Below are 57,671 nucleotides of genomic sequence, written 5' to 3' on the forward strand. Positions count from 1 at the left end.
GTAGCGAAAGCGAGTCTTAACTGGGCGCTTAAGTTGCAGGGTATAGACCCGAAACCCGGTGATCTAGCCATGGGCAGGTTGAAGGTTGAGTAACATCAACTGGAGGACCGAACCCACTAACGTTGAAAAGTTAGGGGATGACCTGTGGCTAGGAGTGAAAGGCTAATCAAACCGGGAGATAGCTGGTTCTCCCCGAAATCTATTTAGGTAGAGCCTCGGACGAATACTTACGGGGGTAGAGCACTGTTAAGGCTAGGGGGTCATCCCGACTTACCAACCCTTTGCAAACTCCGAATACCGTAAAGTAATATCCGGGAGACACACGGCGGGTGCTAACGTCCGTCGTGGAGAGGGAAACAACCCAGACCGTCAGCTAAGGTCCCAAAGTGTATGTTAAGTGGGAAACGATGTGGGAAGGCTAAAACAGCTAGGAGGTTGGCTTAGAAGCAGCCACCCTTTAAAGAAAGCGTAATAGCTCACTAGTCGAGTCGGCCTGCGCGGAAGATGTAACGGGGCTAAACATACCACCGAAGCTACGGCTGCGTACGTAAGTATGCGGGGTAGGGGAGCGTTCTGTAAGTGGCTGAAGGTGTGCCGGGAGGCATGCTGGACATATCAGAAGTGCGAATGCTGACATGAGTAACGACAAGAGGAGTGAAAAACTCCTCCGCCGGAAGACCAAGGGTTCCTATCCCATGTTAATCAGGGTAGGGTGAGTCGACCCCTAAGGCGAGGCTGAAGAGCGTAGTCGATGGGAAACGGGTTAATATTCCCGTACTCGGTATGAATGCGATGGGGGGACGGAGCAGGCTAGGCAAGCATGGCGTTGGTTGTCCATGTGAAAGGCTGTAGGCTGGTGACTTAGGAAAATCCGGGTTGCCAAGGCTGAGAGTCGAGACGAGCCACTAAGGTGGTGAAGTTGTTGATGCCCTACTTCCAGGAAAAGCCTCTAAGCTTCAGTTCATACTGAATCGTACCCTAAACCGACACAGGTGGTCAGGTAGAGAATACTAAGGCGCTTGAGAGAACTCGGGTGAAGGAACTAGGCAAAATTGTACCGTAACTTCGGGAGAAGGTACGCTCTTGTTTGTGAAGGACTTGCTCTGTAAGCAAACGAGAGCCGCAGTGACCAGGTGGCTGGGACTGTTTATTAAAAACACAGCACTGTGCAAAATCGTAAGATGACGTATACGGTGTGACACCTGCCCGGTGCCGGAAGGTTAATTGATGGGGTTAGCTTAGGCGAAGCTCTTGATCGAAGCCCCGGTAAACGGCGGCCGTAACTATAACGGTCCTAAGGTAGCGAAATTCCTTGTCGGGTAAGTTCCGACCTGCACGAATGGTGTAACCATGGCCACGCTGTCTCCACCCGAGACTCAGTGAAATTGAAATCGCAGTGAAGATGCTGTGTACCCGCGGCTAGACGGAAAGACCCCGTGAACCTTTACTACAGCTTGGCACTGAACATTGACCCTACATGTGTAGGATAGGTGGGAGGCTTTGAAGCAGGAACGCTAGTTTCTGTGGAGCCGACCTTGAAATACCACCCTTGTAGTGTTGATGTTCTAACTTAGGCCCCTGAATCGGGGTTGAGGACAGTGCCTGGTGGGTAGTTTGACTGGGGCGGTCTCCTCCCAAAGAGTAACGGAGGAGCACGAAGGTTTGCTAAGTACGGTCGGACATCGTACGGTTAGTGTAATGGTAGAAGCAAGCTTAACTGCGAGACAGACACGTCGAGCAGGTACGAAAGTAGGTCATAGTGATCCGGTGGTTCTGAATGGAAGGGCCATCGCTCAACGGATAAAAGGTACTCCGGGGATAACAGGCTGATACCGCCCAAGAGTTCATATCGACGGCGGTGTTTGGCACCTCGATGTCGGCTCATCACATCCTGGGGCTGAAGTCGGTCCCAAGGGTATGGCTGTTCGCCATTTAAAGTGGTACGCGAGCTGGGTTTAGAACGTCGTGAGACAGTTCGGTCCCTATCTGCCGTGGGCGTTTGAGAATTGAGAGGGGCTGCTCCTAGTACGAGAGGACCGGAGTGGACGAACCACTGGTGTTCGGGTTGTGATGCCAATTGCATTGCCCGGTAGCTACGTTCGGAACTGATAACCGCTGAAAGCATCTAAGCGGGAAGCAGGCCTCGAGATGAGTTCTCACTTTGACTTAGAGTCAACTGAAGGGCCGTTGAAGACTACAACGTTGATAGGCGAGATGTGGAAGTGCTGTGAGGCATTAAGCTAACTCGTACTAATTACCCGAGAGGCTTAACCATACAACGCCAAAGTGGTTTATAAGCGACAGAAGTTAATAGACTAAAGTAGACAAAGAATTTAATAGCTTTTTCCAGATTTAAGAATTAAACAAGGTGACCAACCTAAGCGGTATCGCGAAATTGGTTCACCTTGCGAAAATGGAATGCTCGTGCGAGGCACGATGTCATTAGACATTTGCACCCAGTTTTCCTGGTGACTATAGCGTTTTGGACCCACCTGACCCCATGCCGAACTCAGAAGTGAAACAAAACAGCGTCGATGATAGTGTGGATTACCCATGTGAAAGTAGAACATCGCCAGGGCCAAATAGAGAAACCCGTTGCAGTAATGCAGCGGGTTTTTTGCTGTTTGGGGTATAGAAATTTGAGATATAAAGCCTCGCAAGCCAATCAACACATCGCGAGGTGAACTCGCTCCTACCGCAGTATCAGCACAGTGCAACATGGGGGGAGGCGGTTTACCCGCCGATGGCTTGAAATGAAGTTCCGGCAAAAAACATGTACATTAAAACCAGTTTCAACACTCGCTCCCAGCAGATACACAGCGTTAACTCTCATTGAAGTTTTGTATTCTTTCTTTAATTTGAGTGCTAGAAATTCCTTGGGTATAAGGGATATAAACAACCTGAATATTTTGTGGTGCTAAAGCGGCTTCCAATGCCTGCCAGCGGGGCGTGTGTTGCCATTCATCACCGCAGATCACAAGGTTTACTCTTTGTTGTGCGATCCAGTGCGCTGCTCGCTCAGTATCAGCCATTGGTGCACCGACTAAAACCGCTTTATCTACGCATGCTAATGACTTAATAATACTTAAGCGCTCGTCTTGATCCATTATTGGCGGTCGTCCCTTACTTTTTAACGCAAAAGCATCCGGTGCGACCCCAACAACTAAGTAGTCTCCGTGTGATTTCGCTAACGACAAATACGTTAGGTGACCAGGGTGAAGCAGATCAAAAAAACCAAGCGCTAAAACACGGCACGGTTGTTGTGATTTCATCTGCTTTTGTACGAACTGCATAAGATTTTTTAAAAGACCGTCATGAGGTTTGAACGTTAATAGCACCTTAATCATGGCATGCATTTTTTTGAAGTTGCCTTTTTTCCACTCAGTGTAGAGGTGAGAGTAGGCATAACAGTAATATAAGTAGGAATCTTGCATAATATTCGGGGCGCAAACGATGGTATCAAAATTTGCGTCAGGTATTTTCCAATCCAGCCCATATAATGCTTGTAAGATTTGCTCTGGATACTGGGGATAACAAATTTCTCCAGCAGGTGAGCTGATGCTCACAACTTGAATAGCAGAGAAACGCGTCACTCTATTCCAAGTAAAAGGTACGTCTTGCATCCATAAACCTGATATTGTGTCTCCAGTGCTTTGCTCTGTGGCATAACCGCAAAGGTCAAGCACTAAGCCTGATTGGTGGCGAAAACATCGAGGGTTTATAAGTCCATAGGATTGCGCTTCTTCCTGCCAGCCAAGATGCTGTAAATGTTCGATTACGCTTTCCATGTGAGACCAGTCGATACCAATATCAACATCTTTATCATTTTCTAAGAGTTGACCTTCACGCTCTAACCCAAGCAAAGTACCAGCCGTAGGAAAAGCATAAAATCCCGCCTTTTTTAAGGATGACAATGTTTGTAGTAATAGGTGTAATGCGTTTTCAGGAGCTAGTTTAGTTGAGCTCGCGCTTTCATGTATTGGTACTTCGGATGATTGAACTGCTGCAATGTTTGTCAGTGCGTCATGCTGCAAGCGCCACCCTAGCGCTTGATAGAAGGTTTGAGCTGCGAGTGGTAGTTGTCTGTTTTGTTGATAACTGCGAGCGAGAATATAATAGCTATCTGGTACATCTGGGTGTTTATGCAGCAGTGCTTCAAGCTGTTCAATCCATTCACTCCCGGCTTGTCTACGCTGTGCCAATTGTGCGAGATATAAAATAACCTGCTGAGTAGGCTGTTGTTGATATAGTTGCTGAAATGCTTGCTCTGCTGCTTGGTCTTGGCCCGAAATAAAATACTCGATAGCCTGTGTCATCTTTTTATTAAGCTGTGACTGTGTAATTACTGTGTCTTTCTGCATCGATTAAATACCTTGTTGTGCTGCTTTTAGTTTTTGTAGTCACAGAGTCCATGTTTTGATAACCCACTTTAATGGATTTGATGTGTTTAATGTGAAGTCGCTAGCAATTTTATACTGCTGCACGCTCAGGCATTTTGCCAACCAGCGGAAGCTTCACTATGATTACTTTAAATCAGGAAATCGGAGAGCGAAAGTGCTACCAATTTTAATTATAGTTTCTTCTCTGACAGTACTCGCCCCTGATGAATTGTTTAAGACATTGCAGGTTATTCAAGATTTAAACATCTCTAACCCAACACAAGCAACTCGAGTATATGAAGCAGCGTTACCCAAACTTCCAGAACAGCCCTCTAAAGGTCTCTATGAGTTACATCGCGCCGGTTTAGAAGCTGCAATTAAAACAAACGATACGGTCAGAATTCGTGAAATAGTAGCGCTATTTTCCGACAATACTGAGTGGCTTGCGTATTTGCAGTCCGAAAAGGGGCAAATTGCAAATTACCTCGCGATTTATTATCGCCGGATCGGTAAGCCTGCGCTTGCGCAAAAAAACTATGAATGTGCACTTAAGTACTCAACTCACGAGCAAAGGCCACTTATCGTTAATAATCTTGCCGTTTTATATCGAACAACAGGGCAGTTAGAAGAAGCAATCAATATTTTAGCGCCGACATTGTCTGAGGTGAAGGATGAACAACTGGAAGCGGCACTTAACAATAACTTAGCTAATGTTTATTTTGATATGAGTAAGTATCAGCATGCTGCAAGACTATATAGGCAAGCTTTCCTCTATCATCAAAAAGCAGAGCAAGCATACGAAGCGAGTTATACAGGGTTAAATTTATTAAATGTTTACCTGCTTGCCAATCAGTGGAAAAACTATAGGCGCTATATAAATACAGTGAAAACTCAGCTAAGTGCGGTAGAGGATAAAGAATTATCTATTGTGTTTACTTGGCAGGAGCTAATTTTTCAAAAAAGTAGAAATGGTATACAGCCAAAAGCAGATCAAGTAGAGTTTCTTATTTCGACTTTACCCATATTGCTCCAAAGTGATTACGGCAGCAATATGGAGAAATATGTTTATACATTACAGCTCCCAGAGTTGATTGCATCTTATAATGCGCTGTTATCTGAGCAGCAAAAAGTGGCCGCCAGTGTATCGACGAATTCGTCGCTATTGGAAGTTGCGCTATCTTGGTGTGAGCACTAATCCATCACAAAAAACTATTACCACAACACTGCTCTTTATACTTTGAATGGTAGATGTATCAGTTGGGAGCTGATAAATAATGGGTACCTTTGACTCAACCATCACAGAGTAAAATCAAAGGTCAAAAGCGAGTTCAGAGTTAGAAAGTCCACGCTAGGTGTAGCTGGGGAACAGATTCATTGGTATCTGTGCCAAGTTTGTTACGCCAATATTGCCATTCAACACCTAACATTAACTGGTTGTCAGGCATACCTATCGCGTTGCCTAGATCCCATTGTAGAATTGGCTGCGCGAGCAACCAGCCTTTTACGTCATTACCCAACTCGTTCTCTCGCTTGCCAATATATTCTACGTGACCTGTGAGATAGAACTTTTGCTCGCCAATTGTAAAGGGGTAACCCCATGCGAGATCTATCATCCAACTATCACTTTCTTTAGGCGCACCGCCATGACTAATACCTTGGCTATCGTCTTGATAAAGTGTGAATGTAGAAGAGAAAAAATTGAACCCGTCAAAATTCCAATTTACTTTGACACCAGGCAAGTATTTCATCACCTTAGCGTCTCCGGCTGCATTGAAACCCATGGTTAAGCTAACGTCAGCTATGGCGTCGAAAGAAGACTTAAAGCCAGCAACCTTTGACATCGACAAGCTTGAATACCACTCTCCATAAAAGTCACCATCTTGGTAACCATCACGAAGGTTATCTTTGCTGTAATCGATAAAGAAGAAATTATCGCCGTAGCGATATCCAGACGCATGTTGTAATGAGTAAACCGTTGCCGTTGCTTCGCTTCTGGTAAACGGGTTTTTGAAATCACCGTGGTTTATATGTAGTTGTGTTGTACTCCAATCAGCAGCATAACCAAATGTGCTAAAAGCGAGTGAGGAGGAAATGATGAGCGTGTTGATTTTCATTTATTAATTCGGATAGCGTTAAAAATGAAAGTATAACAAAAGCGCCCAAAGTTGGGCGCGTAAACCGAATAAATTATGCTTTATTTCTTCTCAGGCAGATAACGGTAATGGCGGTGAAAGCCAAAATGAAACAGTAATAAGAAGAGCTAGATACGTCCCAAGGGCTGATTTTAAACGTGGCCCCGAGTAACAGTGCTTGTGCACCATAGGGTAAAGAGCCTTGCATAACACAAGCAAAAATATCTAATAAGCTTGCCGAACGCTTAGCTGAGATCTTTCCATCTTCAGCCAGTTTTTTAGCAACAGGGCCTGCAACTATGATACTTACCGTGTTATTTGCGATACACAAGTTACTTGTTAGCACGAGTGCAGCAATGCCGAGTTGATCAGCAACTTGACGGTGCCATTTCGCGATAATGCTGGTAATTTTTTGGATCTGTTTGGCTAAAAAATCTAGGCCGCCATTGATACGAATAAATTCAGATAAACCACCAATGAACATCGACAGCAAGAAAATCTCCTGCATATCACTAAAGCCTTTATAGATATCGTTTAAGAACGCAGCGCCTTGATAGTCACCGGCAAAACCCATACAGCCAGCAAAAACGATACCACTAAAGAGCACAACAAAAACATTGATACCAATCACCGCCAAGACCAAAATAAATGCGTATGGTAAAACTAATAACCAATCAAACGGCTTGGTTTCTACAATCTGCGGCTCTGGTGTTAAAAACACCAAGAGTAAAACAGTCAGCAGTGCAGCTGGTAGGGCTATTTTTAGATTCTCTCTAAATTTATCTTTCATTTCACAGCCTTGCGTTCGCGTTGCTGCAATTGTGGTATCAGAAATAATGGATAAGTTATCGCCAAACATTGCGCCCGAAACGATGGTACCAGCCATAAGTGCTGGATCAATTCCGGTTTTCATCGCGACGGCAACAGCAATAGGTCCAATTGCACCAATTGTGCCCATGGAGGTTCCCATTGCGGTAGAGACGACAGCAGAAATAAGGAACAAGCCGGGTAATAAAAATGCCGGAGGAATAAGTGATAAACCGGCGTTAACCACAGCGTCAACACCGCCAGTGGCACTTGCAACCGCAGAAAAAGCACCTGCTAATAAATAGATGAGGCACATGGTGATAATATTGCTGTGTCCTGCGCCTTGAATAAAAGTTTCGACGCTGCGGTTGATGGTATCTTTATTAAGTAAAAAAGCGAGAACGATGGCTGGTAAAATCGCAACAGGAGCCTTTAATTGATAAAACGCATAGTCAACGCCTTGCGATTGCAAATACAATCCTGCGCCAAGAAAAATTCCTACAAAGGTCAACAGCGGCAATAATGATAGTTTTGCCTTTGTTTGATTGTAATTTGGTTGCATAGCACTCCCCAACAATAAAGCACAGCCAATAGCCAGCTGTAAAACCGCACAACACACCTAATACCAATGTATTAATTCTCCAACCAATTTGAAGGGTGAGTTAGCATATTAGCGTCGTTAAAAATTTCTCATTTAGAACAACTAAATAGCAAAATTTTTGCCTAGCTACTAAAGCTATTTCTCCGCTTCAAAATAGCCCATTTACTTAATGCAATTGGTATAAGATGAAAATCTCTCAACTTCAATAGGTGAGCGAGCGCGGCAGTTTATATGTTTAGACGTCTAAAGTCTAATGTTTTATTATTTTCAACTTAACTGACTATGACACACAGATACGGTAAACTCTACTCCCGCAAAAACACATTTCTATTATCCGGTTAGCCATCGTTGCTGCCTTGTGGATAATCAACATCGCAAATAAAAAGGGTAACGTATGACAAGAATAGGTATTTACGGTGCGAATGGCAGAATGGGGTTAGCATTGATTGAAGCCTGTTATTTGTCGCAACAAGTAGAGCTGGCCAACGCTTTTGTACGAGATAATTCACAATATCTTGATAAAGCAGTTAATCAATTGCAGCCTCAAGCAGACGCAAATATCTGTTTTAGCTCCGAGCAAAGTAAGCTTGAAAATGTTGACGTATTAATAGACTTCACTTTGCCAGAGGGCATGAAGCAGCATTTATCAGCTGCAATTGCCGCTAAAAAACCGATGGTGATCGGTACGACTGGACTGACAGCAAGTGAAATGGCGCTGTTGGTGGAGGCCGCAAAAGATATCCCAATTGTGTTTTCTCGCAACTATAGCGTTGGCATTAACCTGCTACTAAACTTAGTACAAACAGCCGCACAAAAGCTGGCTGACGACATGGATATTGAAATTTTCGAAGCGCACCATCGCAACAAAATCGACGCGCCCTCAGGTACTGCGCTCGCTATCGGAGAGGCGATTGCAGAAGCAAAAGGCTGGCAACATGATGAGGTTGCGGTTTACGACAGAAGTCAGAGCCATGAAGCGAAATCTCAACAAGAAATCGGTTATTCGGTCCTTAGAGCGGGAGATATAGTAGGTGAACATACAGCTTACTTCTCGACAATGGGGGAAAGGCTTGAATTAACACATAAAGCAGCGTCGAGATTGACCTTTGCATCAGGTGCTGTAAGGGCTGCGCAGTGGCTAAAAGATAAACCAGCAGGCCTTTATGATATGCAAGATGTGCTAGATTTAAAGAAGTAAGTATAACATTTTGAGGCTTTAAAGCAAAAAAAGAGTTTAATGGCTTATTTTTATAATTTTTGTGATTTGTATTAGACGAAAAGGCATTCATGCTGTAGACTATAACGAATTTGCCAAAATTTTAATAACTGCGTGTTACCAAGCGCTTTGTAGACGGGATGTTGAGCGTTTTGCTTTCGCCCGTTTTTTACTATTAGGAGGTTAACTTGACTAAATCCGCTCTGTTAGTCCTTGAAGACGGCACGGTGTTTCGCGGTACTGCTATCGGTGCTGACGGTATGTCAGTCGGTGAGGTGGTATTCAATACGTCAATGACGGGGTATCAAGAGATCTTAACGGATCCTTCATACGCGGAACAAATCGTTACGCTTACTTACCCACATATCGGCAACACCGGTACTAACAGCGAAGATGAGGAAGCGGACAAGATCTGGGCAAAAGGCCTAGTGATCCGTGACTTACCACTGCTTGCGAGTAATTTCCGTAACGAACAATCATTGAGTGATTACTTGAAAGAACGCAATATCTTAGGGATCGCAGATATTGATACTCGTAAACTAACTCGAATTTTACGTGATAAAGGCGCCCAAAATGGCTGTATTATCGCAGGTGAGGAAGTAGACGAGCAAAAAGCGCTAGAAGCGGCGCAAGCATTCCCTGGCTTGAAAGGGATGGATTTAGCAAAAGTAGTAACAACAGAATCTCAGTTTGAATGGCGTGAATCAAGCTGGACTCTAGGCGAGGGCTTTAAAACGCTTTCTGCTGAAGAAGAAAAATTCCATGTTGTTGCGTACGATTTTGGTGTGAAAAAGAACATTCTTAGAATGTTAGTTGATAGAGGCTGTAAGTTAACCGTTGTTCCAGCAGAAACCTCCGCTGCTGACGTACTTGCATTAAACCCTGATGGTATCTTCCTATCAAATGGCCCTGGCGACCCTGAGCCATGTACTTATGCCATTGAAGCAATCAAAGCATTTTTAGAAACAGATACACCTATTTTTGGTATTTGTTTAGGCCATCAGTTATTAGCACTCGCTTCTGGTGCGAAAACAGTAAAAATGAAGTTTGGTCACCATGGTGGTAACCACCCGGTTAAAGACTTAGATCGTGATGTCGTGATGATCACTGCACAAAACCACGGTTTTGCTGCTGATGAAGCAACGCTTCCTGATACGCTACGTGCAACGCACAAGTCACTGTTCGATGGCACACTGCAAGGTATTCACCGTACTGATAAGCCAGCGTTTAGCTTCCAAGGTCACCCTGAAGCAAGTCCTGGTCCACATGATGCGGCACCGCTATTCGACCATTTCATTGAATTAATGCAATCTCGCAACGCTTAATTAGACCGGAGTAATAATGCCAAAACGTACCGACATAAAAAGCATTCTGATTTTGGGCGCAGGCCCAATCGTTATCGGCCAAGCATGTGAATTCGATTACTCTGGTGCTCAGGCCTGTAAAGCGCTTAGAGAAGAAGGCTATAGAGTTATTCTTGTAAACTCTAACCCAGCGACTATCATGACTGATCCTGAAATGGCGGATGCAACTTACATCGAGCCTATTCACTGGGAAGTGGTAGAAAAGATCATCGAAAAAGAAAAGCCTGATGCGGTGCTGCCTACTATGGGTGGCCAAACAGCTCTTAACTGTGCGCTAGACCTAGATAAGCACGGTGTGCTTGCTAAACATGGCGTTGAGCTAATTGGTGCGACTGCAGATGCAATCGATAAAGCGGAAAACCGCGAGCGTTTTGACGCGGCGATGAAAAATATTGGCTTAGAATGTCCTCGTGCTGAAATTGCACACTCAATGGATGAAGCGCACGATATCTTAACTCGTATCGGGTTCCCATGTATTATTCGTCCTTCATTCACGATGGGCGGCACCGGTGGTGGTGTTGCGTATAACATGGAAGAGTTTGACGAGATTTGTACTCGTGGTCTTGACCTATCACCAACAAATGAGCTGCTTATCGATGAAAGCCTATTAGGCTGGAAAGAATATGAGATGGAAGTGGTTCGTGATAAAAACGACAACTGTATCATCGTATGTTCAATCGAAAACTTCGATCCAATGGGCGTACACACTGGTGACTCAATCACAGTTGCACCAGCACAAACGCTAACTGATAAAGAATATCAAATCATGCGTAACGCCTCGATGGCGGTACTTCGTGAAATTGGTGTTGAAACTGGTGGTTCAAACGTTCAGTTTGGTGTCAATCCTGTTGATGGCCGTATGGTTATCATCGAGATGAACCCGCGTGTATCGCGTTCTTCTGCACTTGCGTCAAAAGCAACGGGATTCCCGATCGCTAAAATCGCAGCCAAGCTTGCCGTAGGTTATACGCTTGATGAGCTTCAAAACGACATCACAGGTGGTGCAACTCCAGCATCATTTGAGCCGTCAATCGACTACGTAGTGACTAAGATCCCTCGTTTTAACTTCGAAAAATTCGCAGGTTCAAACGACCGTCTAACTACGCAAATGAAGTCGGTTGGTGAGGTAATGGCAATTGGTCGTAACCAACAAGAATCATTACAAAAAGCACTACGAGGCCTAGAAGTGGGTGCAACGGGTCTGAACCCAATCGTTGCACTAGACGCGCCAAACGCAAAAGAAACGATCATCCGTGAATTACGCGAGCCAGGTGCTGAGCGTATTTGGTACATTGCTGATGCGATGCGTCACGGTATGTCTGTTGAAGAGGTATTTGAACTCACTAAAGTTGACCCTTGGTACCTAGTGCAAATCGAAGACATCTTAAAAGATGAAGCGACAATCGCTGAAGTGGGCATGGCAGGTCTAAACAAAGACTTCCTGCGCCGCTTGAAGCGTAAAGGTTTCTCAGATGCTCGCATTGCCGAAATCGCAGGCGTATCAGAAAAAGAAATTCGCAAGAAGCGTCACCAGCTTGAAATTCTGCCTGTTTACAAGCGCGTAGACACATGTGCTGCAGAGTTTAGCTCAGACACCGCTTACATGTACTCAACGTATGATGAAGAATGTGAAGCGAATCCTTCTGACAAAGACAAAATCATGGTTATCGGTGGCGGTCCTAACCGTATCGGTCAAGGTATCGAATTCGATTACTGCTGTGTACACGCAGCCCTTGCTATGCGTGAAGATGGCTATGAAACTATCATGGTTAACTGTAACCCAGAGACGGTTTCAACAGACTACGATACGTCTGATCGCTTATTCTTCGAGCCAATTACACTGGAAGACGTGCTAGAAATTGTCCGTGTTGAAAAGCCAAAAGGCGTGATCGTTCAGTATGGTGGTCAAACTCCACTTAAACTGGCACGAGATCTTGAAGCGAATGGTGTGCCAGTGATTGGTACTTCTCCTGATGCTATCGACCGCGCAGAAGACCGTGAGCGCTTCCAACAGCTTGTAGAGCGTCTAAACCTACTACAACCAGAAAACGCAACGGTAACCTCACTAGAAGAAGCGGTTGCTAAATCACAAGAAATTGGCTTCCCACTGGTTGTTCGTCCATCATACGTACTTGGTGGTCGTGCAATGGAAATCGTGTACGATGAAGACGACTTACGTCGCTACATGACAGAAGCGGTGTCTGTTTCTAATGAAGCCCCAGTACTACTTGACCGTTTCTTAGATGATGCAATTGAAGTAGACGTAGATGCTATCTGTGACGGTGAGAACGTTATCATCGGCGGTATTATGGAACACATCGAGCAGGCGGGTGTTCACTCGGGTGACTCGGCTTGTTCATTACCAGCACACACGCTGCCGCAAGATATTCAAGACGTGATGCGTAAGCAAGTCCGTGACATGGCGCTGGAGCTAGGTGTTGTTGGCCTGATGAATACCCAGTTCGCAGTGAAAGATGGTCAAGTTTACCTGATTGAAGTTAACCCGCGCGCTGCTCGTACAGTACCATTTGTTTCAAAAGCAACAGGCGTTGCACTTGCAAAGGTTGCTGCACGTTGTATGGTTGGCCAGTCTCTTGAAAGCCAAGGTGTAACGAAGGAAGTTATCCCTCCATATTACAGTGTAAAAGAAGTGGTATTGCCATTCGCTAAGTTCCCAGGTGTTGACCCAATGCGTGGTCCAGAGATGCGCTCGACGGGTGAAGTGATGGGGGTTGGTGAAAACTTCGCCGAAGCATTCGCAAAAGCCCAATTAGGTGCATCAAACACTTTACCACGTGGCGGTCGCGCGCTACTATCTGTGCGTAATGGTGATAAGGCACGCGTAGTTGGACTAGCTAAGACAATGAAAGCAATTGGTTTTGAGTTAGATGCAACGAATGGTACGGCGAAAGCGCTTGAAGAAGCGGGTATTGAAGTACGTCGCGTAAACAAAGTATTCGAAGGCCGTCCTCATATTCTTGACCGTATCAAGAATGGTGAGTACAGCTATATCGTTAATACTACCGAAGGTCGCCAAGCTATTGAGGACTCGAAGGTGTTACGTCGTGGTGCACTTCAGCATAAGACTAACTACACCACTACGCTAAATGCAGCGTTTGCAAACTGTACAGCAAATGAAGCTGACGACAGAAGTTCTGTAAACTCTGTTCAAGAACTACACCAGCGTTTGAACTAAAAAGAACAAAGCCAGAGCGTCAGCTCTGGCAATGAGTGAGATACTTATGCAATCAATTCCGATGACAGTACGAGGCGAAGAATTGCTTCGTGATGAACTGAATCATTTAAAAAAAGTTGTTCGCCCGAAAATCGTTGCAGATATTGCAGAAGCGCGTGAACACGGTGACTTAAAAGAAAACGCTGAATACCATGCTGCACGTGAGCAGCAAGGTTTTTGTGAAGGCCGAATTCAAGAAATTGAAGCTAAACTGTCAACAGCGCAAATCATCGACGTGACCAAAATGCAGAACAACGGCAAGGTTATTTTTGGTAGTACTGTGACTATTGTGAATGTAGATACAGACAAAGAAGTAACTTATCGTATCGTTGGTGACGACGAGGCCGATCTTAAGAACAACTTGATTTCTGTTAATTCACCGATTGCGCGTGGATTAATCGGTAAAGAACTAGATGATACAGTGAATATTCAAACGCCGAACGGCGCTGTTGAATATGAAATCATTGAAGTTGAATACAAGTAATCCTTTCTTTTAAAGCCCGCATCCGCGGGCTTTTTACTATAACAGTCTTAACTGCTTTTTATTTTTACTTTTTCTGCTGTAATGCAGTGTAATTGCCATTTTTCTAAATTCTTATAGCTTTGTTTGATGCCTGTATATTTTTTGGTACAAACAATTTGAGGAGAAAAGGATGTCATTTGAAGTCGATCAATTCAAAACAGAAGGGTTTGAATTGTTTATATCGAGTTGGAAATCTAAGTTGGCAGGCGCTGGCGCGCGGGACCTCTCCCTGAATCAACATTGTTTTTGGCGTATCATGCGTAGTCGCTGTGCGATTGACCTTAGTAAGCAGAGTGAGCTTTTGCAAGGTGTGAGCTTAGCAAGGTACGATACCTATCTTATTCTTACTGCTTTGTTGTATACCAATAGCTTATATGCAAGTTCTGATTTAATCATTGGCTATAATCTACCAGATCACTTCTTTACCAATAATAGTTCTGAAGCTCGACAAAACCTCTCTCGTGAGTTACTTGATTCGCTCAAGCTCACTCAGCCCTTGTTCTTAGTTGATGAATATTTTGAAAATTTTGAGTTCAATACGATTGCTTATGACAAGCTCAATGAGGCTAATCCCGTTTGGCACGATATAAGCAGCGAATTAGGCACTTTACCCAGCTTAGTAAATACCACCCGCTCAGAGCACCAGCTTTCCTTAAACCTATTACACTTTGTACCGAAGCTTTTCTCTGGTAAGCAGCTTGCCGAGCAAATAAATTATTTAACCTGAGCTTCGAATAATTAATGCCTTTCTAGCAGCTAGTTTTAGCGCTAACTGCGTTGAATTCACTGCCAATAGCCAGCTATTGGTGCGTAAATTCGCCTGGTTATCCCTAAAACTCTCTGGCTAGATTAGGAAATAATTTGATGTAGTTAAAAAACAATGAGTTGGCTCATTCCTTATCCAAACCTCAGGTTATTTAGCTGAGATAGCGTAGGGGTCATACACATCTGACATAGTTTGAAACGAATTTGATTTAGACTTTTAGTGCGAGCTTGTTACACTCGGATTGTTCCCAAAACCAATCAGGCACCGGTTCATAAATGATATTTGCGTATGAGCCGGTATCTTTATCAGGAGAATAACCATGAGTTTATTAAAAAGCGCATTGTTTAAGACGTTGAAAAATAAGTCTACTCAGCAAGTCGCTTCAGTGGTATTGGATAAGGCCATGAAGCAGGGAAAAGAATACCTAGATTCAAGAAACACCAGCTGTGGTAACGATACAGATGAGTTGCTGTTAGGGTTACAGCATTTATTAGCACAAAAACCAAATGACGGTGTTTATTCAATCACGCTATCCACTTATCGAGTGAGAGTAAAAATCACTTCTGGCGCTATTTCCCATATTGATAAGATCTAATTTATTCCACTCACTATAAATTTTTATTCCTTCTTTTCGTCAATTGGTTGGACTTTTAATCATAAAGATCAACCAATTGGGTGTATGTATAAGCTACGACCTTCCCTTTGCATATCCGTTTTTAAGATTATGATGGCTTTTCCGTCGAGCCACTATTCCATAAAGTTATATAAAATATATTGTATACATTGTAATTTTAGTGTTAAAAACCTATAACCCAATCGGGTTTGGATACACAACAGGAAAGGTAAATGATGAAAATTACAAAACTCACTTTGGCGTTATCAGCGCTTACAGCGATAAATTCAGCCAACGCACATCAAGAATCACAGCGACTCTTTAAGCCGCTCGATGCATCGGTTCAAGTGGAAACGAACATTTCCCATGGCCATGAGCACAAAGATTTGCATGATAGAGCACCCGTTGCACACTCACCAACAAGAAGCATGCCGCTGTTATCTTCTAAACACACGCCATTATTGCAAGCGCTGGCAGTGGGCCAAAGTGAAGCGATTGCTGCATGTGATTTAAATAGCTTAGCAAGTGCGAGCAGTAGCCAAATTGTTACTGAAATAAAGCAACAGGGTACGAGCTGTATCAATGCTTTGTTCTCCGCTGACAGCAGCATCCAAACACAAGTATTCACTTCAGATAAAATGTACGCTGCGGCGCAAAATGCCAAGTCGCTTTCGCAAAGCTATTCAGGCAACGGCAGTGCCGACCTCGAGGCGCTTTATTTATTTATTCGCGCTGGCTTTTATGTTGAGTTTTACAATGATCAGGTGACTTTCGCTACTTGGGTTAAGCCTGCGGTGAAAGATGCATTGGATGCTTTTGTTAGTAATAGCCATTTCTACGACGACAATGATGCTCATGGTAAAGTACTCGGTGAGGCTATTACTACAATGGATTCATCGGAACTACAAGGGCACTATCTGCCAGTTGTAAAAGCATGGCTATCTAAATGGAATGAAAGCTACGCTCAAAAGTGGAATATGCGCAGTGCGGTAAACGGCATTTTCACTATCTTATATCGTGGTCAGTGGAATGATAACTTTGTCGCTTTGATTAAAAACGATCAACAATTGGTGAGTTTACTAGGGAGTTTCACCGCACAAACTTGGATGGTAAATTCAGACTCTGAATATCTAATCATCAATGCTGCTAGCGAATTGGCTCGACTTAAATTATACAGTGGTGCAGCTATTCAAGAGTCAGTCGACACGCAATTAACCGCTTTATTCTCGCGTTATAACAGTTATGGTTTTGGCGATGGTGTCTGGTTAGCTGCGGCTGATGTCGCGACCTATTATGCTGATTGTGGCCAGTTTGGTATTTGTAATTTTGATAAAGAACTTGAGAGCAAAGTACTTTCTCAACAACATAGTTGTAGCGATACAATAAAGATTAGAGCACAAGCGCTCACCGCTCAGCAATTGACTTCAGCGTGTCAAACCATGGAAGCGGAAGAAGGACGATTCCACATCATGCTGGAAACTGGTCGCTTACCGGTTGCCGATGATAACAATGATTTTCTACAAGTGAATATCTTTAATAGCAGTGCAGACTATAAAAAATATGCCAAAGCCATTTTTAAAATCAGCACCGACAACGGTGGTATGTATTTAGAGGGTAATCCTAGCGATGTGAATAACGTTGCTAATTTTGTTGCATACGAGGCCAGTTATGCAAAGCCGGATCATTACATCTGGAACTTAGAGCATGAATACGTACATTATCTTGATGGGCGTTTTGATCTTTATGGTGACTTTAATGCTCCGACTAAGCCTATCGTCTGGTGGAGTGAAGGGGTGGCTGAGTACATTGCAAACCTCAATGATAATCAAGCCGCAATAGATACAATCAAAGATGGCTCAGTATATACGCTAGCCGAAATATTCAGCACGACGTATGACGGTTTTGATCAAGATAGAATTTACCGTTGGGGTTATTTAGGGGTGAGATTCCTGTATGAAAAACACTTTGATGAAGTGCTCGCAATGCGACAGGAAACGCGACAAGCAAATTGGAATGCGTACCAAGCCCGTATGGACCGCCTCGCATCACAGTATCAATCAGAGTTTGTTCAATGGTGCAACGAGCTTGCCGCTGGTGGTCAGAATAACGCACCAACTTCAGTGATTAATGGCCCATACTCTGGTGACGTTAATCAAGCGATACTATTTTCAAGCCAAGGTAGTATCGACCCTGATGGTGATGCACTCACTTACCTGTGGCGTTTTGGTGATGGCAGTCAAAGTAATGAAGCCAATCCTACGCACAGTTATGTGCAAGCAGGCGAGTATCAAATTAGCTTAACGGTGAGCGATTCTAGCGGTTTGAATCACACTAGTAATACAGTGGCTACTGTAAACGCAACGACTTCAAACAAACTACAGTCTGGCGTACCTGTCACGGTTGCGGGCGAGCAAGATGAACAAGTTGCATTTTCAATCGATGTCGCTGCTGGCACTGATAAATTAGTCATCAGCACGTCTGGAGGTACAGGTGATGCCGATCTTTACGTTAAGTTAGGCTCGACGCCAACGTTCAGCGAGTATGATTGCAGACCATATCAATCCGGTAACGAAGAGGTATGTGAAATCACTACACCTACCGCTGGCACCTATTACATTATGCTACATGGTTATAATCGCTTTGAAAGTGTGCAGTTGTTAGGGGAAATCGTAACAAATTCAACAATAGAGGACGTATGTCAGTCGCAGGGTAGTGTCTCTAATGGTAGATTAGCAGCGGATGAAACAATTTGCCTTGGAAGCCAAGAGCCGATGTGGTTTAGCCTTGAGAATGTAAGTGGTCAACAATCGGTGGTGATCAAAACAGCCCATGGTAGTGGTGATCTTGGGCTTGAATACAGCAATGCAGGATGGCCAAACGGCACTAATGTGGACGCAAGCTCGTTCAATCAAGGTAACCAAGAGTGCATTGAGATAAGTGCGCAATCTGAATATTGGGGATACTTGAAAGTGTCAGGCGCACCAACGGGGGCAGCGCTGAAGGTGTCTTATAATAAAGATGGTTGTCAGTAATTGCCTAATACTAAGGCAGAAATAATGGAAAGTAATTAAACGGGTGATACAGATCACAGTTATTACTTGTTCATAATTTGTTTTTGTTATATTTTTGTAAAATAAGGGGCCTTTGGTCCCTTTGCTCATTTAAAAACATGCAAAAGGAATTAACTGATGTGCCGAGAAGGAGCTAGGCTGTAGTTTTAGACTGTATTAAAAGTTTAGGTTAGACACGAGGCACTCAGTGTTAAAAAAGTACTTTATTGCCATTTCCACTTGGTTAATGGTAGCCTTTTCAGTGACAGCCGCTGAAACCCAAATTCTTTACGTATATCATCATAAGCCGCCCTATATTATTGATCTAGAAGCGCAAAAAGGTCTTTATTTTGATTTAGCCAAACTGATTAATGCCGTGCAAAAAGAGCTGCAGGTAGAAGTACGTTTTGTACCACGTAAACGCTTAGATAAGCAGCTCGAACAGCAAACGCTCAAAGGTTTTATTTTAGGGGTAAACCCAGCTTGGTTTGATGACCGCAAAAAACAAAAGTATTTGTGGAGCGGCCCGTTAATGTATGACACGGACGAATTCGTCTCGCATGTAGAGCAACCGTTTGAATATTATCACCCAAGCTCATTGTACGGTAATCAAGTTGGCGCTATTGCTGGGTACTACTACCGCCACTTAGATCAAGGAGTAGAGCAAGCCAATATCCAGCGAGTGAACGTAAATTCCGAAGAAGCTCTATTGGAGATGATCCTCAAAAGGCGGGTGAGTATTGCGATCGTCAGTCGCTCTACGACAGAATATCTTGTTGCTAAAAATGGTTGGAAGCGAGTGTTTCACTTTTCTCAAAATCCTCATGAAACTTATTTTAGAGCAATATTGGCGCCTAAAAATTCAGCATCGGATTTTGAGGCGCTACAACAGGTGTTAGATTCCAAGCCTTTCAAAAAGCAACTGGTGAAATTGCTTAAAAGCTACCATCTTGCTTATTGAAGTAAGGGGGAAGGAGCGGTAGTTATTCTGATTTCAGGTTAGATACATCGCTCCGGTGCTTTAGCGATTACCAGCAATTATTACCAACTACCCGTGTTTTCCATTGACTGCCAAGGCTCGGCTGGAGGCAATGCATCACCTTGTTGGAGTAATTCGATCGAAATGCCATCTGGAGATTTAACAAATGCCATGTGACCACAGCGCGGTGGTCGGTTGATCACCACACCGGCATCTTGCAGCTTTTGGCAAAGTGCATAAATGTTTTCTACGGCAAAGGCCAAGTGGCCAAAATTACGACCACCAGTGTATTCTTCCGGATCCCAGTTATAGGTAAGTTCGATAGTAGGAGAAAAGCTTTGCTGCGCCTGCTCAACTTGATCAGGGGCGGCGAGATAAATTAAACTAAAACGGCCTTGTTCACTGTCATAACGTTTCACTTCAACGAGACCCAAGAGGTCGCAATAAAACTTCATGGATTCATCAAGATCGCGTACACGTACCATAGTATGTAAGTATTTCATTATGTATTCCGTTTAGACTCTAGTCAGCAAATTTTAAAGTGTTACACATCAGATTGAAAGGTCAACAGACCTCAGGCATCCTGATGAGCGGATAAAAAAGTAATTGATTTCTGGTAATTTTTAGCACTGCTAGTTAAGCTTTTGTGAGATTGAGAATTAACGATTCAAAAGGGCGCTCAACGATGGCAGAACTTCCTGAAGTAATAGATAGCATGACAGATATCGTTTCGTGCTTAAACACCAGCGAATCTTTGGAGCACTTCTTGTTGAATGTGCACTGTATTGTGCAAAAAATTACTTACGCGGACAATTTCTATGTGGTTTTGCAAAGACAAGATGGCGAGTTTGAGTTTCCCTATTTCCATGATGTCAAAGACAGTATTTCGCTCGAGGAATTAAATAGCCTAACTAGCACAGAAATAGACAAAACGCTTACTAGTTATGCGCTGCGCTCTGACAGTGTAAAGAACTATTCTGAGCATGCTTTGATGGCACTGACCGAGAAAGGGGTTATTGAAATGTTAGGCAGTTTCCCCAAGCAATGGCTGTGCTTTCCGCTAATCAATCGCGACAAGCATTTAGGCGCGTTTGTGATCCAATCCTACCGTCGTAGCGATGAATATTCAGAAGCCATGGTGGATTTGTTGTATACCGTCAGTCATGTTATTGCCTCTGCGATGGATGCATTTGCAAACCAGCAAGCACTCATTGAAGCGAATACAGCGCTTAAAACACATGAGCTTGAATTGGAAGCAATGGTAGAAAAACGCACCCATGAACTTAGTGCGAGTTTAGAAGAATTAAGAACAGAGGTCGAAAAGCGCAAATCACTTCAAGAAAAGCTAGAGTTTGATGCCTACCACGATAACCTTACGCAATTGGCGAATCGAAAATACCTATTTAACGAGCTAAATAAAATGTCTGCTCGCTCGATGCGACAGCCAGTAAATGTGTATTTAGGGTATCTTGACTTAGATAACTTCAAGCCGATTAATGATAATCACGGCCATCATAGTGGTGACGAGGTTTTGGTACATGTAGCAAGACGTCTACAAGAAGCATTACGAGAGTATGACTTTGTTTGTCGTATTGGTGGAGATGAGTTTGTCTTTGTGATTAATGAAAAAATTGCCAGAGACTTGCTTGAAAGCTTAGCAAATCGCCTTTTGAGCGTGATAAATGAAGATATCTTGCTTACCAATGGTGAGTTGGTAAATGTCGGATGCAGCATCGGTATGGCGGTTTCTGAGGGCGTGGAATTCAGTGCGGAATCGTTATTAAAAGTTGCTGATCAAGCGCTTTATGAGTCGAAAGGAAAGGGTAAGAATCAGGTCTCATTTAGCTTCAAATAACACTGAATATAAGATTAATATTTTGTTATTTATCATGTTTTTATAAAATTTCATGATATTGTTCGTTGTCCTTTGCTTTAAGCAGATGATTGATTTAGGATCAGGCTTTATAGTCAGAAAAACATGGACATTATGATCATCAGGCTGATCCTTATTGCACTGTTTTGTTTTGCTATGACGGCAAAAGCAGTAGAAGTTCAAAATTTATATGAAGCCTCGCTGAGTGTTAGCGACAAATCTCGCGCAACGCGAGCGCAAGCGAGCCAACAGGCATTATTAAAAGTGTTGCAAAAGCTCACAGGTAAAGCCGATGATTTTTCTCACCCTTCTATCCAAGCGAGCCTTAAGCGCATCTCAGATTACATGCTGAGATATGAATATTATGATCGACAAGGCGTAACCAAAATAAAGGTGGAGTTTGAGCCTGGTAAGGTCGAAGATCTAGTCAGAGAAGCTGGCTTACCGCTTTGGGGCAACCGCCGTCCTATGGTCGCGATTTGGATGGTGATCGAAGATAACTTCCGCCGAGAGTTTGTTACGCAAGAAAGCTACCCTCAACTCGAACGCTTGATTTATGACACTGCGGACGAGTGGGGCGTGCCGGTCGTTGTTCCTCTGATGGATCTTGAAGATCGCAGTAATGTGAGTATCGCAGAGGTGTGGGGAAACTTTTCTAACGAAGTAGAAGATGCGTCATTGCGTTATGAGGCGGAGCGCGTTATCACCGCCCGTTTGTTTCAGCCGCCCCATACAAATTCTTGGCAGCTAGACTGGCGCTACACTGACGCTGAATATTTTGAGCCTGAGCAATATGTCGGTGACAAACAGCAAGTTATTATTGATATGGTGAATCAGCTATCTAGCACTTTAGCTCAGAAATATGTTATTGACCCTAATCTCACTTTTGAAGCCCATCGAACTGAAATTGTGGTTGAGCAATTACAGTCATTTAGGGATGTAGAAATGGCGAAGCGTCGTTTGCTATCTATGAGTACTGTAGTGGATGTCGATGTGATCTACCGTGCGAAAACAGCAGTGAAGTTTGCGATTGAACATACCTCAAGCGTATCAGACTTGCGTAAAACGATCGCATTGGAGCAAAGCTTTAAGGCGTACGAAGACCCAAGAGCCTATTATCAAATCGCAGACGAAAACAACCTTAAATACAATTGGGTGGATAAATAGGATGGAATCGCCACGTCAAATGGCGTTGCCAGTGACGCTGCCTGATGACGAAACCTTTGCCTCTTATTTTGGCGGTGAAGCGTCATTGGAAGTAAGCCACTTAAAAAATGGCCTTGCCCGTCGTTTAATCGGTTTTCAGTACACTTACTTGTGTGGGTTGGCAGATTCTGGCAAGTCGCACTTGCTTTATGCCACGTGCATTGAAGCGCAAGAACTTGGACTCTCGACTATTTTATTGTCAATGCGAGAAGTGTTGGATTTTGGCCCGTTAGTGTTAGATGGGCTCGATGCACTGGATGTAGTTTGTATAGACGATGTGCATTTGGTTGCAGGAGATGAAGCGTGGGAAAAAGCCTTATTTAACTTTTTCAATCGTTTTAATGAAAAAGGCAAATGCCTAGTGGTCACTGCCGATCTGTTACCCAACATGTTGAATTTGTCACTACCAGACTTAGAATCGCGCCTAACCTGGGGGACGACTTTTCAGATCCGCTCGATGAGTGACGATGATAAAGCCGAAGCTCTAGTAAAAAGAGCGCATATGCGAGGCCTTGAGCTCTCTGATGAATGTGCACGATTTTTGCTCACGAGATTGAGTCGTGATATGCGCGCTTTACTTGATGTATTGGATAAACTCGATCACGCATCCATGGCTGCGCAAAGAAAGTTAACAATTCCTTTTATAAAAGCCACTTTAAAGCTGTAACAGGGCTAGAATATCGCCTTGCAATTCAGTTATCATAAGAGATTAAATAACAGCAAATTACCTCAGCAAAGATCAGGTAGACAATGAATTTAGAAAATATTTTAGCGCAAGCGCTTGAAGCCGTTGAGCAGGCAAGCGAAATTGCGCACCTTGAGGAAGTTAGAGTTAACTACCTTGGTAAAAAAGGTGAGATCACAGGTCTTCTTAAAACGCTAGGCAAACTAGCACCAGAAGAGCGTAAAGACGCAGGTCAGGTGATTAACCAAGCGAAGACCCAAGTACAAGATGCGATTACGGTAAAACGTGAAGCGTTAGCCAATGCAGCACTTGAGCAGAAGCTAGCAGCTGAGACGATTGATGTGACGTTGCCGGGTCGTACAATGCCAGCCGGTGGCCTTCACCCAGTTACTCGCACCATTGAGCGTATTGAGCAGTTTTTTGGTGAGCTAGGATTTGCTGTTAAATCTGGCCCAGAGGTTGAAGATGACTTTCATAACTTTGACGCGCTAAATATTCCAGAGCACCACCCAGCGCGTGCCGATCATGATACTTTCTATTTCAATCCTAAATTGGTACTACGTACACAAACCAGTGGCGTTCAGATCCGTACTATGGAAGCTGAGCAGCCGCCTTTGCGAATTATCTCGCCAGGTCGTGTATACCGTAACGATTACGATCAAACACATACGCCAATGTTCCACCAAGTTGAAGGCTTGATGGTCGACACTAACGTGAGCTTTACAGAACTTAAAGGAATTTTGCACGATTTCCTACGCAACTTCTTTGAAGAAGATATGGAAATTCGCTTCCGTCCTTCATACTTCCCGTTTACAGAACCTTCAGCTGAGGTGGACGTAAAAGGTAAAAATGGTAAATGGCTTGAAGTACTAGGCTGCGGCATGGTGCACCCGAACGTACTGCGCTCGGTAGGCATTGACCCTGAAAAATACACTGGTTTCGCCTTTGGTATGGGGGTTGAGCGTTTGACGATGTTACGTTATGGCGTAACTGACTTAAGAGCTTTCTTCGAAAACGACTTAAAATTCCTAAACCAATTCAGATAAGAGCGACAAAAGTATGAAATTCAGTGAAAAGTGGTTACGCGAGTGGGTCAATCCAGCAATTGATACTGATGCGCTATCTGAGCAATTATCAATGGCGGGTTTAGAAGTTGATGGTGTAGACCCAGTTGCCGGTGACTTCCAAGGTGTGGTTATCGGTGAAGTGGTTGAATGTGGTCAACACCCAGATGCTGACAAACTTAGAGTAACAAAAGTAAATGTAGGCGAAGACGAACTACTAGATATTGTCTGTGGTGCCGCTAACTGCCGTGCCGGTTTAAAAGTGGCGGTTGCTAAAGTGGGCGCAACGCTTCCAGGCGATTTCAAAATTAAGAAAGCTAAACTTCGCGGTCAACCGTCTCATGGTATGCTGTGTGCGTTTGAAGAGCTTGGCATGGCGGAAAGTTCAGACGGTATTTTAGAACTCCCTATGGATGCGCCAATCGGTCAAGATATTCGTGAATACTTCGGCTTGAACGATGTAACTATTGATGTCGATTTAACGGCTAACCGTAGCGATTGTTTAGGGATCAAAGGTCTTGCTCGTGAAGTTGGGGTACTAAACAGCATCGACGTAACAGAAGTTGATATCACGCCAGTTACGCCAACGATTGATGATAAAATCTCTATTGAATTGGTAAACAGTGAAGCATGTCCACGCTACTTAGGTCGTGTGATCAAGGGTGTTAATGTTAAAGCAGAAACCCCGTTTTGGATGGTAGAGAAACTACGCCGCTGCGGTGTACGCTCAATTGACCCAGTAGTTGATGTTACGAACTACGTATTACTTGAGCTAGGTCACCCTATGCACGCGTTCGATTTAAGCCAAATCGAAGGTGGAATTAAAGTACGTAATGCCTTTGAGAATGAAGAGCTAGTATTGTTAGACGGCAACACGGCGAAGCTTAATCCATCAACACTTCTGATTGCTGATGATAATAAAGCACTTGCGATGGCAGGTATCTTCGGTGGTGAACAGTCAGGTGTTAGTGACGAGACAAAAGACATCTTGTTAGAAAGCGCGTTCTTTGCACCGCTTGCGATTGCAGGTCAGGCACGTAGCTACGGTTTGCATACCGATGCATCGCACCGTTATGAGCGTGGTGTAGACCCGGTACTGCAGCGTGATGCGATGGAAAGAGCAACAGGCTTGCTACTTGAAATCGTTGGCGGTGAAGCCGGACCGATTGTTGAAGCTGTGTCAGAAGCGGATTTACCAAAAGAGCGTCAAGTGACTTTACGCCGTGAGCGTTTAGACCGCGTGATCGGTTATCATATCGAAGATGCTAAAGTATCAGACATCTTGGCGCGTCTGGGCTTAGCAGTAACATTTGCAGGCGGCCAGTGGCAAGCTCAAGTACCAAGCTATCGCTTCGACATTAGTATCGAAGAAGACTTAATTGAAGAAGTTGCGCGCGTATTCGGTTACAACAATATTCCAAATGTGGCACCAACTGCTGCGTTAAAGATGACAGATCATCAAGAAGCACGTTTGCCTGTAGCGCGCTTTAGAGATGAGTTAGTAAGCCGTGGTTATCAAGAAGCCATCACATATAGCTTCGTTGATCCAAAAGCACAACAGCAGCTACACCCAGAAGCAGATGCATTAATTCTTCCGCACCCAATTTCGGTTGAAATGTCTGCAATGCGTGTAAGCCTGATGACAGGCTTGATCAATGCGGTTTCTTATAATCAAAATCGTCAACAATCGCGTATTCGCTTATTCGAAACGGGCCTTAAGTTCATCAAAGACGACAACGCGGAAAACGGCGTACGTCAAACCGCTGTGATCGGTGGTATCGCGTATGGTAATACGCATAACGAACATTGGTCAGTGCCTTCACGTAAAGTGGATTTCTTTGATGTGAAAGGCGATGTAGAAGCATTACTAGCGCTTTGTAACGATAAAGCACGCTTTAGCTTTAAAGCGGAAGTGAGCGATGGTTTGCACCCTGGTCAATCTGCTGCAATTTATGCAGACGGTAAAAAGGTTGGTTTCATCGGTGCAGTACACCCTCAGTTATTAAAGCCGTTAGAGCTTAAAGATACGCCATATGTATTTGAAATCGACATGGCTGCTTTAGAAAATCGCCTGCTTCCAGAAGCGGTTAGTATCTCGAAATTCCCATCAAATAGAAGAGATATTGCTATTTTAGTTGCAGATGACGTAAAAATAGGCGATATTTTAGAGTGCATTGAGAAAGTTGGCGGAAATCAATTAGTTGACCTAAACTTATTCGATGTGTACAAAGGGCAAGGGGTTGAACCTGATCATAAGAGTTTAGCCATTGCTCTAACATTACAAGCGGTTGATAGAACGCTCGAAGAGAAAGACATCAACGCGGTTGTAGAAAACGTGGTGGCCGAACTGGCCAAACAATTCAATGCATCGTTGAGGGACTAGATATGGCGCTTACTAAAGCCGACATAGCTGAACACCTATTTGAAAAACTGGGGATCAATAAGAAAGATGCCAAAGACTTAGTTGAAGCGTTTTTTGAAGAAATCCGCTCAGCGCTAGAAAACGGCGAGCAAGTAAAGCTCTCTGGGTTTGGTAACTTTGACCTTCGCGACAAGAAGGAACGCCCAGGTAGGAACCCAAAAACTGGGGAAGATATTCCTATCTCTGCGCGACGCGTGGTAACTTTTAGGCCTGGCCAAAAGTTAAAAACTCGTGTTGAGGTCGGCACAAGCAAAAACTTGTAATATAAGAAAGCCTTGGTGGTGATACCAAGGCTTTTTTTATATTGAAATAGTTTTGTCACATATTCAAGCTACACTCTGCGCCTGTTTGCGTTCCGTGGAGTGAGGAGCTTATGCGAGGAGCACACTCCTTAAGCAAGTTGTTTAAGAATATCTTTATTGCTTGGTTGTCTTGCACCTTTGTATTTTCAATTGTGGCCGCCTTCACTTATGTGCATCAGAAAGAGACCGCTAAATCCAATCTTGTCACCGTAGCGAGTCGAATCGTATCTGACATCAACAAAGAGTTTGTCGTTGTAGACGATACCTTAAAACATGCTATCCATCTTTCTCCAAATTGCGACCCTGAGGGTCTACACTACATGCGTAGATTGGTTTTTGAAAACCCAGGCATGAGCGAGATAGGGATCGTAGATAGTAAAGGGAAATTGGTCTGCAATTCTTTTGGGCAACTCACTCCACCTGTGAATACCAGCGCCCCAATAAAAAAGCCCGGGCTTAGATACTATGGCCCAATCATTACCGACTATTTAGAACTTCCTGCTTTTGTTTTAGCGCGCACGAGAGACGATGGTTATGAGGTAAATGTGTTGATGCCGGATCATTGGCTAAAGAGTATGCTTGATATCTCAGCTCATCATAATACCGATTTTGCTGCTTTGGTCGACAATAGCACGGGTGTGCCGGTTTTTTTAAATGGTAAATACGCTTTGCCAATCCGCCAAAAACTATTTCCAGTGGCTAATAGCCGCGCAGTAGAGGGGCTCTTTGATGATGCAAAGGTAAAGTTTGCGTATGTTGCAGCTATTCCAAGTTTGCCGCAGATGAGCTTAATTATTGCAAAAAATGATGAGCAACTAGTGAGTCTAGGGTGGTTGTGGCTAGTACTTTGGAGTGTGTTGTATTGTGCCTCTTGGGTTGGCCTCACGTTGTTATTAATCAGTTATGACAAGCGCCAGCTAAGCAGTAAAACACAAATATTAAGAGCATTGGCAAATGATGAGTTATTTAATGTGTATCAACCTCTCGTTAATGCACAGATACCATCGATAGTGGGCGTGGAAGTACTCATTCGTTGGCGTCACCCACTTGAAGGAGTGCTCGGCCCCGCTTACTTTGTGCCTGAAGCTGAGCGTGATGGTACTATTTTAGATATCTCGATAGCACAAGTCGAAAACGCTGTGCGTGATTTGACGGACATCTTAGTCGCTCAGCCAGACTTTAAGGTGTCTTTTAACGTTAATGGTTTACTTTTGGGCTCTAAACGCTATATCGATGCCTTACTTGCTGCAAAAAACCAAATATCTTCATTAACTATTGAATTAACTGAACGTGATGTGCTGACGCAGGCTCAAACGAAAACGGTACTAACCGAGCTCAAACGTGCTGGAATAGAAATCGCGATTGATGATTTTGGTACGGGGTATAGTGGTTTACAGTACTTGCAAAGTTTTCCGATCGACCTGTTGAAAATAGATCAGAGCTTTGTAGCATCAATTGGCCTAGATACTTTGCAATCCCCGGTTTTATCGGCAGTGATTGATATGGCGGAAAAGCTGGATAAGAAACTGATTGCTGAAGGGGTAGAGACTCAAGCTCAAGCTAGTTATCTCAAAAGTAGAGGGGTGAATATTCATCAAGGTTGGCTTTATTTCAAAGCACTAGAGCTGCCGCAACTACAGCGTGAGATAGATAAAGTGTTAGATAACAAAAGAGCGGCTTAACCGCTCTTATTTAACCAAAGCTCAGAAAAAGACCTAACTATTATAAAACCTCAGCGAAGTAGCAACCAAATGCATCAAGTATTAGTGCATTTGCGCTCGCCGTGCCGCTTAGGTGCTTCAGGTCGCACTGCGTTAATGCAACTTCAGGAAGTCTCACGCTTTGTTGAGTAGCTGCTAAGTTGAATGCGCACAGCAATGTTTGGGTTTGGGTTCTACGGTAAAAAGCTAATACTGGCTCTGGTGTGTCAATAAACTCAATGTCACCTGTTTTTAGTGCAGGTTGCGCATTTCGCCACTGTAAAAATGCTTGATAGTAGCTGAGCGTTGAATTGCTATCTACTGCTTGTTTGTCTACAGCTCGTAGGGCATGCGCTTCAGAAACTGGTAACCAAGGCTTAGACTCTGAGAAGCCAGCATTAGTTTTTGCCTGTGTCCACGGGATCGGCGTTCTACAGCCATCACGGCCTTTAAAGTTTGGCCAAAAGGTAATGCCATATGGGTCCTGCAGCTCTTCGAAGGCAACGGCGGCTTCGCCAAGCCCTAGTTCTTCGCCTTGGTACATACAGACGCTACCACGCAATGAACCGAGAAGGGCTGTGAGCATTTTGACCTGTGCATCGTTTACCTTGCCATCTATACTCCAGCGACTTGCTACCCGTTCTACATCGTGATTTGCAAACGCCCAACATGGCCAACCTTCGGTCATGACTGACTCTAGGCGAGAAACCGTTTCTCTGATGTACTTTGCACTATAGTCGTTAGTAAGGAGCTCAAAGCTATAACCCATATGAAGTTTATTACCATCGGCTGTGTACTCTGCCATTGTTTGCAAAGAGTCTTCTGAACTGATCTCACCTAAGCTAACGGTACCTGGATATCTATTTAATAAGGCACGGATCTCTTCCATAAACGCTAAGTTTTCTGGTTGCGTATTATTATAATAATGGTATTGGAAAGCGTAAGGGTTGTCTTCGCTAAAGCCACGACCTTGACGAAGTTCAATGGGTTTAGCTGGATTATCCCTAAGCTGCTTATCGTGAAAACAGAAGTTGATGGCATCTAGTCTAAAGCCATCAACGCCTTTTTTAAGCCAAAATTCGACGTTATCTAGTACGGCTTTACGTACTTCAGGGTGATGAAAGTTGAGATCCGGCTGCTCAGTTAGAAAGTTGTGCAGGTAATATTGGCAACGTCTAGGCTCCCACTGCCAGGCAACACCACCAAAAATGGATAGCCAATTGTTTGGTGGACTGCCGTCTGGATTGGCATCGGCCCATACATACCAATCTGCTTTATCATTTGTGTTGTCTTTACGACTTTCGACAAACCACGGATGTTGATTTGAGGTATGACTAAGTACCTGATCAATAATGATCTTAATATCACGTTTATGTGCTTCACTAATAAGCGTATCAAAATCGTCGAGTGTACCAAACATAGGATCGATATCGCGATAGTCGCTAATATCATAGCCAAAGTCTTTCATTGGCGATTTAAAAAATGGTGAAATCCATACTGCATCAACACCAAGCGATTTAATGTAGTCTAGTCGCTGAATAATACCCTGTAAGTCGCCAATACCGTCTGCATTACTGTCTTGAAAGCTACGCGGATATATTTGATAGATAACCGCGCCTTTCCACCATTCATTATTTGCCATGCACTTTCTCCAGGCTATGTGCGTGTTTATTCTGTGGCAGTGCTGAGTATCAAGTAAATACTATGCTGGGCACTTTCACCACTAATTTTGCCAAAGAATACGTCATGCTCGGTGGGGTGTAAAAAACCTGCATACGTATGCAGGTTTTGTGAGGTTAATTTATGATAACTCATTCACATAATTTTATTTTATAAAATAAATTTACCAATATTGACCTTTAAAAGGGAATAACCAGACAAATAAAGCTTTGTAAGAGTGAATTTTTGGTAAGACCAATTTAACTTAAGTATAGCTATAGATTACATGTTGAGGATATTTTGGTGTTCAGTCGACAATAATAGCCCGTGAAAGTTAAGATTTAGTGAAATTAAAGCTGGTAAATAAATGTGGTCGGCCTTTTGACCTTACCCAATAAAACTATTTATATATCATTGAGTTGAGTTTTATTCCTGTAAAAAACCTGTAAATTTCGTTGAAATGCACTAGCTTTGAATACGTATGCATAAAGTTGTTTACAAATTTAATCAGCCGCTAGTATTTGACTGACAACAACTGTGCTCGTTTGTTTTTTCATCAGTTTGCACGCCAGATGAACAAATCGCACAATATAATATGGTTAATTGGGATAAAACATTATGTCTAAGTTCAAACCGAGTATGCTAACGCTTGCGCTGATTGCTGCAGGTGTGAGCCATGCTGCTCCTGTTGAAGATAACACTGCTAATAATGAAGAAAAAAACGTTGAGGTGATCGAAGTTCGAGGTATCTCGCGCAGTATCATCGCCTCAATCGATAAAAAAAGATTTAGCGACACCATTGCAGAAGTAGTTGATGCTGGAGACTTAGCTTCCTTACCTGACGTGTCAATCGCTGACTCGTTGAGCCGTCTACCTGGGATCACCGCGGTAAGAGCAAGTGGGCAATCTTCGCAACTTAATATTCGCGGGATGAACGGCGACTTTATTCAAACCACATTAAACGGACGTGAGCAGGCGAGTACCAGTGGATATACTGCAGGTAGTCGCTGGATTTCATTCGACCAATATCCGTCAGAATTAATTAATCAAGCCGCAGTGTATAAATCACCAAAAGCGTCGCTGATTGAAGGCGGTGTTGCGGCTACGGTTGAACTTAAAACGGCAAACCCTCTCGATGCTGAAAAAGAACATAATTTTAATTCTTCGGTAAGATATTCCTACAATGATGCTGCATCAGATGTGGGCGCGGATTCAACAGGCGAACGTATTAGTTTTTCATACCGAGGTAAATTCCTAAATGAGACACTTGGTTTTGCTATTGGTGGGGCGTATCTAAACCAACCAAATAACGCAATTGATATCTCAGCGCATGCTCCTACACGCTCTCAAGATTTTGATGGTGATGGTACAGAAGAGCGTTCGGTCAATGGCTTTCAATATCGTTCAGCCAAAGGCAGCGATGAAAGACTTGGCCTGTTAAGCACTTTGGTGTATCAGCCAACAGACGCATTCAAAGTCCAATTTGATTATTTCCATTCTAAGTTTGAATCGGAAGATAAAAAGAGCGGCTTAAATATTGAAGGATTCTCAAAAGATATTAACTCGTTGTATTCGGTTGATAATGCAGTTGTTAAAGACGGTTTTCTAGTTGCTGGGGATGTGACTATTACTGATCCCAATGGCCCATGGGTTGAGATGCGCTCTGAAGACCAATCAACGGATTCAACCACCGACAGCTTTGGCTTAAACTTGCAATACACGACAGATTCGTGGGAATTAAAGTTCGACTGGGCTCATAGTGAAGGGGAAAAAACGCGTAGAGATATGATTGCTTCAATGCATGCATATGAATACGGTACTTCTACACTGGAAGATGGAACGTTAGTTAACACTTGGCAAGAATTAAGAAATCAAACCTTTTCTTTCGAACAAAGAGAGAAAGACTCACCACTGTTAACACTTGGCAATGGGTATACCGACCTATCTAATATGCGACTGGGTGATTGGGAACAATTTCCTCACAAGTACACAGACGAGTTAGATAGCGTTAAGGTTGATTTTAAGTATTTTATTGAGAACAGCTTTATTTCTTCGATTGAAGTTGGTGCGCGTTGGTCTGACCGTGAATTTACGGATCAACGCTCGACATTTAGATGGGGCGCACGCGAAGGCCAAAATGGTTACCAGTTACCGGATGGCACCATCGTCACGAACAAAGGCTGTGAATTTAATGATCAGAACCACCCGTGTATTCCTCACGATTTGACGGGATATGTTTCGGTTAGAGATACTCGAGGTTTCCAATACTTGGAACTAGACCTTGAAGGTATCGCTAACGAAGTATTTGGTCCGGGCAATTATGAGGCACAGCAAACTTGGGGTCACAATTGGACGCTCATTGAAAGTGGCGCTGTTCGAGAAGAAGTATTAGCCGGTTATATTATGGCAAATATAGATACCGAAATTGCCGACATACCAGTGACGGGTAATTTTGGCGTTCGAGTAGTAAAAACTGATACGAAATCAATAGGCATTCAACAGATCCAAGGCGATGAAGTTGGTGACTCAATCATCGATGATAATGGCGTTGAAAGAACCGATTATCGCCATGTTAATTACGGCCCTGAGTATACGGACACATTGCCTTCACTAAACCTCAATTTCAGAGTGAGTGACACGGACCAAATTAGGTTTGCAGCTGCAGAAGTTATTGGCCGTCCACCTGTCTACCAGCTTAGAGGTGGTGCAGGGTCTTGGGCTGACACCGCAAATGATGGTACTAGTCCTCGTTATAATGTGTGGTCAAAAGGTAACCCAAATTTAGACCCGTTTAGAGCGACTCAAATTGATTTATCTTATGAGCGTTACTTTGAAGATGGTGGTGCTTTTGTTGCCGCGATATTCTGGAAAGATATTGAATCTTTGATTGAAAGTATTACTTATCAAGAAGGTGAGGTTGACTGGGCTGATATTGGCCTAGAGGTACCAGATGGGTTTGTTGCAGGTCAATACCAAACGACTCAGAACAATGATCAAGGTGGATACATAAGAGGTATTGAGCTGGCTTATACCACGATGTTTGATAATTTACCGGGTGTCTTTTCGGGCTTAGGTTTTAACGCTAACTATTCATATACCGAGAGCGAAACAACGGTAGATGGCGGTGGTAACTTCCCTGATCAGCAACTGCCACTCCCTGGTCTATCAAAAAATGTATGGAGTGCTACGGTATTTTGGAACATAGATTCGTTCACAACGCACCTGAATATCCGTTACCGTGATGAGTATGTATATGAAGGGGCTTCACCAGGAGGCTCTTCTCTAGCTTGGGCTGATGAATATACTGTTGTTGATTGGCAGGCATCGTACAACTTTGAGAATGGTTTGGAAGCCGTCTTACAGGTTAATAACCTAACTGATGAGCCAAATACTACTAATTATGGTACTGCACTTGCCACTGGTGAGTACAAAGAGTTTGGTCGCCAGTATTATTTAGGGTTCAACTATAGCTTCTAATTATTAGCAAGCATTCATGGCCACCAAAGTAACACCTGCTTTGGTGGCTTTTTTATAGTCGCTCACTGTGTAATGAGTGGTTATCATCAATTATCTAAATTGATATGTTTGTTTCACTTTCAATACGTGGTTTTTAATAGGTTTAAGGTGCGAAGGCGATGAAAAATCAGAAAATAGTGATTTTAGGTGGTGGAACTGCAGGTTGGATGGCCGCGAATATGATGGCAAAAAGCTGGGCAGATAAAGCGATAGAAATCACTGTGGTTGAATCTTCTAGCATCGGGACTATTGGTGTTGGTGAAGGGTCTACTCCGCAGTTCAAAGGATTTATGGACTATTTAGGTATCTCGGAAGCCGAGTGGATGCCGGCTTGTAATGCGACCTATAAAAATGGCATTCGGTTTATAGATTGGTCGACAAAACCTGGGTTTTCTAGCTATTTTCACCCATTTCCTGCACAACCTGACGACTACAGTGCACCGGCTTTTTTTCATAACAGCTTTGTTCGGCGTAAGGCGATTGACGTAGAGGGCCACCCAGACCACTTTTTTTTAGCAACTCACTTGGCTGATTTAAATAAATCCCCAATTGCTGCAGAAAGCTTCCCATTCGAAATTAATTATGGTTATCACTTTGACTCAGCTTTGCTTGGCCAGTTGTTGGCTCGCAAAGCGGCTGAGTTTAATGTAAAACACATTGATGCCACAATTACTGACGTTCGAAAACACGTTGATGGTGATATTGCGGCACTGATAACGTCTGATGGTACGGAAATCGCTGGTGATATTTTTATTGACTGCTCGGGCTTCAAAAGTTTACTGCTACAACACACTTTAGGCGTGGGGTTCGAGTCATTCGAGTCCAATTTATTTAACGACGCTGCGGTCGTTATACCTACCAAGCAACTTGACACTATCCGCTCCGAAACACAATCTGTTGCGCGTCAATTTGGGTGGTCTTGGCACATTCCATTAACGAATCGTATCGGTAACGGTTATGTTTATAGTCAGCGTTACTGTAATGCGGATCAAGCCGAAACCGAGCTAAGGGCGGCTTTGGGTTTGTTGGACTCAGAAGTAGAAGCTCGACATATAAAAATGAAAGTCGGGCAAGTTAAAGCACACTGGAGTAAAAACTGCATAGCGATTGGTTTATCTCAGGGCTTCATAGAGCCATTAGAAGCAACCGCTTTGCATATAGTCCAAGAAACCGTTCAAAGTTTCATTGAATGCTACCAAGATGCGGATTTTACCGATGGTAACAGAGATAAACACAACCGCGCTTTGAGCGAACGGTATCAGGCTATTCGAGACTATATCGTCGCTCATTATCGTGTGAATAGTCGTACTGACACCAACTACTGGCTTGATAATGCCAACAATAACCACTTATCGCGGTCACTCTATCAAATTTTACAGACTTGGGTTTCTGGTAACAACTTATCGGATGAATTAGTTCGCCAAAACGTTGACCAATATTACCCTTCAGTCAGCTGGCATTGTTTATTGGCAGGTTATGGTATCTACCCAGAACAAGCTCAGCTTAAGTCAGGCAATGCCCTAGCAAACCAACATAGCATCGAAAAAGTGAATGACTTCATCAGACGATGTGGATTGAATTTTAAAGATCACCGAATGGAGCTAGAAAGCTTTGCGGCAAATGTTCACAAGTAACTTGGTATTAATCGTTATAAATAAAATCTAATTAAGGGTCTCTCTGAATACATATGTGATGGGTTCAGTACGTTCGTTTACGCAAGTAGACTCTTTTAAAACAGCATTATGACAACACTATGAAAAATAAATCTCTACTATTGGCTGTGTCAGCGCTTTTGGGTGGTGCAGTGAGTTTAAGCGGCTGTGGCCCCAAGCCAGTTGATAAAAAAACCGAACAAATGACATTGCAATCGGAAGTGGCGCCAGTGAGCAAACCTGTTGTTTATCAAGTATTCACAAGGCTCTTTGGCAACACCAAAGCGGTGAACAAACCTTGGGGAACAATAGAGGAAAACGGCGTAGGCAAGTTTTCTGATTTTACTCCTACCGCATTACAACAAATTAAGGCTATGGGTGTGACCCATGTTTGGTATACCGGCGTGCTCCATCACGCAGTAGTGACGGATTATAGTAAGTATGGGATCAGCCAAGATGATCCTGATGTTGTAAAAGGCAGAGCGGGTTCACCTTATGCAATAAAAGATTACTATAACGTTAACCCTGATCTTGCGAACGATCCTTCTGCGCGACTGGCTGAATTTGAAGCCTTAATTGAACGTACACATGACGCCGGCTTGAAAGTGATCATCGATATTGTGCCAAACCATGTCGCTCGTAACTATGAGTCACTCGGTGCGCCTAAAGGAACTGTCGATTTTGGCGCGAATGACGACACGCAAGTTGCATATGCTAGGGACAATAACTTTTATTACGTGGTTGGTGAGGAATTTACAGTACCAACGAGTGAAGGCTATCAGGTGTTAGGTGGTGGATCTCATCCATTGGCGGATGGCAAATTTGCAGAAAATCCAGCAAAGTGGACCGGTAACGGTGCTCGTGCGGCAAAGCCTGATATTAATGATTGGTATGAAACCGTCAAAGTGAATTACGGGGTGAAGCCTGACGGTAGCTACGATTTCGAACGCCTGCCTGACGATTATGCTCAGCAGGATTACCGTGCACATTTTGAATTTTGGCAACACAAGCAATTGCCAGATAGTTGGTACAAATTTCAAGCCATTACGCACTTTTGGTTAGAAAAGGGCGTAGACGGTTTCCGTTACGATATGGCGGAAATGGTGCCAGTAGAGTTTTGGAGCTTCCTAAACTCTTCGATTAAAACAAAAAATCCTGAAGCTTTCTTGCTTGCAGAAGTCTATAACCCCACTTTATATCGCCCGTATATCAAGCAAGGGAAGATGGATTACCTCTACGACAAAGTGGGTTTCTACGACACGTTAAAGGTGTTAATGCAAGGCAAAGGTAGTGCCCAAGCCGTATTGGATAGTCATCTATCGGTAGCCGATATTGCCCCACATATGTTGCACTTTTTAGAAAACCATGATGAGCAGCGTATCGCAAGCCCTGAATTTGTAGGCGATCCGCTAAAAGGTAAACCCGCTATGGTGGTTAGTCACCTGATAAGCACAGCGCCATCGATGATCTATTTTGGACAAACATTAGGGGAGGATGGCTCTGAGCAGGCGGGGTTCGGCAGCCCAAGCAGAACCAGTATCTTTGACTATATTGGTGTACCCGAACATCAGAAATGGATGAATGACGGGAAGTTTGATGGCGCGCTTCTTTCAAATGAGCAGAAGGCGCTTCGTAATTACTACGTCAAATTACTCAATCTTGCAAAACAGCCGGCGATTGCGGCTGGTGAATACCAGCAAGTCACCCTGAGTGCTGAGATGCCAAGCAATGCTGAAACAGTTATGGCATTTGGCCGTAAATTAGGTCAACAAAAGTTGTTGGTCGTGAGCAACTTTAATGCGGAACAAGAACAAATAGTCACCGTAAATCTGCCTAAAGACTGGCATGGTGCTTATAACGATATTTTAGAGTCACACCCGACTTTACAATTACAACCAACGACTGATGGCGAGCACGTCAACGCAACGATTGCGCTAGCGCCGCTTGCCAGCGCGGTTTATCAAGTAGAGAAGTAAGCTATGCAACAAGAACAACAAAAACCACAACTCAGTTTTTGGCAGATATGGAATATGTGCTTTGGGTTTCTTGGGATCCAATTTGGTTTTGCACTGCAAAACGGCAATGTGAGTCGTATTTTTCAAACCCTCGGTGCCAAGGTCGATGACATCCCTATATTGTGGGTTGCAGCGCCCTTAACGGGTTTAATCGTGCAGCCAATTATCGGCTACTGGAGTGATAGAACATGGGGAAAACTTGGGCGTAGAAGACCATTTTTCTTGTGGGGGGCTATTCTCACCACGCTATCGCTTTTCATTATGCCCAATTCTCCAACGCTTTGGATTGCGGCGGGTATGCTGTGGATCATGGATGCGTCGATCAACGTCACGATGGAGCCGTTTAGAGCATTAGTAGGTGATAATCTGAATGAAAAGCAACGTGCTACAGGTTATGCGATGCAGAGCTTTTTCATTGGTGTCGGTGCCGTGGTCGCGTCTGCGCTGCCTTGGATGATGACTAATTGGTTTGAGGTGAGTAACACAGCTCCTGCAGGACAAATCCCTGACTCGGTAAAATACGCATTTTACTGGGGGGGAGCTATCTTGTTCATCTCCGTATTGTGGACGATTCTAAAAACGAAAGAATATAGCCCTGAGCAACTCGCAGCCTTTGAACAAGCGCAAACGAATACGCAGAGCGCAACTCAATCAGACTTACCTGTGAACTTTTTAAAAGGCAGTGCGGTGAGCGGTTTCATTGGCGTTATTGTACTGCTTGCCGTTGCACTTCTTGGCCTTGAAAAAGAGCTTTATTTGCTTAGCGGGCTGCTCATCGCTTTTGCAATTGTATTTGTCATTGCGCATGTGATGCAGCAAAAGCAGCGCGTAAGTAATGGTTTTTATCATGTTATTTTTGACTTATTTACGATGCCAAAGACCATGCAGCAGCTTGCTGTGGTGCAGTTTTTTAGCTGGTTTTCGCTATTTGCCATGTGGATCTACACCACCTCAGCGGTGACGAGCCATCACTATGGTACGTCAGATGTAACGAGCAAGCTTTATAACGACGGTGCTGATTGGGTCGGGGTGTTATTTGCAGCCTACAATGGTTTTGCTGCTATTGCTGCGATGGTGATCCCATTCATGGTTAAGCGCATCGGTCTCAAAGGGGCACATGCAGCTAACTTGTTTTTTGGCGCAGTGTCTTTAATTAGCTTCAAATTTATCGGTGACCCCACATTACTTTGGTTGCCAATGGTGGGCATTGGCTTTGCTTGGGCATCTATTTTGTCATTACCTTACGCGATGTTAAGTAACGCTTTGCCAAGCAACAAAATGGGTGTATTTATGGGGATCTTTAACTTTTTTATCGTGATCCCACAATTACTCGCCGCCAGTATTCTAGGTCTAATTCTGCGTCATGGTTTTGATAACCAACCGATATTCGCACTCGTCATCGGAGGCGTGTCATTTTTACTCGCTGCATTAGCTGTTTCAAGAGTCACGATAAAGGCTCAATAAGGAGAACGAGATGATTAAACTATCAACAATCGCACTTGCCTTGGTAAGTGCTGGCCTCATGGGTTGCGGATCACAGCAATCTGGCAATGAAACCCTGACGGCACCAGGTGCACCTGGCGTTAAACCTTATTGGTCATACTCTGGAAAAACGGGGATTGGTACGTCGTACGAAGCGTACCAAGACGGCAAGTACAGCGATTCTACGGCTACTAAAGCAGTTTCAAAGGTATGGTTTTCTGTTGCAAAAGGGATGATCACAGAGACCATGTTTGGACTTATTCACCAAGCGCAGATCAAAGACATGCAATTTATCATCGTGGGTGACGGCTTTGCAGTGAAAGAATCTGATACTGACGCTCTAGATGTCACGATTGACTACCTTTATAAAGATGCCAGTGGGCGCCCGTTATCGCTGGCTTACAAAATATTAAGCAAGGATAAGCAAGGCCGTTTTACTCTTGAAAAGCATATTTTTACCGACCCTGATGGACAAACCTTGTTTGTTCGAGCAAAAGTAGATACTGAATTCAAAAATGTACAGGCTGTTGTGAACGTTAATCCATACGTGAATAACAATGGCTTAAACGATTTTGCAAAAGTGACAGAGCAAGGTTTGTTAGCATGGGAAGGTAAGAACTATCTCTCATTGCAGAGCAAAACCGGCTTTGTTGAAGCATCTGTCGGTTTTACTGGCACCAGCGATAATTTAGCGGCACTTGAGACTACAGGACATATAGCTCTGGCTTATGCATCTACAGGCAAAGAGAGTGGCAACGTTAACTGGTTGGCAAACTTAGGACAAGTAAAGGGCAGCAGCACCTTTGACCTTACCTTGAGTTTTGGTCATTCTCAGCAGCAAAGCTTTGCTGAGGGGGCAGCCACATTAGCCAAAGGTTACGATAAAGTACTGGCTGATTATAATGGTCAAGGCACTGCGATGGGCTGGCAAGATTATCTCGAAAGTTTAGCGCCACTAGAGTCCATGACGGCAAATACCGCAGACAACGGCAAGTTACTTTACACCAGTGCGCTTGTGCTTAAGGCGCAAGAAGATAAAACCCATGCCGGTGCACTGATAGCATCGTTGTCGAATCCGTGGGGTGACACAGTACCAGCAGAACAAGGCCATACCGGTTATAAAGCAGTATGGGTGCGTGATTTTTATCAAGTAGCGATGGCATTTTTGGCGATGGGAGATACACAAACAGCACTCACTGCTTTTGAGTATCTAGAAAAAGTGCAAGTTACGGATAAAACACCGGGTAACCATGGTGATACCGGCTGGTTCTTACAAAAAACGCATGTAGATGGCGAGCTTGAGTGGGTTGGAGTACAGCTTGACCAAACAGCAATGCCGATTATGCTGGCATGGAAACTGTGGCAAGCGGGTGTGCTAAGCGATGATAGACTGGTTTATTGGTACAATAAGATGTTAAAGCCCGCGGCTAACTTTTTAGTTGAAGGAGGGCTGGCTAAAATATTGTGGAATGACACGCAAATCATACCGCCTGCGACGCAACAAGAGCGTTGGGAAGAGCAAAATGGCTATTCACCATCGACTACCGCGGCAATCATTGCAGGCCTTGTGACGGCGAGCGACATTGCTAAATTGGCCGGTGATAAAGCGGGACAAGAGAAATTCCTTGCGACGGCGCAGCAGTACAATCGTGATGTTGAGTCATTCATGTTCACAACCAAAGGTAATCTGCAAAGCAAACACAGTGACGGTCAATATTTTTTCCGTATTGGACAAGACGAAAACCCTAATTCCAGTACGACCTTAAATGCCAATAATGGCCGCAGCGGAATGGATAAGAAGCAAATCATCGACGGTGGCTTTTTAGAACTTGTGCGTTACGGGGTTAGAGGGGCTGATGCCCCAAGCATCGTGGCTACCATGCCTGAATATGATGATGAGTCGATAGCTGAAAACTTAAGAGTAAAATATAGCTTTAAATTTGATGGCGATGTTAATAGTTATCCGGGGTATCGCCGTTACGGTAACGACGGTTATGGTGAAGACGAGAAGCGCGGTATTAATTATGCCGAAAATGGTCAGAATACCGATGGCCAACGCGGTCGAGTGTGGCCTTTCTTTACCGGAGAGCGTGGTCACTATGATATTGCGCTGGCGCTGCTCGATGGTGAGTTAAGTGCGGATGAACAGAGCAAAATACAAAATACCTACGTGAAGGGGATGGAGCACTTTGCTAATGAAGGCATGATGTTACCTGAGCAAGTATGGGATGGTGTGGGTAAAAATACCTTTGGCTATCAACTTGGCGAAGGAACCAACTCAGCGACGCCTTTGGCTTGGACACATGCTGAATACGTAAAGTTAGTGCGCTCTCTTAATGAAAAACAAGTGTGGGATCACTACCCAATCGTAGAAAGTAAACTGAAATAACAAACAGTAAGTAAACCCATAAAAATGCCGAAGATGAGTTCGGCATTTTTATCGCTATTGCTAGCGTGAAGACTGCCTAACAATCAATTTCGGTGGCAAGAGAGTAGAGGCTACCGCTTCACCTCGGATAAGCGTAAGTAAGTTATCGACCAGCATTTGTCCTGCCAATGTGGTGTTTTGCTGCACAGTAGTTAAAGAGGGAGAAACATAACCCGCAGCGGCAATGTTATCAAAGCCAACGACATGTACATCATGAGGCACGCGAACGCCTGCTTCTTGAAGCGCCTTAATCGCGCCAATAGCAATAAGATCGCTAGCAGCGAAAAGCGCGTTAAATTTAACATTGTTGGCGATTAAGGAGCGAGTTGCATGATACCCAGAGTCTTCTGTGGAAATCGCATTTGCCATCTTACGGTCGCTCACCTCAATACCTTTTGCTTTAAGGGTGTCTCTAAAGCCTTTAAAACGTGCAAAAAACTCTGGGCTGTGATCCGAAGCATCGCCAATAAATGCACAATCTGTTCTGACCATGTCGATTAAATGCTTTGCAGCTAATACACCACCACCGTAATTATCGCAGCTCACCGTTAAGTCTGGACGGTTATCAACCGTTGCCCCCCAACAAACAAACTTTGTGTGGTTGTCGAGTAGAGTTTGTAACTTTGACTGGTAATCGATGTAATCACCATAGCCTAGTAAAATTAACCCGTCAGCACGGTGACTATCCTCGTAATCGGCATGCCAATCACTGCTCGTCGATTGGAACGATACTAAAAGGTCATAGCCTTCTTTTGCACACGCTCGGGTAATACTGCCAAGCATACTCAAAAAGAAAGGATTAATTTGCGACTCGTCTTCTGTGGGATCTTCAAATAGCAGCAAAGCCAATGTACTGCTTTGCTGCGTGCGCAGATTACTCGCGTTTTTATCGACCTTATAGTTAAGCTTTTTAGCAATCTCATGAACGCGACGACGAGTTTCTTCGTTAACCAAAGGGCTATTTCTTAGGGCACGCGACACCGTAGATTGCGAAACGCCAGCATAATGGGCGATATCAAATGAAGTTGCTTTACCTTTCATGTTCTTCTCAACGCTTAAGACAGTGACATTGTCAGCCATTCAATTTTTTTTTCAACCAATTTCACCGAATTTGCAAATTTTTATTGATACAGTCTGACACCGGTGTCATAATGTCGATGTTTTATCATTTTGTTGTCAAAACGTATTTGGCTGCCCTATGCCAAGGGCAGCATTTTTTACCAAATTAACAGAATAACAGGTAAGAACAAAAGCCAAGGCGTGCAAATTTTGGCGAGTTGAGACAATAAATTGCAGGACGTGTGCTGGCAGCCCTGATGTTAGCCCAAGCATAATCGCAGTGATAAAGAGATAATAATATGAGCCAGACAACAAGCCATTCATCCGTGCCGTTTGAGCCGATTGTCGTTGCCGACATCGGGGGAACAAACGCCAGATTTGCAATCGTGTCAGATTTTGATACACGAACTAACCATTTTGTAATTACGCATCAAGCCACTTTTCCTAGTGCTGAATTCCAGTCTTTTGAATCCGCTATCCAAAAATATTTAACTGAGCTACCTGTAGCGCAGCCAAGCCGAGCCTGTCTCGCGGTTGCCGGTCCTATCAAATCTCAGCAAGTTCATTTAACTAATTTAGGTTGGCATTTTAATTCCGAAGACATCAAAGCCCAGTTCGATTTTACCGAACTTGCCGTGATCAACGACTTTGCCGCTTTTGCCTATGCGGCGCCCTACTTAGCACTAGAGAAAAACCTAGTGATTAAGCAAGGCCAGCCTGAGCTAGGTGCAAATATCGGTGTAATGGGTCCTGGCACTGGATTTGGTGCGGCTTGTCTTGCTAGAGATATTAATGGCAGCGCGGTGATGAGCTGTGAAGCGGGACATATCTCACTTGCACCGGTTACCGCCTTAGATAAAGAGCTGTTAACGGTACTGCGCGCGAGTATTCAACATGTCTCAGTCGAGACGGTGTTTTCGGGCCCAGGTATTGCGAGACTCTACAAAGCCATGGCAGAAGTGCGTGGTGAGCGAGCTAAAGATCTTAATGCGGCGCAGATCAGTGCACTTGCGAAAGAGTGCAAAGTGTGCGATGCGACATTGAGTCATTTCTGTGACTGGATGGGGAGTGTGGCCGGCGATTTAGCGCTGACTTTTGGTGCCTTAGGTGGTGTTTATATAGGTGGTGGGATCTTGCCGCGGATGAAAGCGCGATTACAAGCAAGTAGCTTTGTTGAACGCTTTACCGAAAAAGGCATGATGTCACAGTACACGAGCCAAATTCCAGTTACTTTGGTGGTACAAGATAATATCCCACTGATTGGCGCAGCAGCATGTATTCATGAGCGACGCCGGGCTTAAGGGAAAATCGATGAAAAAAGTAACTATTAATAGCGTCGCCGAATATGCCGGAGTGTCTAAAAAGACAGTATCTCGGGTATTAAATAACGAGCCAAATGTTAGTCCAGCAACGCGGGAAAAAGTCCTGAAGGTCTTTGAAGAGCTGAATTATAAGCCTAATCCTATTGCACGCGGTTTGGCACAAAATCGTAGCTTTATCATCGGTTGTTTATACGACAACCCATCAAAAAGCTATATCACGCGAGTGCAAAGTGGTGCGCTGGAAGCGTGTCAGAAGCATAGTTACAATTTATTGATACACCCTTGTGAGCTGCGCGGCCAAGACCTTATCGACAATGTTGATCAGCTGCTTACCACATCGAGGCTTGATGGTATTGTGCTTACTCCGCCGTTTTCAGACTCCAACGAGCTTATTGCTTTTTTAAAGCAGCGTAATATTCCCTATGCACGCGTTGCTTCAGCCATTGAAGGCGATGATTCGATTTCAATTCGCAGTAACGACGAGCAGGGCGCTTTTGAGTTAACTGAGCATCTGATCAATTTAGGTCATATCGAAATTGCCTTTATTAAAGGTCACCCTGATCACAGTGCCACGGAAAATCGTTTCTCTGGTTACCAAAAAGCACTAGCGAAGCATGGTATTGAATATCGAGAGCGGTTAGTTGCAGAAGGTAACTTTAGTTATCACTCAGGTGCAGACAGTGCAAAAGCCATATTGGACTTAGAGCCAAGGCCAACGGCTGTATTTGCATCAAACGACTATATGGCTGCGGCCGTGTTAAAACTTGCTACGCAGCGAGAAATCAAAGTGCCCGAGCAGTTATCTATTGCTGGGTTTGATAACGCACCTATCGCAAGGCATATTTGGCCGGGTCTGACGACGATAGCACAACCTGTGGAAGAAATGACTCGGATAGCGGTAGAAGAGCTGATTAAGCATATATCTCAGCCGCAAGAAGCACCGTTTCAGCAAGTTTTAGAAGCTAAACTCATCACTCGAGAGTCGACGAAAGCGCGCTCGAATTCATAACTTTTTCAATTTTTATACTTGCCCCAAAGCCCAACGCTTAGCCGTTGGGCTTTTTATTTTCGCAGCTACTAGGGAAAATGTTGCGGACTAAATAAATGCGCAGATTTATGTCACGATAATCAGGCTCGCTGACCCATAGATTAAAGGTCATGTTGCCAAGTTAAGGCTCATTGATAACTTCGCTATCAAATAATGATTTCGCTCAATCATTAATATTATTCTTTTTGTCATAATAATTACTAATAAAATCAGCTAGGTAATGATTTTAAGACTACAGATATCGGCAAAGTTTTAAGTGGTTATAATTTGGTCATTTTAAAAAGTTAGACTAAATTTATAAGAAGGGTTGACACCGGTGTCAGCTTTATGCGTAAATATAGTGACACCGGTGTCAGGTTGGGGTGAGAGACAACCTGATAGCGTACCTTTGAACGGGTAAATCAAAGCAGCTCTGTACAAGGATTACCACGAATGCTGGTAATCGTGCAGAGCCTTTTTCCTCTAACACTAGAGAGTCAGTAATATGTTGCATCCACGAATTCAGGAAGTCACCGAACGCGTCATTGAGCGAAGCAAAGCAACACGTCAAGCCTATTTAGCTCGAATCCAACAAGCAAAAAAACAAACGCGCGTACGAGCAGGACTGGGCTGTGGAAACCTAGCACACGTAATGGCTGCTTGCTCAAGCAGTGATAAGACTCGTCTAAAAGAAGACGAGCAACCGAATCTAGCAATTATCAATTCGTACAATGACATGTTGTCTGCGCACGAACCTTATAAAGAATATCCAGATTTAATTAAAGCAGTGGCAAACAAGTTTGACGCGACTGCACAAGTAGCGGGTGGTGTACCTGCTATGTGTGACGGGGTTACCCAAGGTCGCGATGGCATGGAACTGTCTTTGTTCTCTCGTGACGTAATTGCCATGTCAACAGCGGTGGCGTTATCACACGATGTCTTCGATGGGGTTTTCTGTCTTGGTGTATGTGACAAAATCGTCCCAGGACTATTAATCGGTGCTTTGTCTTTTGGTCATTTGCCCATTTTCTTTTTACCAGCAGGCCCAATGCAATCTGGGATCCCGAACAAAGAAAAGGCGCGCATTCGTCAAAAGTTTGCACAGGGCTTAGTCAGCCGCGAAGAGTTACTTGAAGCTGAGAGTGCTTCATATCACAGTGCAGGTACTTGTACTTTCTACGGTACGGCAAACTCGAATCAGATGCTAATGGAGATCATGGGTCTTCATTTACCTGGTAGCTCGTTTATCAATCCATACACAGAATTAAGAGATGGCTTAACGGCGAGTGCGGTTGAGACCATGCTAACTCAGCTACTTGACGGTAAAAGCGGCAATGCACTTGCGGATATCGTGAGTGAAAAAACCGTGATTAATGGCTTGGTCGGGCTGTTGTCTACTGGTGGCTCTACCAACCATGCCATTCACTTAGTCGCAATGGCAAAAGCGGCTGGTGTTCAAATCACTTGGAAAGACATGGCGGATTTGTCTGAAGTAGTGCCTTTGTTAACACGTATCTATCCAAATGGTCATGCCGACGTAAATCACTTCCAAGCGGCTGGTGGCATGGGTTTCTTAATGCGTGAATTAAGAGATGGCGGCTTCTTACACAATGACGTAAAGACGATTGTGGGTGAAGGACTTGATGCTTACACGATGGAGCCACTACTGGATATCAACAGCAATGTGATTATCAGCGACAATCAAGGCCCTGCCAAAGTGAAGTGGGTACCAGTACCTGAGAATTCACTGGATGAAGAAGTACTTCGCCCAGTAGCAAATCCATTTAACAAGCAAGGCGGCTTGCAACTACTTAATGGTAATTTGGGTAAAGCGGTGATTAAAGTGTCTGCGGTACAAGAGCAGCACCAAACGGTGACTGCACCGGCGAAAGTATTCAGCTCTCAAAGCGAATTACAAGAAGCCTTTAGTGCTGGCAAGCTTAACCAAGACTTTATTGCCGTGATCAAAGAGCAAGGCCCTAAAGCGAAAGGTATGCCTGAGTTACATAAACTGACACCTGTCATGGCTACATTACAAGACCAAGGTTTTAAAGTGGCGATTGTGACAGATGGTCGTATGTCTGGTGCTTCGGGTAAAGTACCTGCGGCGATCCACCTTGCGCCGGAAGCGGTTGAAGGTGGTGCAATTGCAAAAGTACACGAAGGTGATTTGATCACCTTAAATGCACCAAAAGGCGAATTAGTGCTACATGTTTCTGATGAAGAAATGGCACAGCGCGAATTACAGCTCTCACCGCAATCTCAAACATTTGGTACGGGTCGAGAGCTATTCTCAGGATTTAGACACGTAGTGAGCAGTGCAGATCAAGGTGCATGCTCATTTGGCATCGAAGAATAATAACAGTGGGAATGAGGGTGAGCATGAGTATTAAAGAGATATTGTCAGCAGCACCAGTGGTTCCGGTTATCGTTATTGATAACCTAGAAGACGCGGTGCCGCTTGCTACGGCATTGTTTAATGGTGGCTTAAAAGCACTTGAAGTGACACTTCGTACACCGGTGGCAGCGCAAGCGGTAAAAGACATTAAAGCGGCTTTACCAGACGCCTATGTTGGTACTGGTACGGTAGTGGATAAGGCAACCTTTAATGCCTCTGTAGAAGCCGGCGCTGACTTCATGGTAAGTCCTGGTGTTAATGACGAATTATTAGAATTGGCTAAGTCGTCAAGTATTCCATTTCTTCCAGGTGCTGCAACGCCAAGCGAAGTGATGAAGCTTGCAAGTCACGGTTTTGAATTCTTAAAGTTTTTCCCAGCAGAAGCAGCAGGTGGTGCACCAATGCTTAAATCCATTGGCGGACCAATTCCACAAGTAAAATTCTGTCCAACGGGTGGTATTTCGTTGGCAACTGCACCTAAGTATCTTGCACTCGACAATGTGGTATGTGTGGGCGGTACTTGGATGCTTGATAAAGCACTTATCGCAAACAAAGACTGGCAAGCCATTGAAGCGCTTGCGAAACAAGCAAGTGAAGTAAAATAGATTAGGGGACAGTTATCATGATTAATATCGCAATTAATGGCTATGGACGTATCGGTCGTAACGTACTTCGTGCACTGTACGAGTCAGGTCAGAATAAAGACATCAAAGTCGTTGCCATCAACGACCTTGCGCCTGCAAACGTAAACGCGCATTTGACTCAATTTGACTCTGTACATGGTCGCTTTCAAGAGCAGGTTGTTCTTAACGACAACACACTCGTTATCGGTGGTGACGAAATCACGCTAACGCAAGAGCGTGACCCTGCAAATCTTCCTTGGCAAGCGCTAAACGTTGATATCGTACTTGAATGTACTGGGTTGTTCACTTCTCGTGAAGCTGCGGCTAAACACATTGAAGCTGGTGCGAAAAAAGTGATTGTATCTGCGCCGGGCACAGATATGGATGCAACGGTTGTTCATGGCGTTAACAGCGAAGTACTAAATGCTGAATCAACCATTATCTCTAACGCATCTTGTACCACAAACTGTCTTGCGCCTATTGCAAAAGTATTGAATGATACTATTGGTATTGAGCAAGGTAGCATGACAACCATTCATGCCTACACCAACGATCAGAATCTATCAGACGTTTACCACCCGGATTTATATCGTGCGCGTAGTGCTACTCAGTCAATGATCCCGACGAAAACGGGCGCGGCAAAGGCGGTTGGCTTAGTGCTTCCTGAACTTGCTGGCAAACTAGACGGTATGGCGGTTCGTGTGCCAACCATCAACGTATCACTGGTTGATTTAACGTTTGTTGCTAAGCGTGACACTTCAAAAGAAGAAGTGAATGCAGCAATCAAAGCGGCTGCTGAGGGCGCGATGAGTGCAATCCTTGAGTACAATGAATTACCTTTGGTTTCTATCGATTTCAACCACAACCCAGCTTCTTCAGTGTTTGACTCTACACAAACCAAAGTAGATGGAAAGCTGGTAAAAGTGATGGCTTGGTATGATAACGAATGGGGCTTCTCTTGCCGCATGCTAGACCAAGTTAAAGCACTAGGTGCATTTTTATAATCAGGATTAATTTCTGACCAAAAGCTCTGCAGATCGCGGAGCTTTTTTGTTTTTGACGGAAAAATTGCCATTCTTCCTTATCAATTAGTATAAGTTCCTTGAGGATCGGCACCGTATATGGAAAAATTCACCACACAAACACCAATAACTCCAAACGAGGATTCAATTATGCGCATCATCTTGCTAGGCGCGCCGGGTGCAGGTAAAGGTACTCAAGCTCAATTTCTAATGGACAAATATGGGATCCCTCAGATCTCGACAGGCGACATGTTACGTGCTGCTATCAAAGAAGGGACTCCGTTGGGTCTTGAAGCGAAAAAAGTCATGGATGCAGGTCAACTAGTATCTGATGAAATCATTATCGGTTTGGTAAAAGAGCGCATCGCAAAAGAAGATTGTGCAAATGGCTTCTTGCTTGATGGCTTCCCACGTACAATTCCACAAGCAGATGCAATGAAAGAAAATGGCATCAAAGTTGACCATGTTATCGAATTTGACGTGGCAGATGAGATCATCGTTGAGCGTATGAGCGGTCGTCGTGTACACCCAGGTTCTGGTCGTGTTTACCACATCGTTTACAACCCGCCTAAAGTAGAAGGCAAAGATGACGTAACGGGTGAAGACCTAATCATTCGTGATGACGACACTGAAGAGACAGTACGTAAACGTCTAGCGATTTACCATGAGCAAACTAAACCTCTAGTAGACTACTACAGTGCGGAAGCGGATGCTGGTAACACGCAATATCACAAACTAGATGGTACACAAGCTGTTGATGCGGTAAGCAAGCAGTTAGGTGAACTATTGGGTTAATGCCCATTAGCTGTACATACGAAAAAAGGAGCTTATTTAGCTCCTTTTTTAGCGGGATTTATAGCGAACTTTTGACTTAAGTATGAGCAAGGGGTTACTACACATTTACTTTATATAGTAAACAAATCATATTGCCGGACTTATAGAAGAATGTGAATTAAGTGTAACTAAATTGTGCTTGTTGTTGTTTTTTTTGTGTTATTGTAGAGGTGTACAAATGTCTAACTAAAGGAGCTGACAATGCACTTAAAACTCAACAAAAAGAAAATTAAAACGTTATCTAAAGATAAACAGGCAATTCCACATGCTCAAACCCCCGCTATTGCTGGTGGGTTATCAAATGGGCCTGAGTGCTTCACATATAGCCATGGCGGGTGTTGCGGTACAGTTGCCCCTACAAATATTGACTGTAGTGCTGCTTGTCAACATTAGCAGTGTTACTAGGCTTGGATTAACAGTCCAAGCCTTCATTAAGCATGATTTATTTAACAAAATATTACGCTTTCGCGATAAATATAGCACGGAGCGGAGCGGGGTAGCCTTCAATGGTTTTGCTGGTGTCATTTGGATCTAAGAAATCAGCAAGCGACTCTGTTTCCATCCAAGGAGTTTGGCGCTGTTCGTCTAACGACGTGACGTCTTTGTTTACTACCTTGATATCTTTGAAGCCCACGCGCTCAAGCCATAATGTTAATGCGTCGCAGCTTGGAATAAACCAGACATTGCGCATCTTGGCGTAGCGATCGGTCGGCACCAATACTGTATTTACATCGCCCTCAATGACAAGTGTTTCTAGCACTAATTCGCCATCTTTTCTTAGCTGAGACTTTAGCTGCGCTAAAAAGTCGATTGGTGAACGACGGTGATATAGCACGCCCATTGAAAACACAGTATCAAATGCTTTTAACTCAGGCAGTTGCTCTACACCTAGTGGTAGTAAATGCACGTTTGGATCGGGGTTAAAGTGTTTAATCGTTTGGAATTGGCATAAAAATAGATCGGAGGGGTCAATGCCAACAACAAGCTCTGCGCCTTCACCGCGCATACGCCACAAGTGATAACCAGAGCCACAGCCGATATCCAATACATTACGGCCGTGAAGGTCGCTGATATGGGGGAGCAGTCGGTCCCATTTCCAGTCGCTGCGCCACTCAGTATCAATATGGACGCCATGTAAATGAAATGGTCCCTTACGCCATGGCATCATGCGTTTTAGTAAATGCGTTAACTGCTTTTGATGACCTTCATTGACGTCTTCGCCAGTACCTATCTCAACCTTGGTTTTTATATCAACATGGGTGGTTGAGATCTCTGGTAGATTTTTAATGACTTTTTCCCATTTCGGCCAGTCGCCATGTTGGGCTTCTTTTTGCCAATGGCTAAGCTGCGCAGGCAACGTTTCTAGCCAATGGCTCAAAGGGGTTTTCGCAATGGTTGCATAAAAGTCGGTAAACCAATGATTCATAATTGCCTCTATTTTATTGCTACCATTGAGCAGAAGTTAAAGCACTGATACCACACTTGAGTTTGATTAAAGCCAATAGCTTCTAATCTTGTCATGTGGGTACTTAACAAGTCCGTGCGCATCACGTTTTCAATCGCGTTGCGTTTTTGGCTGATCTCTAATTCTGAGTAGCCATTGTGGCGTTTAAAGTCGTGGTGAAGGTCGATAAGTAAGTTGTCTTTAGTATCGTTTTCACCGCGGATTTTTTCACTTAATAGCAGTACACCACCAGGTTTCAAACCCTGATATATTTTTTCTAGAACCGCTTTGCGGTTTTCTGGTGGAATAAACTGTAGGGTGAAGTTCATCGCAACGACAGATGCATTGCTAATCTCTATTTCATTGATATCACCTAAAGTGACCGAGACTGGGACGTCGGATTTAAAGCCTTTTAGATGCAGTTGGCAGCGCTCTACCATAGGCTGTGAATTGTCCACGGCAATGATATGACAGTTTTCTTTATCTATATTTCTACGCATGCTTAGCGTGACCGCGCCTAAAGAGCAGCCTAAGTCATATAAGTTTGAGTTACTTTGCGCGTAAGTACCCGCAAGTTTGCCCATTGTGCTTACTATTGTCGCGTAGCCCGGCACTGAGCGCTGGATCATATCTGGAAACACTTCGACGACATTGGCGTCGAAAGTGAAATCTTTTACTGCTTGCTCAGTGGCATAAATACTGTCTTTGCCCGTCACATTTAATCTCTCTTTGAAAATAATCTCGCTATTTTAGCATTTTATGCTGGATAGTCAGTGATAAATTCAGTAGCTTGGCTACTATTAATAATAAGAAGTAACTATGAGACCAAAAATGGCGAAAAGCAAAGTGATTAGCACAGAAGACATCCTCTCAACGCTATGCCACTCAGTAACAGAAGTTCTGTCGTCGGCAAGCGGCAACCAAATTAACTATTCCGCGATGGTACAAAAGATAACTCGTACCTGTATGAGGCCTGACATCGGCTGTTTCGTATTGTTTGATGGCGGCTTTACCGGTTTAGTCGTAACTAATTTTACCGCGCAAGCCGCGATGGAGGTGTATACCGACTACATGCGTAACATGGGCATGCCTGAAGAAGAAATTGCGCATAGTCATTTATCTGATGACGTTGCCAATGTATTGGGTGAGTTGATGAATCAGATTGTTGGTGATTTCACCAACAAAGTACGTGAGCAGCTACATACCTCTATCACGCAAAACCAGCCTAAGATGATGGCTATCAACAAACAGGTGCAGATCTCGGTAGACACAACGATGGATCGCCCGCAGGCGAGACGCGTTACCTTTACCACGCAAGGCCAGAATATTTTCTATCTTGAATTGGCAATGGATAAAACTGAATTCATTAAGCTACATGACTTTGATATTGCAGAGTCGGTAGACCCAGATGACATTATTGCAAGTCAGGCTGAGAAGAAAAAGCCAGCGAAGCCGCAGGAAGAAGATGTTGTAGATGACGACTTTATGGATCAGTTAGGACTGTAAAACCGTATTTAGAGCACCTAACAGAAAGGCCACATCTGTGGCCTTTCTGTTAGGTAAAAATCTTCATTTCGTCCTCGGATAAAATATATAGTAATGGCACTAATGCAGCGCGCCTTTTCCTGCATTAAGCTCCGGTGCTTCTTCTACATGCTTTATGGATGTTAGCATCATAAAGGCTTCATTGAACTCAAAGCGGGCGATGGCGGTTTTTAATTTCTGTAGTTCTGGTTCAGTCAAATAGCTACTTACTGAAATTGAGTCTACTAGCTCTGTGGCTTGAGTATCATAATCTCTTAATGCACATGCGAGCTGGATGAGTTCCTCTAATTGACTATTGCCACCTTTTTCTTCGTTGTTTTTCGTTACACTTTTTACCTGATGAGACGCTTCTTTTTTACGACGCTTTTGGCATTGTTCCAGTGCATATTTAACGTATTTAATCAGCTCGTCAATTTCGCTTGCATTAGGTGGGCGGACATTGAGAGAAGCCTCAATGTGCTTAAATTCCTCGGTCAGCCTAACAATCGAAAGGTTAGCACTAGCACCTTTTAATGCATGTAACATGCTATGTGCCAGTTCAAAATTTTCAATGGCTAAAGCCTGTTTTAAATTGATCAGCTCTTCAATCTGCTGGGACAGGAACTTTTCTAAGATATCGAAGTAAACCTTTTGGTTGCCAGCTGCTCGAGCAATACCCTCGGCAATATCAATACCTTCAAACTCAATGATCTCATCAATTTCCTCTATCTCTGCAACGACTTTTGGTGGGTTAACTTCTGGCGTTGTTAAAAGGCCATCGGCTTCGGTGCATACGTATTTCAAAATACTTTTAACGAGTTGTTCAACGTCGATGGGTTTGGTTACGTGGTCATTCATACCAGCATCGATGCAAGTCTGTATGTCTTCTTCCATGGCATTGGCGGTCATCGCTAGAATAGGGAGTGTATTTTTATCGAACTCTATGCGAAGGTTTTGCGTCGCGGTAATGCCGTCCATCACTGGCATTTGCATATCCATTAAAACAATATCTATGTGTTTGCTATGAACTTGATCAATGGCTTCTTGTCCATTGTCTGCGACCGCTACTTGCGCTCCGAAGCTAGATAAGATCTCCGCTGCTATCTCCTGATTGACTGGCTGATCCTCCGCGACCAAAATTGATATGCCATTTAGTGCTTGTTTACTAATCGTTTGTTCTTTTTTGGTGATAGTGGTTCTTACTTCCGGTGAATCAAACACGGCATTTTGAATAACGTCCACAAGGTTTGACGGGTTAATCGGCTTTAAAAGTACACCATCAACTAAACTGGCTTGGCTGTCGTTCAGGTTTAGCTCCCGACCATAAGCGGTGACTAAAATAAACTTACTTTGCGACACATCGACCTGCGATTGCAGCTTAGTGATCAGCTCAATGCCATCTAATTTTGGCATGTGCCAATCGACGAAAATAAGATCGGGTAACTCTTGTGTCAGGACGAATTGATTTAACGCTTTATGAGGGTCTAAATAAGAACAAACCTGCATACCAAAGTTTGTTAGCATACCGCTTAACACGTCCAATGCGTGTTGGTTATCGTCAATAATTGTTGCTGATAGTTCTGATAAGTGGGTAGAGGCCATTTTCGCCTGACTCAGCTCGTCACTGACTTCCATTTCTAATGTGAAATAAAATTCCGAACCGACGTTTTCCTCGCTCTCAACATATATTTCTCCCCCCATAAGCTTGACCAATTGTTGCGAAATCGTGAGGCCAAGCCCTGTACCGCCATATTTTCGGGTGATCGAATTGTCTGCTTGCGAGAAAGATTGAAATAGGTTTTTTTGCTGGCGTTTATTCATGCCAATACCAGAGTCTTTTACGCTAAACTTAATTTTTGCTAACCCTTTTTCGACATTGACAAGGGCGACACGAATAACAACCTCACCGTTTTCTGTGAATTTAACTGCGTTACCCGCTAAATTGATGAGTACTTGGCTTATTCTAAATTGATCGCCAATCACGCAGTAGGGCACTTGTGAGTCGATATCAAAGACTAACTCTAGTTGTTTTTCTTGGGCTTTTACACTGACGATGGTGGCGACATTGTCGAGTAGTTTTTCTGTTGAAAAGGCCTGATATTCTAACTCGATTTTGCCAGCTTCGATTTTTGAAAAATCGAGTATATCGTTGATCAATCTCAGTAATTGCTTTGCGGCTGTATCTATTTTTGATACGTAGTCGTGCTGTTTTGCATTCAATTCTGTCGCGAGCGCGAGATGAGACATACCAATAATCGCGTTCATTGGGGTTCTAATTTCATGGCTCATGTTGGCGAGGAATTCGCTTTTCGCTTTTGCCGAGTTTTGGGCCAAGTTTTTTGCTTCTATGAGTTCACGTTGTAGTTGGTTCCTCTCCGAAACGTCAAGGTACATGCCAACAATACCAGCTACATCGCCATTTTCATTAAAAAATGGCGCTTCGTATACAATCAGTTCCCGCGGCTGTTCTTGGCCATCAAGCAATAATACTTCATAGGTTTGCTCCTGGGTTGTGGTGGTAATTTCGTGAGCTTTGGATTCAAATAGACTGGCTATTCCTAGATCAAAAACCTCGTCTAACTTGGCGCCAATCACATCTACTTCAAATTGATCTAACAGTGTTAAAAAGGACTTGTTTACGCCCATAAATACACCGTCAGTCGAACGATAATACGTGGGGTTTGGGATAGCATTGATAATATGGTGAGTAAGTTCGAGTTGTTCGCTTAAGGCCGATTCTGCCTTTTGCTGCTTTTCGATATTTTCATTGATGGCAAGCGCGAGGCTTAAGTCCTTACACAAATACTCGAGCGCTTCAAATTGGCTGTCTATCAACACCTGAGCACTACCGACTAGCAGCACATAGACAACATGATTACCGATGGCTAGTGGAAAGCAATAACGGCCTTGTAACTTCACTTCAACTTCTTGTTCTTTGAGCCACAACGGTTCTTGTTGTACTTGTGGTTCATTATTTGCTGCGCAATGCGCTAGAGTGGAGGCAATAATTGAATGGCTTGGCGTCACCCCATGGCTTTTCACTAACGACAAGGCGTCGTCTTCTAAATTGGCATAGAGGCAAACACTCGGTGCATTGAACTCATTGGCAATAAACTCTAGTGCATGGCGCACGATAGGTTCGGAGCCGGTGATGGATTTTAGTTCGCGATTATAGTTTTCGATAATTGCGGCTGACGCCAACTTTTGGCTTTGAGAGGTGGTGGCAACATGGATCGCTTGCGTGAGCCGTTTTACATCGACGTCACTGTTTGTAGGCACCACAGAAAGAGGGGCGCCATTTAACGCTTGTGCACGCAGCGTATTGACTATGCGATAGAGCGGGGAGAAATGTTTGGTGCGCATAAACCAAACATAAAAGCTTAAAAATAGTGTTAATACCGCGAAGGCAAGGCCGGTAATCAACAGTATTAGGAGTTGTTGATTTGTGCTTGTTTCAAGTTCAGCGTTTGCAATGAGAGGCAATTGTGAGATGGTGTTTTGATAACTTTGAGGCAAATCGGCCTGCTCAACCGTATCTGCTAAAAATTGAGACTTTAGTCTTGCTTGGGTTTCATAGATTTGTTGTAACGGAAGTGGTAATGGATGACTTGGTGCAGATTTGATTTCACCTAGCCATTGGACGTTTTTATCTTTGCTATACATCTCTAGTGATAGGTGGTTGTGGTAAGCGGTATTAACGTCGGTCGCGAGAGTGCTGTGAGTAGTTGTTGAGTAGTAGATAAGCGTTGCGCTTCCTAGGGCAGCCATCAAGGCGAAAAGTGCGATCCAACTTAGTAATGCTTTTGAGGACATAAGTTATTATTTACGCGTGAATTTATATATAAACATAGTCGCGATATACAATATCTCAAGCTATGCTGTAAAAAGTGTCTATCTTAAGGACTTGAGTAACGTTACATGTCAGACATTTTAATTGTTGACGATATGCCGGAAAACCTCCAAGTATTGCAGCTCATACTAAGAAAGGAAGGGTATAAAGTATTGGCAGCACGGGGTGGGGATATTGCCTTAGGTATTGTTAAAAAGCACCAGCCTGAGTTAATTATTACCGATATAAAAATGCCAAATATGTCGGGGATTGAACTATGTAAAGTGCTTAAGTCCGACAATTCGGCGGCGGCCATTCCGGTTATTTTTGTGAGTGCTTATGAAGACAGCGAGAGCTTGGTACAAGCATTCGAAGTCGGTGGTGTTGATTACATCACCAAACCTTATAAACCCGCTGAAATCATAGCCAGAGTAAACACCCAATTTAAGTTAATTGAAGCGCAAAAGTTAGCGGTAAAACAGCAGCTATCTAAGGCTATAAACCAAATGGTGATGGGGATTGCACACGAAATTAATACCCCGCTTGGTACCAGTATTACGTCCAACACCTTTTTAGAAGGCGTCATGCAGGAGCTACAAAGTGCACTCACCGTAGGTACGCTTACGCAGGATGAGCTGGTAACGGGGTTTGAGCAGATCAAAGACAGTAGTGCGCTGTGCAGCCGTAATCTAGAAAAAGTGGCTAAGTTTGTCAGCTTATTAAAATCGGTCTCTCAGTCTGAGCGAGATAGCAGCTGTGCTGACGTTAAATTACAAGAAATAGAAACAAGACTGAAAAAAGATTTTTCAAAGCAAGACGTACAAATTCAGTTTGTTGGTAACACAACAACTGAAGTTTACGTGGATGGTCAAGCACTGGTTGAGGTATTGAGCAACTTAGTTGAAAACTCTATTGCGCAT

General features: G+C 43.8%; 39 protein-coding genes and 2 rRNA genes (2 of these 41 only partly in view). 32 read left to right on the top strand and 9 right to left on the bottom strand.

The window, feature by feature from the left end; genetic code table 11:
* Both PNC201_RS06910 and rrf read left to right on the top strand, forming a co-directional pair.
* Window positions 1–2,275: ribosomal RNA gene (locus tag PNC201_RS06910) — 23S ribosomal RNA — on the top strand; it begins 610 nt to the left of the window's first position.
* A gap of 189 nt (window positions 2,276–2,464) precedes the next feature.
* A 5S ribosomal RNA gene (gene rrf, locus PNC201_RS06915) occupies window positions 2,465–2,578 on the top strand.
* 244 nt (window positions 2,579–2,822) lie between these two features.
* Here the strand turns inward: rrf and PNC201_RS06920 are convergent.
* Window positions 2,823–4,361, bottom strand: coding sequence for an adenylyltransferase/cytidyltransferase family protein (locus tag PNC201_RS06920; RefSeq protein ID WP_102056587.1), 1,539 nt, complete (start codon window positions 4,359–4,361; stop codon window positions 2,823–2,825).
* A 193-nt stretch (window positions 4,362–4,554) separates the two neighbouring features.
* Here PNC201_RS06920 and PNC201_RS06925 point away from each other — a divergent pair, with 193 nt between their 5' ends.
* Complete coding sequence (locus PNC201_RS06925; protein ID WP_199539688.1) at window positions 4,555–5,574, top strand: tetratricopeptide repeat protein; 1,020 nt, start codon at window positions 4,555–4,557, stop codon at window positions 5,572–5,574.
* Window positions 5,575–5,713: 139 nt separating this feature from the next.
* Here the strand turns inward: PNC201_RS06925 and PNC201_RS06930 are convergent, their stop codons facing one another.
* Together PNC201_RS06930 and PNC201_RS06935 are read right to left on the bottom strand one after the other, a co-directional pair.
* Complete coding sequence (locus PNC201_RS06930; protein ID WP_102056588.1) at window positions 5,714–6,493, bottom strand: nucleoside-binding protein; 780 nt, start codon at window positions 6,491–6,493, stop codon at window positions 5,714–5,716.
* 73 nt (window positions 6,494–6,566) lie between these two features.
* Window positions 6,567–7,880 carry a Na+/H+ antiporter NhaC family protein gene (locus PNC201_RS06935; protein ID WP_102056589.1) on the bottom strand — a complete coding sequence of 438 codons (1,314 nt, stop codon included), beginning with the start codon at window positions 7,878–7,880 and terminating at the stop codon, window positions 6,567–6,569.
* A gap of 433 nt (window positions 7,881–8,313) precedes the next feature.
* On the opposite strand from PNC201_RS06935, the gene dapB reads away from it, so the two are divergent.
* The 8 genes from dapB (at window position 8,314) to PNC201_RS06975 (ending at window position 19,647) form a co-directional block, all read left to right on the top strand.
* Window positions 8,314–9,117, top strand: a complete 804-nt coding sequence (gene dapB, locus PNC201_RS06940) for a 4-hydroxy-tetrahydrodipicolinate reductase (RefSeq protein WP_010604027.1) — start codon at window positions 8,314–8,316, stop codon at window positions 9,115–9,117.
* Window positions 9,118–9,323: 206 nt separating this feature from the next.
* Window positions 9,324–10,460: a glutamine-hydrolyzing carbamoyl-phosphate synthase small subunit gene (carA, locus tag PNC201_RS06945; protein ID WP_045962293.1), complete on the top strand. Its 1,137-nt coding sequence runs from the start codon at window positions 9,324–9,326 to the stop codon at window positions 10,458–10,460.
* Between the two features lie 16 nt (window positions 10,461–10,476).
* Complete coding sequence (gene carB, locus PNC201_RS06950; RefSeq protein WP_102056590.1) at window positions 10,477–13,695, top strand: carbamoyl-phosphate synthase large subunit; 3,219 nt, start codon at window positions 10,477–10,479, stop codon at window positions 13,693–13,695.
* A gap of 46 nt (window positions 13,696–13,741) precedes the next feature.
* Entirely contained in the window at window positions 13,742–14,218 is a 477-nt protein-coding gene (gene greA / locus PNC201_RS06955; RefSeq protein WP_010377973.1) for a transcription elongation factor GreA, read from the top strand.
* A 169-nt stretch (window positions 14,219–14,387) separates the two neighbouring features.
* Window positions 14,388–14,984, top strand: coding sequence for a hypothetical protein (locus tag PNC201_RS06960; protein WP_102056591.1), 597 nt, complete (start codon window positions 14,388–14,390; stop codon window positions 14,982–14,984).
* 358 nt (window positions 14,985–15,342) lie between these two features.
* Window positions 15,343–15,618, top strand: coding sequence for a hypothetical protein (locus tag PNC201_RS06965; RefSeq protein WP_010604031.1), 276 nt, complete (start codon window positions 15,343–15,345; stop codon window positions 15,616–15,618).
* Window positions 15,619–15,869: 251 nt separating this feature from the next.
* Window positions 15,870–18,668, top strand: coding sequence for a collagenase (locus tag PNC201_RS06970; protein WP_102056592.1), 2,799 nt, complete (start codon window positions 15,870–15,872; stop codon window positions 18,666–18,668).
* A 226-nt stretch (window positions 18,669–18,894) separates the two neighbouring features.
* Complete coding sequence (locus tag PNC201_RS06975; RefSeq protein ID WP_102056593.1) at window positions 18,895–19,647, top strand: substrate-binding periplasmic protein; 753 nt, start codon at window positions 18,895–18,897, stop codon at window positions 19,645–19,647.
* An 80-nt stretch (window positions 19,648–19,727) separates the two neighbouring features.
* Here the strand turns inward: PNC201_RS06975 and PNC201_RS06980 are convergent, their stop codons facing one another.
* Complete coding sequence (locus PNC201_RS06980) at window positions 19,728–20,168, bottom strand: VOC family protein (protein ID WP_010604034.1); 441 nt, start codon at window positions 20,166–20,168, stop codon at window positions 19,728–19,730.
* Window positions 20,169–20,350: 182 nt separating this feature from the next.
* Here PNC201_RS06980 and PNC201_RS06985 point away from each other — a divergent pair, with 182 nt between their 5' ends.
* The 7 genes from PNC201_RS06985 to PNC201_RS07015 all read left to right on the top strand — a co-directional run bounded on the left by PNC201_RS06985 (window position 20,351) and on the right by PNC201_RS07015 (window position 28,899).
* The gene (locus tag PNC201_RS06985; protein ID WP_102056594.1) at window positions 20,351–21,520 is read left to right on the top strand and encodes a sensor domain-containing diguanylate cyclase; all 1,170 of its coding nucleotides are present in this window, start codon (window positions 20,351–20,353) and stop codon (window positions 21,518–21,520) included.
* A 123-nt stretch (window positions 21,521–21,643) separates the two neighbouring features.
* Window positions 21,644–22,705, top strand: a complete 1,062-nt coding sequence (locus tag PNC201_RS06990) for a DUF2066 domain-containing protein (protein WP_102056595.1) — start codon at window positions 21,644–21,646, stop codon at window positions 22,703–22,705.
* Window position 22,706: 1 nt separating this feature from the next.
* On the top strand, window positions 22,707–23,411 hold the full coding sequence (gene hda, locus PNC201_RS06995; RefSeq protein WP_010604037.1) for a DnaA inactivator Hda: 705 nt from the start codon (window positions 22,707–22,709) through the stop codon (window positions 23,409–23,411).
* 83 nt (window positions 23,412–23,494) lie between these two features.
* The gene (gene pheS / locus PNC201_RS07000; protein WP_010604038.1) at window positions 23,495–24,475 is read left to right on the top strand and encodes a phenylalanine--tRNA ligase subunit alpha; all 981 of its coding nucleotides are present in this window, start codon (window positions 23,495–23,497) and stop codon (window positions 24,473–24,475) included.
* A 13-nt stretch (window positions 24,476–24,488) separates the two neighbouring features.
* A complete protein-coding gene (pheT, locus tag PNC201_RS07005; protein WP_102056596.1) occupies window positions 24,489–26,876 on the top strand; it encodes a phenylalanine--tRNA ligase subunit beta in 2,388 nt (795 codons plus the stop codon).
* 2 nt (window positions 26,877–26,878) lie between these two features.
* A complete protein-coding gene (ihfA, locus tag PNC201_RS07010; RefSeq protein ID WP_010377997.1) occupies window positions 26,879–27,178 on the top strand; it encodes an integration host factor subunit alpha in 300 nt (99 codons plus the stop codon).
* A gap of 110 nt (window positions 27,179–27,288) precedes the next feature.
* The gene (locus PNC201_RS07015; RefSeq protein ID WP_010604040.1) at window positions 27,289–28,899 is read left to right on the top strand and encodes an EAL domain-containing protein; all 1,611 of its coding nucleotides are present in this window, start codon (window positions 27,289–27,291) and stop codon (window positions 28,897–28,899) included.
* Window positions 28,900–28,939: 40 nt separating this feature from the next.
* Here the strand turns inward: PNC201_RS07015 and PNC201_RS07020 are convergent, their stop codons facing one another.
* The gene (locus PNC201_RS07020) at window positions 28,940–30,559 is read right to left on the bottom strand and encodes an alpha-glucosidase family protein (protein ID WP_102056597.1); all 1,620 of its coding nucleotides are present in this window, start codon (window positions 30,557–30,559) and stop codon (window positions 28,940–28,942) included.
* Window positions 30,560–31,194: 635 nt separating this feature from the next.
* Between PNC201_RS07020 and PNC201_RS07025 the strand changes: the two genes are divergently transcribed.
* The 5 genes from PNC201_RS07025 to PNC201_RS07045 all read left to right on the top strand — a co-directional run bounded on the left by PNC201_RS07025 (window position 31,195) and on the right by PNC201_RS07045 (window position 41,630).
* Window positions 31,195–34,053 carry a TonB-dependent receptor gene (locus tag PNC201_RS07025; protein ID WP_010604042.1) on the top strand — a complete coding sequence of 953 codons (2,859 nt, stop codon included), beginning with the start codon at window positions 31,195–31,197 and terminating at the stop codon, window positions 34,051–34,053.
* A 158-nt stretch (window positions 34,054–34,211) separates the two neighbouring features.
* Window positions 34,212–35,726, top strand: a complete 1,515-nt coding sequence (locus PNC201_RS07030; protein WP_102056598.1) for a tryptophan halogenase family protein — start codon at window positions 34,212–34,214, stop codon at window positions 35,724–35,726.
* A gap of 119 nt (window positions 35,727–35,845) precedes the next feature.
* Complete coding sequence (locus PNC201_RS07035) at window positions 35,846–37,720, top strand: alpha-amylase family glycosyl hydrolase (protein WP_102056599.1); 1,875 nt, start codon at window positions 35,846–35,848, stop codon at window positions 37,718–37,720.
* 3 nt (window positions 37,721–37,723) lie between these two features.
* A complete protein-coding gene (locus PNC201_RS07040; RefSeq protein WP_102056600.1) occupies window positions 37,724–39,223 on the top strand; it encodes an MFS transporter in 1,500 nt (499 codons plus the stop codon).
* Window positions 39,224–39,233: 10 nt separating this feature from the next.
* Complete coding sequence (locus tag PNC201_RS07045) at window positions 39,234–41,630, top strand: glycoside hydrolase family 15 protein (protein WP_102056601.1); 2,397 nt, start codon at window positions 39,234–39,236, stop codon at window positions 41,628–41,630.
* A 60-nt stretch (window positions 41,631–41,690) separates the two neighbouring features.
* Here the strand turns inward: PNC201_RS07045 and PNC201_RS07050 are convergent, their stop codons facing one another.
* Window positions 41,691–42,710 (bottom strand): LacI family DNA-binding transcriptional regulator, encoded by a 1,020-nt coding sequence (locus PNC201_RS07050; RefSeq protein ID WP_039495539.1) that lies wholly within the window; start codon window positions 42,708–42,710, stop codon window positions 41,691–41,693.
* A gap of 317 nt (window positions 42,711–43,027) precedes the next feature.
* Between PNC201_RS07050 and glk the strand changes: the two genes are divergently transcribed.
* The 7 genes from glk to PNC201_RS07085 all read left to right on the top strand — a co-directional run bounded on the left by glk (window position 43,028) and on the right by PNC201_RS07085 (window position 50,347).
* Window positions 43,028–44,029: a glucokinase gene (glk, locus tag PNC201_RS07055; RefSeq protein ID WP_102056602.1), complete on the top strand. Its 1,002-nt coding sequence runs from the start codon at window positions 43,028–43,030 to the stop codon at window positions 44,027–44,029.
* 10 nt (window positions 44,030–44,039) lie between these two features.
* Window positions 44,040–45,059, top strand: a complete 1,020-nt coding sequence (locus tag PNC201_RS07060) for a LacI family DNA-binding transcriptional regulator (RefSeq protein ID WP_010604049.1) — start codon at window positions 44,040–44,042, stop codon at window positions 45,057–45,059.
* Between the two features lie 523 nt (window positions 45,060–45,582).
* Entirely contained in the window at window positions 45,583–47,436 is a 1,854-nt protein-coding gene (edd, locus tag PNC201_RS07065) for a phosphogluconate dehydratase (protein WP_010604050.1), read from the top strand.
* 23 nt (window positions 47,437–47,459) lie between these two features.
* The gene (locus PNC201_RS07070; RefSeq protein WP_010378022.1) at window positions 47,460–48,080 is read left to right on the top strand and encodes a bifunctional 4-hydroxy-2-oxoglutarate aldolase/2-dehydro-3-deoxy-phosphogluconate aldolase; all 621 of its coding nucleotides are present in this window, start codon (window positions 47,460–47,462) and stop codon (window positions 48,078–48,080) included.
* A 17-nt stretch (window positions 48,081–48,097) separates the two neighbouring features.
* Entirely contained in the window at window positions 48,098–49,102 is a 1,005-nt protein-coding gene (gene gap, locus PNC201_RS07075) for a type I glyceraldehyde-3-phosphate dehydrogenase (protein WP_102056603.1), read from the top strand.
* Window positions 49,103–49,270: 168 nt separating this feature from the next.
* Window positions 49,271–49,915: an adenylate kinase gene (gene adk, locus PNC201_RS07080; protein WP_010378026.1), complete on the top strand. Its 645-nt coding sequence runs from the start codon at window positions 49,271–49,273 to the stop codon at window positions 49,913–49,915.
* 240 nt (window positions 49,916–50,155) lie between these two features.
* The gene (locus PNC201_RS07085) at window positions 50,156–50,347 is read left to right on the top strand and encodes a hypothetical protein (protein WP_102056604.1); all 192 of its coding nucleotides are present in this window, start codon (window positions 50,156–50,158) and stop codon (window positions 50,345–50,347) included.
* Between the two features lie 64 nt (window positions 50,348–50,411).
* On the opposite strand, the gene cmoB is transcribed toward PNC201_RS07085, so the two are convergent.
* Complete coding sequence (cmoB, locus tag PNC201_RS07090; protein WP_102056605.1) at window positions 50,412–51,380, bottom strand: tRNA 5-methoxyuridine(34)/uridine 5-oxyacetic acid(34) synthase CmoB; 969 nt, start codon at window positions 51,378–51,380, stop codon at window positions 50,412–50,414.
* Window positions 51,381–51,388: 8 nt separating this feature from the next.
* Window positions 51,389–52,114 (bottom strand): carboxy-S-adenosyl-L-methionine synthase CmoA, encoded by a 726-nt coding sequence (cmoA, locus tag PNC201_RS07095; RefSeq protein WP_102056606.1) that lies wholly within the window; start codon window positions 52,112–52,114, stop codon window positions 51,389–51,391.
* Between the two features lie 115 nt (window positions 52,115–52,229).
* Here cmoA and PNC201_RS07100 point away from each other — a divergent pair, with 115 nt between their 5' ends.
* On the top strand, window positions 52,230–52,904 hold the full coding sequence (locus PNC201_RS07100; RefSeq protein WP_010378035.1) for a DUF3334 family protein: 675 nt from the start codon (window positions 52,230–52,232) through the stop codon (window positions 52,902–52,904).
* Window positions 52,905–53,003: 99 nt separating this feature from the next.
* Here the strand turns inward: PNC201_RS07100 and PNC201_RS07105 are convergent, their stop codons facing one another.
* Complete coding sequence (locus PNC201_RS07105) at window positions 53,004–56,735, bottom strand: response regulator (protein ID WP_102056607.1); 3,732 nt, start codon at window positions 56,733–56,735, stop codon at window positions 53,004–53,006.
* A gap of 105 nt (window positions 56,736–56,840) precedes the next feature.
* Between PNC201_RS07105 and PNC201_RS07110 the strand changes: the two genes are divergently transcribed.
* Window positions 56,841–57,671: the 5' portion of a hybrid sensor histidine kinase/response regulator gene (locus tag PNC201_RS07110; protein WP_102056608.1), read on the top strand. The gene runs 291 nt beyond the window's last position; the window shows 831 of its 1,122 coding nt (coding positions 1–831); the start codon lies at window positions 56,841–56,843; the stop codon falls past the right edge of the window.

Origin of the sequence: Pseudoalteromonas sp. NC201 (assembly GCF_002850255.1) — a bacterium.
Lineage (GTDB): Bacteria > Pseudomonadota > Gammaproteobacteria > Enterobacterales > Alteromonadaceae > Pseudoalteromonas.

Excerpts from the sequence above, each read along its gene's own strand:
- PNC201_RS06920 (WP_102056587.1), bottom strand. The coding sequence starts at position 4,361 with ATGCAGAAAGACACAGTAATTACACAGTCACAGCTTAATAAAAAGATG.
- PNC201_RS06930 (WP_102056588.1), bottom strand. The coding sequence starts at position 6,493 with ATGAAAATCAACACGCTCATCATTTCCTCCTCACTCGCTTTTAGCACA.
- PNC201_RS06935 (WP_102056589.1), bottom strand. The coding sequence starts at position 7,880 with ATGCAACCAAATTACAATCAAACAAAGGCAAAACTATCATTATTGCCG.
- dapB (WP_010604027.1), top strand. The coding sequence starts at position 8,314 with ATGACAAGAATAGGTATTTACGGTGCGAATGGCAGAATGGGGTTAGCA.
- carB (WP_102056590.1), top strand. The coding sequence starts at position 10,477 with ATGCCAAAACGTACCGACATAAAAAGCATTCTGATTTTGGGCGCAGGC.
- greA (WP_010377973.1), top strand. The coding sequence starts at position 13,742 with ATGCAATCAATTCCGATGACAGTACGAGGCGAAGAATTGCTTCGTGAT.
- PNC201_RS06960 (WP_102056591.1), top strand. The coding sequence starts at position 14,388 with ATGTCATTTGAAGTCGATCAATTCAAAACAGAAGGGTTTGAATTGTTT.
- PNC201_RS06965 (WP_010604031.1), top strand. The coding sequence starts at position 15,343 with ATGAGTTTATTAAAAAGCGCATTGTTTAAGACGTTGAAAAATAAGTCT.
- PNC201_RS06970 (WP_102056592.1), top strand. The coding sequence starts at position 15,870 with ATGATGAAAATTACAAAACTCACTTTGGCGTTATCAGCGCTTACAGCG.
- PNC201_RS06980 (WP_010604034.1), bottom strand. The coding sequence starts at position 20,168 with ATGAAATACTTACATACTATGGTACGTGTACGCGATCTTGATGAATCC.
- PNC201_RS06985 (WP_102056594.1), top strand. The coding sequence starts at position 20,351 with ATGGCAGAACTTCCTGAAGTAATAGATAGCATGACAGATATCGTTTCG.
- PNC201_RS06990 (WP_102056595.1), top strand. The coding sequence starts at position 21,644 with ATGGACATTATGATCATCAGGCTGATCCTTATTGCACTGTTTTGTTTT.
- hda (WP_010604037.1), top strand. The coding sequence starts at position 22,707 with ATGGAATCGCCACGTCAAATGGCGTTGCCAGTGACGCTGCCTGATGAC.
- pheS (WP_010604038.1), top strand. The coding sequence starts at position 23,495 with ATGAATTTAGAAAATATTTTAGCGCAAGCGCTTGAAGCCGTTGAGCAG.
- pheT (WP_102056596.1), top strand. The coding sequence starts at position 24,489 with ATGAAATTCAGTGAAAAGTGGTTACGCGAGTGGGTCAATCCAGCAATT.
- ihfA (WP_010377997.1), top strand. The coding sequence starts at position 26,879 with ATGGCGCTTACTAAAGCCGACATAGCTGAACACCTATTTGAAAAACTG.
- PNC201_RS07015 (WP_010604040.1), top strand. The coding sequence starts at position 27,289 with ATGCGAGGAGCACACTCCTTAAGCAAGTTGTTTAAGAATATCTTTATT.
- PNC201_RS07020 (WP_102056597.1), bottom strand. The coding sequence starts at position 30,559 with ATGGCAAATAATGAATGGTGGAAAGGCGCGGTTATCTATCAAATATAT.
- PNC201_RS07025 (WP_010604042.1), top strand. The coding sequence starts at position 31,195 with ATGTCTAAGTTCAAACCGAGTATGCTAACGCTTGCGCTGATTGCTGCA.
- PNC201_RS07030 (WP_102056598.1), top strand. The coding sequence starts at position 34,212 with ATGAAAAATCAGAAAATAGTGATTTTAGGTGGTGGAACTGCAGGTTGG.
- PNC201_RS07035 (WP_102056599.1), top strand. The coding sequence starts at position 35,846 with ATGAAAAATAAATCTCTACTATTGGCTGTGTCAGCGCTTTTGGGTGGT.
- PNC201_RS07040 (WP_102056600.1), top strand. The coding sequence starts at position 37,724 with ATGCAACAAGAACAACAAAAACCACAACTCAGTTTTTGGCAGATATGG.
- PNC201_RS07045 (WP_102056601.1), top strand. The coding sequence starts at position 39,234 with ATGATTAAACTATCAACAATCGCACTTGCCTTGGTAAGTGCTGGCCTC.
- PNC201_RS07050 (WP_039495539.1), bottom strand. The coding sequence starts at position 42,710 with ATGAAAGGTAAAGCAACTTCATTTGATATCGCCCATTATGCTGGCGTT.
- glk (WP_102056602.1), top strand. The coding sequence starts at position 43,028 with ATGAGCCAGACAACAAGCCATTCATCCGTGCCGTTTGAGCCGATTGTC.
- PNC201_RS07060 (WP_010604049.1), top strand. The coding sequence starts at position 44,040 with ATGAAAAAAGTAACTATTAATAGCGTCGCCGAATATGCCGGAGTGTCT.
- edd (WP_010604050.1), top strand. The coding sequence starts at position 45,583 with ATGTTGCATCCACGAATTCAGGAAGTCACCGAACGCGTCATTGAGCGA.
- PNC201_RS07070 (WP_010378022.1), top strand. The coding sequence starts at position 47,460 with ATGAGTATTAAAGAGATATTGTCAGCAGCACCAGTGGTTCCGGTTATC.
- gap (WP_102056603.1), top strand. The coding sequence starts at position 48,098 with ATGATTAATATCGCAATTAATGGCTATGGACGTATCGGTCGTAACGTA.
- adk (WP_010378026.1), top strand. The coding sequence starts at position 49,271 with ATGCGCATCATCTTGCTAGGCGCGCCGGGTGCAGGTAAAGGTACTCAA.
- PNC201_RS07085 (WP_102056604.1), top strand. The coding sequence starts at position 50,156 with ATGCACTTAAAACTCAACAAAAAGAAAATTAAAACGTTATCTAAAGAT.
- cmoB (WP_102056605.1), bottom strand. The coding sequence starts at position 51,380 with ATGAATCATTGGTTTACCGACTTTTATGCAACCATTGCGAAAACCCCT.
- PNC201_RS07100 (WP_010378035.1), top strand. The coding sequence starts at position 52,230 with ATGGCGAAAAGCAAAGTGATTAGCACAGAAGACATCCTCTCAACGCTA.
- PNC201_RS07105 (WP_102056607.1), bottom strand. The coding sequence starts at position 56,735 with ATGTCCTCAAAAGCATTACTAAGTTGGATCGCACTTTTCGCCTTGATG.